The sequence below is a fragment of the Micromonospora sp. SYSU B005 genome (assembly GCF_055362685.1).
In genome coordinates this window covers 454,337-507,588 of sequence record NZ_JAXCFU010000001.1, presented here as the reverse complement: position 1 = coordinate 507,588, position 53,252 = coordinate 454,337, and the positions used below count along the sequence as shown (strand labels likewise).

The 53,252-nt window shown below is 73.3% G+C and carries 50 protein-coding genes; 27 read left to right on the top strand and 23 right to left on the bottom strand.

What is annotated here, in order from left to right; translation table 11 throughout:
* Positions 1-79: 79 nt before the first annotated feature.
* Positions 80-1,261, bottom strand: coding sequence for an ABC transporter substrate-binding protein (locus tag SM452_RS02340; protein WP_463839221.1), 1,182 nt, complete (start codon positions 1,259-1,261; stop codon positions 80-82).
* 447 nt (positions 1,262-1,708) lie between these two features.
* Here SM452_RS02340 and SM452_RS02335 point away from each other — a divergent pair, with 447 nt between their 5' ends.
* The 4 genes from SM452_RS02335 to SM452_RS02320 all read left to right on the top strand — a co-directional run bounded on the left by SM452_RS02335 (position 1,709) and on the right by SM452_RS02320 (position 6,195).
* A complete protein-coding gene (locus SM452_RS02335) occupies positions 1,709-4,768 on the top strand; it encodes a sensor histidine kinase (RefSeq protein ID WP_355506203.1) in 3,060 nt (1,019 codons plus the stop codon).
* A complete protein-coding gene (locus SM452_RS02330) occupies positions 4,765-5,172 on the top strand; it encodes a roadblock/LC7 domain-containing protein (protein WP_013288588.1) in 408 nt (135 codons plus the stop codon). The genes SM452_RS02335 and SM452_RS02330 overlap by 4 nt, the downstream gene beginning before the upstream one ends.
* A gap of 62 nt (positions 5,173-5,234) precedes the next feature.
* Positions 5,235-5,597: a DUF742 domain-containing protein gene (locus tag SM452_RS02325; RefSeq protein WP_013288587.1), complete on the top strand. Its 363-nt coding sequence runs from the start codon at positions 5,235-5,237 to the stop codon at positions 5,595-5,597.
* Positions 5,578-6,195 carry a GTP-binding protein gene (locus SM452_RS02320; RefSeq protein ID WP_013288586.1) on the top strand — a complete coding sequence of 206 codons (618 nt, stop codon included), beginning with the start codon at positions 5,578-5,580 and terminating at the stop codon, positions 6,193-6,195. Before SM452_RS02325 ends, SM452_RS02320 begins: the two co-directional genes overlap by 20 nt.
* Before the next feature lie 11 nt (positions 6,196-6,206).
* Here SM452_RS02320 and SM452_RS02315 read toward each other — a convergent pair whose 3' ends face one another.
* Genes SM452_RS02315 through SM452_RS02295 form a run of 5 tightly spaced genes read right to left on the bottom strand, consistent with a single transcriptional unit; the run spans position 6,207 to position 13,738 of the window.
* The gene (locus tag SM452_RS02315) at positions 6,207-7,295 is read right to left on the bottom strand and encodes a uroporphyrinogen-III synthase (protein ID WP_194801405.1); all 1,089 of its coding nucleotides are present in this window, start codon (positions 7,293-7,295) and stop codon (positions 6,207-6,209) included.
* Positions 7,295-7,642: a nitrite reductase small subunit NirD gene (gene nirD, locus SM452_RS02310; RefSeq protein ID WP_194801404.1), complete on the bottom strand. Its 348-nt coding sequence runs from the start codon at positions 7,640-7,642 to the stop codon at positions 7,295-7,297. The genes SM452_RS02315 and nirD overlap by 1 nt, the downstream gene beginning before the upstream one ends.
* The gene (gene nirB, locus SM452_RS02305) at positions 7,639-10,161 is read right to left on the bottom strand and encodes a nitrite reductase large subunit NirB (RefSeq protein WP_355506208.1); all 2,523 of its coding nucleotides are present in this window, start codon (positions 10,159-10,161) and stop codon (positions 7,639-7,641) included. The genes nirD and nirB overlap by 4 nt, the downstream gene beginning before the upstream one ends.
* Positions 10,158-11,630: an FAD-dependent oxidoreductase gene (locus tag SM452_RS02300; RefSeq protein WP_463839220.1), complete on the bottom strand. Its 1,473-nt coding sequence runs from the start codon at positions 11,628-11,630 to the stop codon at positions 10,158-10,160. Before SM452_RS02300 ends, nirB begins: the two co-directional genes overlap by 4 nt.
* Complete coding sequence (locus SM452_RS02295; RefSeq protein WP_463839219.1) at positions 11,627-13,738, bottom strand: molybdopterin oxidoreductase family protein; 2,112 nt, start codon at positions 13,736-13,738, stop codon at positions 11,627-11,629. The genes SM452_RS02300 and SM452_RS02295 overlap by 4 nt, the downstream gene beginning before the upstream one ends.
* A 146-nt stretch (positions 13,739-13,884) precedes the next feature.
* Between SM452_RS02295 and SM452_RS02290 the strand changes: the two genes are divergently transcribed.
* A complete protein-coding gene (locus SM452_RS02290; protein ID WP_355506215.1) occupies positions 13,885-14,595 on the top strand; it encodes a class I SAM-dependent methyltransferase in 711 nt (236 codons plus the stop codon).
* On the opposite strand, the gene SM452_RS02285 is transcribed toward SM452_RS02290, so the two are convergent.
* Both SM452_RS02285 and SM452_RS02280 read right to left on the bottom strand, forming a co-directional pair.
* Positions 14,568-15,110, bottom strand: coding sequence for a PIN domain-containing protein (locus SM452_RS02285; protein ID WP_463839218.1), 543 nt, complete (start codon positions 15,108-15,110; stop codon positions 14,568-14,570). The two genes, SM452_RS02290 and SM452_RS02285, sit on opposite strands and share 28 nt — an antisense overlap.
* Positions 15,111-15,150: 40 nt before the next feature.
* Positions 15,151-15,618, bottom strand: a complete 468-nt coding sequence (locus SM452_RS02280) for a helix-turn-helix domain-containing protein (protein WP_366621951.1) — start codon at positions 15,616-15,618, stop codon at positions 15,151-15,153.
* Between the two features lie 170 nt (positions 15,619-15,788).
* Here SM452_RS02280 and SM452_RS02275 point away from each other — a divergent pair, with 170 nt between their 5' ends.
* From SM452_RS02275 to glmM, 6 genes are all read left to right on the top strand, one after another.
* Positions 15,789-16,046 (top strand): DUF6364 family protein, encoded by a 258-nt coding sequence (locus tag SM452_RS02275; protein WP_030269378.1) that lies wholly within the window; start codon positions 15,789-15,791, stop codon positions 16,044-16,046.
* A complete protein-coding gene (locus tag SM452_RS02270) occupies positions 16,024-16,329 on the top strand; it encodes a type II toxin-antitoxin system PemK/MazF family toxin (RefSeq protein WP_355506221.1) in 306 nt (101 codons plus the stop codon). Before SM452_RS02275 ends, SM452_RS02270 begins: the two co-directional genes overlap by 23 nt.
* Positions 16,330-16,451: 122 nt before the next feature.
* Positions 16,452-17,819: a nitrate/nitrite transporter gene (locus tag SM452_RS02265; protein ID WP_355506223.1), complete on the top strand. Its 1,368-nt coding sequence runs from the start codon at positions 16,452-16,454 to the stop codon at positions 17,817-17,819.
* A gap of 209 nt (positions 17,820-18,028) precedes the next feature.
* Entirely contained in the window at positions 18,029-18,472 is a 444-nt protein-coding gene (rplM, locus tag SM452_RS02260; protein ID WP_013288574.1) for a 50S ribosomal protein L13, read from the top strand.
* A 20-nt stretch (positions 18,473-18,492) separates the two neighbouring features.
* Positions 18,493-18,957: a 30S ribosomal protein S9 gene (gene rpsI, locus SM452_RS02255; protein ID WP_018784602.1), complete on the top strand. Its 465-nt coding sequence runs from the start codon at positions 18,493-18,495 to the stop codon at positions 18,955-18,957.
* A gap of 116 nt (positions 18,958-19,073) precedes the next feature.
* A complete protein-coding gene (gene glmM, locus SM452_RS02250; protein WP_262013065.1) occupies positions 19,074-20,429 on the top strand; it encodes a phosphoglucosamine mutase in 1,356 nt (451 codons plus the stop codon).
* Positions 20,430-20,473: 44 nt separating this feature from the next.
* Here the strand turns inward: glmM and SM452_RS02245 are convergent, their stop codons facing one another.
* Both SM452_RS02245 and SM452_RS02240 read right to left on the bottom strand, forming a co-directional pair.
* Complete coding sequence (locus SM452_RS02245; protein WP_355506226.1) at positions 20,474-21,658, bottom strand: pyridoxal phosphate-dependent aminotransferase; 1,185 nt, start codon at positions 21,656-21,658, stop codon at positions 20,474-20,476.
* Positions 21,659-21,689: 31 nt separating this feature from the next.
* Positions 21,690-22,661: an MmpS family transport accessory protein gene (locus SM452_RS02240; RefSeq protein WP_262013063.1), complete on the bottom strand. Its 972-nt coding sequence runs from the start codon at positions 22,659-22,661 to the stop codon at positions 21,690-21,692.
* A 272-nt stretch (positions 22,662-22,933) separates the two neighbouring features.
* Here SM452_RS02240 and glmS point away from each other — a divergent pair, with 272 nt between their 5' ends.
* Positions 22,934-24,847, top strand: a complete 1,914-nt coding sequence (gene glmS / locus SM452_RS02235; protein WP_135242042.1) for a glutamine--fructose-6-phosphate transaminase (isomerizing) — start codon at positions 22,934-22,936, stop codon at positions 24,845-24,847.
* 119 nt (positions 24,848-24,966) lie between these two features.
* Here glmS and SM452_RS02230 read toward each other — a convergent pair whose 3' ends face one another.
* Both SM452_RS02230 and SM452_RS02225 read right to left on the bottom strand, forming a co-directional pair.
* Complete coding sequence (locus SM452_RS02230; protein WP_463839217.1) at positions 24,967-26,586, bottom strand: alpha/beta hydrolase; 1,620 nt, start codon at positions 26,584-26,586, stop codon at positions 24,967-24,969.
* Positions 26,583-26,882, bottom strand: coding sequence for a type VII secretion target (locus SM452_RS02225; protein ID WP_463839216.1), 300 nt, complete (start codon positions 26,880-26,882; stop codon positions 26,583-26,585). Before SM452_RS02225 ends, SM452_RS02230 begins: the two co-directional genes overlap by 4 nt.
* Before the next feature lie 219 nt (positions 26,883-27,101).
* On the opposite strand from SM452_RS02225, the gene SM452_RS02220 reads away from it, so the two are divergent.
* The 4 genes from SM452_RS02220 (at position 27,102) to tsaE (ending at position 31,336) form a co-directional block, all read left to right on the top strand.
* Positions 27,102-28,571 (top strand): NAD(P)H-hydrate dehydratase, encoded by a 1,470-nt coding sequence (locus SM452_RS02220; RefSeq protein WP_463839215.1) that lies wholly within the window; start codon positions 27,102-27,104, stop codon positions 28,569-28,571.
* Between the two features lie 85 nt (positions 28,572-28,656).
* Positions 28,657-29,775 (top strand): alanine racemase, encoded by a 1,119-nt coding sequence (gene alr / locus SM452_RS02215; protein ID WP_262013059.1) that lies wholly within the window; start codon positions 28,657-28,659, stop codon positions 29,773-29,775.
* Positions 29,772-30,857 (top strand): alpha/beta fold hydrolase, encoded by a 1,086-nt coding sequence (locus SM452_RS02210; protein ID WP_355506237.1) that lies wholly within the window; start codon positions 29,772-29,774, stop codon positions 30,855-30,857. The genes alr and SM452_RS02210 overlap by 4 nt, the downstream gene beginning before the upstream one ends.
* Positions 30,854-31,336: a tRNA (adenosine(37)-N6)-threonylcarbamoyltransferase complex ATPase subunit type 1 TsaE gene (gene tsaE / locus SM452_RS02205; protein WP_194801390.1), complete on the top strand. Its 483-nt coding sequence runs from the start codon at positions 30,854-30,856 to the stop codon at positions 31,334-31,336. Before SM452_RS02210 ends, tsaE begins: the two co-directional genes overlap by 4 nt.
* On the opposite strand, the gene SM452_RS02200 is transcribed toward tsaE, so the two are convergent.
* Entirely contained in the window at positions 31,333-32,715 is a 1,383-nt protein-coding gene (locus SM452_RS02200; RefSeq protein WP_355506240.1) for a lipase family protein, read from the bottom strand. The two genes, tsaE and SM452_RS02200, sit on opposite strands and share 4 nt — an antisense overlap.
* Before the next feature lie 181 nt (positions 32,716-32,896).
* Between SM452_RS02200 and ung the strand changes: the two genes are divergently transcribed.
* The gene (gene ung, locus SM452_RS02195; RefSeq protein WP_262013056.1) at positions 32,897-33,595 is read left to right on the top strand and encodes a uracil-DNA glycosylase; all 699 of its coding nucleotides are present in this window, start codon (positions 32,897-32,899) and stop codon (positions 33,593-33,595) included.
* Here ung and SM452_RS02190 read toward each other — a convergent pair.
* The gene (locus SM452_RS02190) at positions 33,584-34,309 is read right to left on the bottom strand and encodes a helix-turn-helix transcriptional regulator (protein ID WP_355506243.1); all 726 of its coding nucleotides are present in this window, start codon (positions 34,307-34,309) and stop codon (positions 33,584-33,586) included. The two genes, ung and SM452_RS02190, sit on opposite strands and share 12 nt — an antisense overlap.
* Before the next feature lie 171 nt (positions 34,310-34,480).
* Here SM452_RS02190 and tsaB point away from each other — a divergent pair, with 171 nt between their 5' ends.
* The 4 genes from tsaB to SM452_RS02170 are packed head-to-tail and all read left to right on the top strand — an operon-like array spanning position 34,481 to position 36,922.
* Positions 34,481-35,158, top strand: a complete 678-nt coding sequence (tsaB, locus tag SM452_RS02185) for a tRNA (adenosine(37)-N6)-threonylcarbamoyltransferase complex dimerization subunit type 1 TsaB (RefSeq protein WP_355506245.1) — start codon at positions 34,481-34,483, stop codon at positions 35,156-35,158.
* Positions 35,155-35,598, top strand: a complete 444-nt coding sequence (gene rimI, locus SM452_RS02180; protein WP_355506247.1) for a ribosomal protein S18-alanine N-acetyltransferase — start codon at positions 35,155-35,157, stop codon at positions 35,596-35,598. Before tsaB ends, rimI begins: the two co-directional genes overlap by 4 nt.
* A 5-nt stretch (positions 35,599-35,603) precedes the next feature.
* Positions 35,604-36,650 (top strand): tRNA (adenosine(37)-N6)-threonylcarbamoyltransferase complex transferase subunit TsaD, encoded by a 1,047-nt coding sequence (tsaD, locus tag SM452_RS02175; protein WP_355506249.1) that lies wholly within the window; start codon positions 35,604-35,606, stop codon positions 36,648-36,650.
* Between the two features lie 17 nt (positions 36,651-36,667).
* Positions 36,668-36,922 (top strand): hypothetical protein, encoded by a 255-nt coding sequence (locus SM452_RS02170; protein ID WP_091426737.1) that lies wholly within the window; start codon positions 36,668-36,670, stop codon positions 36,920-36,922.
* A 13-nt stretch (positions 36,923-36,935) separates the two neighbouring features.
* On the opposite strand, the gene SM452_RS02165 is transcribed toward SM452_RS02170, so the two are convergent.
* The 7 genes from SM452_RS02165 to SM452_RS02135 form a co-directional block, all read right to left on the bottom strand.
* On the bottom strand, positions 36,936-37,673 hold the full coding sequence (locus tag SM452_RS02165; RefSeq protein WP_194801382.1) for a DUF4142 domain-containing protein: 738 nt from the start codon (positions 37,671-37,673) through the stop codon (positions 36,936-36,938).
* 98 nt (positions 37,674-37,771) lie between these two features.
* Positions 37,772-38,947 carry an ROK family protein gene (locus tag SM452_RS02160; RefSeq protein ID WP_030501547.1) on the bottom strand — a complete coding sequence of 392 codons (1,176 nt, stop codon included), beginning with the start codon at positions 38,945-38,947 and terminating at the stop codon, positions 37,772-37,774.
* A gap of 31 nt (positions 38,948-38,978) precedes the next feature.
* A complete protein-coding gene (locus SM452_RS02155; RefSeq protein WP_355506251.1) occupies positions 38,979-40,238 on the bottom strand; it encodes a sugar ABC transporter permease in 1,260 nt (419 codons plus the stop codon).
* The gene (locus tag SM452_RS02150) at positions 40,235-41,047 is read right to left on the bottom strand and encodes an ATP-binding cassette domain-containing protein (protein WP_120573138.1); all 813 of its coding nucleotides are present in this window, start codon (positions 41,045-41,047) and stop codon (positions 40,235-40,237) included. The genes SM452_RS02155 and SM452_RS02150 overlap by 4 nt, the downstream gene beginning before the upstream one ends.
* A gap of 101 nt (positions 41,048-41,148) precedes the next feature.
* A complete protein-coding gene (locus tag SM452_RS02145) occupies positions 41,149-42,255 on the bottom strand; it encodes a sugar ABC transporter substrate-binding protein (protein WP_355506254.1) in 1,107 nt (368 codons plus the stop codon).
* 204 nt (positions 42,256-42,459) lie between these two features.
* Positions 42,460-42,939, bottom strand: a complete 480-nt coding sequence (gene ybaK / locus SM452_RS02140; RefSeq protein ID WP_355506256.1) for a Cys-tRNA(Pro) deacylase — start codon at positions 42,937-42,939, stop codon at positions 42,460-42,462.
* 55 nt (positions 42,940-42,994) lie between these two features.
* Positions 42,995-44,227 (bottom strand): THUMP-like domain-containing protein, encoded by a 1,233-nt coding sequence (locus tag SM452_RS02135; protein WP_463839214.1) that lies wholly within the window; start codon positions 44,225-44,227, stop codon positions 42,995-42,997.
* A 254-nt stretch (positions 44,228-44,481) separates the two neighbouring features.
* Here SM452_RS02135 and groES point away from each other — a divergent pair, with 254 nt between their 5' ends.
* From groES to SM452_RS02120, 3 genes are all read left to right on the top strand, one after another.
* Positions 44,482-44,796 (top strand): co-chaperone GroES, encoded by a 315-nt coding sequence (gene groES / locus SM452_RS02130; RefSeq protein WP_018222648.1) that lies wholly within the window; start codon positions 44,482-44,484, stop codon positions 44,794-44,796.
* Positions 44,797-44,866: 70 nt separating this feature from the next.
* Entirely contained in the window at positions 44,867-46,516 is a 1,650-nt protein-coding gene (groL, locus tag SM452_RS02125; protein ID WP_262013041.1) for a chaperonin GroEL, read from the top strand.
* Between the two features lie 60 nt (positions 46,517-46,576).
* Positions 46,577-48,247: a sulfite oxidase gene (locus SM452_RS02120; protein ID WP_463839213.1), complete on the top strand. Its 1,671-nt coding sequence runs from the start codon at positions 46,577-46,579 to the stop codon at positions 48,245-48,247.
* Between the two features lie 165 nt (positions 48,248-48,412).
* Here SM452_RS02120 and SM452_RS02115 read toward each other — a convergent pair whose 3' ends face one another.
* Complete coding sequence (locus SM452_RS02115; protein WP_120574131.1) at positions 48,413-48,796, bottom strand: WhiB family transcriptional regulator; 384 nt, start codon at positions 48,794-48,796, stop codon at positions 48,413-48,415.
* Between the two features lie 252 nt (positions 48,797-49,048).
* Between SM452_RS02115 and SM452_RS02110 the strand changes: the two genes are divergently transcribed.
* Entirely contained in the window at positions 49,049-49,867 is an 819-nt protein-coding gene (locus SM452_RS02110) for a helix-turn-helix transcriptional regulator (protein ID WP_355506267.1), read from the top strand.
* Positions 49,868-49,879: 12 nt separating this feature from the next.
* On the opposite strand, the gene SM452_RS02105 is transcribed toward SM452_RS02110, so the two are convergent.
* The gene (locus SM452_RS02105) at positions 49,880-50,284 is read right to left on the bottom strand and encodes a DUF5319 domain-containing protein (protein ID WP_194801374.1); all 405 of its coding nucleotides are present in this window, start codon (positions 50,282-50,284) and stop codon (positions 49,880-49,882) included.
* 196 nt (positions 50,285-50,480) lie between these two features.
* Between SM452_RS02105 and guaB the strand changes: the two genes are divergently transcribed.
* Together guaB and SM452_RS02095 are read left to right on the top strand one after the other, a co-directional pair.
* Positions 50,481-52,043 carry an IMP dehydrogenase gene (gene guaB, locus SM452_RS02100; protein WP_355506270.1) on the top strand — a complete coding sequence of 521 codons (1,563 nt, stop codon included), beginning with the start codon at positions 50,481-50,483 and terminating at the stop codon, positions 52,041-52,043.
* 30 nt (positions 52,044-52,073) lie between these two features.
* Positions 52,074-53,192 (top strand): GuaB3 family IMP dehydrogenase-related protein, encoded by a 1,119-nt coding sequence (locus SM452_RS02095; RefSeq protein ID WP_355506272.1) that lies wholly within the window; start codon positions 52,074-52,076, stop codon positions 53,190-53,192.
* Positions 53,193-53,252 lie beyond the last annotated feature (60 nt).

The window sequence follows — 53,252 nt, the reverse complement described above, 5'->3', positions numbered from 1 at the left end:
CCCCCCCGGCCGGTTGTTATCTGCTGGCCCCGCGGGGGGGGGGGGGGGGGGCCCCCCCACCCCCACCGCAACCAAGCAATCAGCCAGCGAGCCGCCAACGCCCACCACGAGCCACGAGCGTCGTCAACGCCTGCGGCATCAGCCCGGAGTGGTTGTCCGGCGTCATCCGGATCGGCCCGGAGAGCCCGTCGAGCTGCGACGTCTCCAGCACGTCGCGCAGCCCGTCCCGGTCGACCTTGCCCGGCTCGCCGCCGGCCTGCAGCTCGGCGTCGGCGATCAGCTGGACCGCGTCCGCCGCGAACGAGGAGAAGCCGTTGTAGCCGCCGAACCGGGCGGTGTAGTCCTGGAACCACTGCCGCCGCGCGGCCTTGGCCGGAGTGGTGGCGATCACGTCGTCGATCACCATGGTCTGGGTGAAGATCAGCGTGGCCTCGTCGGTGGAGCGGGCCGAGGGGCCCAGGAAGAGGTCACCGGCGGCCGTGGCGTCGAAGAACAGCGACCCGCGGAACTTGCTCTGCCGTGCCGTGGTGGCGGCGAGCATCGCCTGCTCCGGCGTGGTCCACAGGACCAGTGCCTGCGGCTTGCGGGTGACCAGCTGGTTGATCTGCGTGCCGACCTCGGTGTCGGTGACCCGCACCGACTCGTTGGCGACCAGCTTCACGGAGGTCTTGCTCAGCTCGCGGCGCAGGGCGGCGAGCCCTTCCTGGCCGTAACCCTCGGCGCTGTGCAGCAGCGCCACCTTGCGGATCTCGCGCCGCTCCAGTTCCGCGGCGAGCGCGGCGGCGCTGTCGGTGGCGTTCGGGGCGAGCTTGAAGACGTATCGGCGCTCGGCCACCGGCTCGGTGATGTCGCTGGACGACCCCAGTGCGATCGTCGGAATGCGCTTCTCGCCGATCGTTCGGGACGCGCCGACGGCGCATTCGTTGCAGCCGCCCATGATGACCGCGCTCACGCGCGAGTCACTGCTGAAATCATTGATGTTCCGCAAGGATTCCGCGGCATCCGAGCGGTTGTCCTTGACCCGCAGATCGATCTTCCGGCCGCCCAGGGCGCCGGAGGCGTTCAACTGCTCGACCTTCAGTTGCAGAGCCCGTTGGTAGACCTTGCCGACCGGCGCCGACGCGCCGGAGAGTTCCAGGTCGGCGGCGATCACGATCGGGCTGGTGTCCTGCGGTTCCCCGCCGATCCCGCAGCCGGTGAGCGTGGTGGCCAGCACGGCCGATGCGAGCGCCGCGATGCTCGCGGAGCGGATGGGGCTCAACTCAGTCCTCCAGGTGCGGCGCGGGCCGACGCCCGATCACCGCCGCTCGTCCGTCCTCAGTGGAGGAACGGGATTGGTTTGCCGTACGGTGTGCGCGAAGCCTGCAAAACCTTGCCAATGCCGGGGCCTGTGGTCAAGCCGGGCTGGCGAGTGCTGTTTCGGGACAGCCATCCCACATGCTGGGGACACGGAACATTAACTGACAATTACTGCACAGATGCGCGTGACCACTCTGGAGTGACATCCCCTGTTCAGGGGGTTGGAGAAAAGAAGGTATTAGGTGATCGGATCCCGGGATGCGTCGGCCGCGACCGTTTCCTGCCTCACTGCGGCTTCCCAAACAGGATCTCGTCTGATGAAATCGCGGCCGTGCCGCGCGTGGCGCTGGCCGCTGCACCAGGCACGGGTCAGCGGGTCGCGCGTGGAAGAAACGACGGAGGCGATGTCGTGAGCACCGGACCTACGACCCTGCCCGGGAGCCCCAACGCCGAACAGCGGAACCGGCGCCGGCGCCTGCCCAGGCTGCGCGACGCGCGGATCCGCTCCAAGCTCGCCCTCATCCTGGTCGTTCCGGTCGCCGCTGTCATCGCACTGGCAACTATCCGACTCGTTTCGGTCGGTCAGGGCGCGTACGAGGCCGACCGGATCCGGTCGCTGAGCGCGGTGTCCGTCGACATCGCGGCGCTCACCCAGGACCTGCACAAGGAGCGGATGGCGGCGGCGGTCTTCCTGGCCGACCCGAACCAGAAGCCGGACGCGTACAACCTGCGGGTGCGCCAGACCGACGAGCGCATCGCGGCGTACCAGGACGAGCGGGGCAAGCTCGGCGACGTGTCCGGCGCGATCAGCAACCAGATCAAGGTGATCGACGCCCACCTGTCCACGTTGAACGGCACCCGCCAGGAGGTGCTGGACCGGCTGCAGATGCCGGTGGCCGAGGCGAGCCTGCGCTACGGCATCGTGCTCGACGACCTGGTCGCGTACAGCGACGCGCTGGCCCAGCAGCCGGGTGCGGACAGCCTTGCCGACGCCCGCCGCGCGGTGGCCGCGTTCGCCCACGCCAAGGCCCAGGTGGCCGAGGAGCAGGCGGTGGCCTTCACCGCCCTCGACGGCGGGCAGGTCGGCGAGGAGCAGTTCTCGTCCTTCGTGGCCACGCTCACCGGTCAGCAGGAGGCGCTGCTCACCTTCTCCCGGACCGCGACGCCGGGCCAGCGGGCCCTGGTGGACCGCACCGTCTCCGGTGACGCCGTCCAGCTCGCCGACCGGGTCGCCGGCGACGTCTCCCGGTCCATCGGTCGTCAGGCGCTGGTCACCCGCGACGAGGCGTCCGCCGCCATCGGCGCGGTCGACGACCTGATGCGGTGGGCCGAGATCCAGCTCCTGGACGACATGCTGGCCGACGCCGACGAGGCACGCGCCGACGTGATCCGGCAGGCGATCGTGGAGAGCCTGCTCGTGCTGCTCACGCTCGCGGTAGCGGTGACGCTCGCCGTGGTGCTGGCCCGCTCGCTCAACGACTCGCTGCGCCGGCTGCGCGAGGGCGCGCTCGCCGTGGCCAACCACGACCTGCCGGACGCGGTGAGCCGGCTGCAGAACGTCAACGCCATCGGTGACGGCGGTGTGGACGAGATCGTCCAGCAGGTCCGGGACCCGATCAAGCTGAGCAACCGCGACGAGGTCGGTCAGGTGGCGGTGGCCTTCAACGTGGTCCACCGCGAGGCGGTCCGGGTCGCGGCCGAACAGGCCGCGCTGCGGACGAGCGTCTCGGCGATGTTCCTCAACCTGGCCCGCCGCTCGCAGAGCCTGGTCGACCGCATGATCGGCGAGCTGGACGCGATCGAGCGGTCCGAGGAGGACCCGAAGCGGCTGGCACAGCTGTTCGAGCTGGACCACCTCGCCACCCGGATGCGCCGCAACGACGAGAACCTGCTGGTGCTCGCCGGCGCCGACTCGGCCGTGCCGCGCCGCGACGACGCGCTCCTGGTCGACGTGCTGCGCGCCGCGCAGTCCGAGGTCGAGCTCTACAACCGGATCGAGTTCGGCACCGTCGACACCGACATCTCGGTGGCCGCGCACGCCGTGAACGACGTCGTCCGGCTGGTCGCCGAGCTGCTCGACAACGCCACCCGGTTCTCGCCGCCGAACACGACAGTGGTGGCCGACGGCCGCCGGATCCGCGACTACGTGCTGATCCAGATCGAGGACCGCGGTCTGGGCCTCAGCGACGACCAGCTCGACTCGCTCAACCGGCGCCTGGCCGCGCCGCCGACCGTCGACGTGGCCGCGTTCCGGCTGATGGGTCTGGCCGTGGTCAGCCGGCTCGCGTCCCGCTACGGGATCCGCGTCGAGCTGCGCCGCAACGTCGAGGGCGGCACGGTCGCCCAGGTCACGCTGCCGAACTCGACAGTGGTGCTGCCGGCCAACCGGGGCCAGGCCCCGCTGACCCGGCCGCGTCAGCCGCTCGCCGTCGAGCAGTCCCCGCTCAGCCAGGTCGGCGCCGGAGACGCGCTGGCCGGAGCCGGGCGGGGCGCTGCCACCGCGACGCTCGCCGACCAGTGGCACGGGGCGACCACCGCCCCGCCGTCCCGGTGGCAGACGCCCGCCGAGACGCGCGACACCACTCCCGCCGTACAGCTGGGTGGGGCGACGGGTGCGCTGCCGACCATGGCGGCGCCCGCCCCGGTGGCCGCGGCGCCGGCCACCGCCGCGCCGGCTCCGGTCTCCGGAGCGGGCTGGTCGGCCGGTGGCCCGACGGTGGCGTACCCCGCGCTGGACCCGCTGCCCAAGCGGACGCCCGGTGTCGAGTCGGCGCAGCCCGCGACCCAGGCCGCACCTCCGGCCTACCAGCCGCTCGCCGCGGCGCCGGCGGTGGAGAGCACCCCGGCGACGCCGGTGGTGGCCCGGCCCGAGCAGCGGGCCGAGGCGCCGATATTCCGTGAGATGGAGGCGGTCTGGTTCCGTTCGCACGGAGAGGACGAGACCACCATCTTCACCCGTCCCACGTTCGACGAGCCGCCCGCACCGGCACAGCCGGCGGTGGCGCCCCCCGCGGCGTCGGCGCGTCCGAAGCTGCCCACCCGTACCCCGGGGGCCCAGGCGTCGGGGTTGACCACGTCGACGACGCCGCCCGCGTACAGCCCGCCGGAGGTCCCGTCCACGCCGCCGGCGGCCGCGACGCCGCCCCCGGCACCACCCGTCGCCGAACCCGCGCCCGCGCCGTCGATCGACCCGGAGGCCTGGCGTACGGCGGCCGACGAGGGCTGGTCGCGGGCCAGCCGTGCCGCGGAGCCCACCACCGGCGGGACCACCCGCTCCGGCCTGCCCAAGCGGGTTCCGCAGGCCCAGCTCGTGCCCGGCGGAATAGAGCCGAAGAGCGGCCGGGACCGCAGCCGGCGCACGCCGGACGAGGTACGCGGTCTGCTCTCCGCCTACCACCGTGGCGTCCAGCGGGGCCGTACGGCCGGCGCCGACCTGAACAGCACCTCGACCAAGGAGACGAACCGATGAACAGGCCGGCGGCCATGCAGGACATGGGGTGGCTTCTCACCAACTTCGCCGACAGCGTCGCGGGCATCGCGCACGTGGTGGCGGTGTCCGCGGACGGGCTGCTGCTCGCCTCCTCGCGGGATCTGCCCGGCGACCGGGCCGACCAGCTCGCCGCGATCACCTCCGGCGTGGTGAGCCTGACCGAGGGCGCGGCGCGGATGTTCAGCGCCGGCGGGGTGCTGCAGACCGTGATCGAGATGGACAGCGGCTACCTGTTCCTGATGTCCATCAGCGACGGTTCGTCGATGGCCGTGCTCGCGGCGCGCAGCTGCGACGTCGGCCAGGTGGGTTACGAGATGGCGCTGCTGGTGGAGCGGGTCGGCCAGGCACTGGTCCCGCTGCCGAGGGACGCGGTCCGGTCCTGATCGGAGCGGGGAGCTGACGACCGGAGCCGGTGCGGCTCCGAACGAGGGGAGGTGATCGCGAGATGGACCCGCGACGTGATCCACGTGGCGCGCTGGTGAGGCCGTACGCGGTCACCCGGGGTCGCACCGAGCCGTTGCAGAACATCGCGCTCGAAGCGGTGCTGTCGAGCACGCCGACGCAGTCGGCCGAGGCACGCTTCGCCGGGCACGACAAGTACCGCATCTCCTCGGTCTGTGAGGGCCGGGCGCAGTCGCTTGCGGAAATCGCCGCTTACACCCGGATGCCGCTGGGCGTCACCCGGGTGCTGGTCGCCGACATGGTGGCCGAGGGCCTGCTGACGCTACACACTGCCGCTCCCGCGACGGGTTTCGCGGCGCGGATGAACCTGCTTGGAAGGGTGCTAAGTGGACTTCGCGAACTATGACCCCGACGGGGTGAACCGCGGCCGGGAGATCATCTCCGCGAAGATCGTGATCGCGGGTGGCTTCGGCGTGGGAAAGACCACGCTCGTCGGGGCGATCTCCGAGATCCAGCCGCTGACCACCGAGGCGCTGATGACCGCGGCCGGCGTGGGCATCGACGACGCGTCGAAGGTGCCGGGCAAGGAGACCACCACGGTCGCCATGGACTTCGGCCGTATCACCATGGCCGAGGACCTGATCCTCTACCTGTTCGGCACACCGGGCCAGACCCGCTTCTGGTTCATGTGGGACGAGATCATCAGGGGCGCGGTGGGTGCGGCGGTGCTCGTGGACACCCGCCGGATCACCGACGCGTTCGCGCCGCTGGACTACTTCGAGAACCGCAAGCTGCCGTACGTCGTGGCGTTGAACCGCTTCGGCGACGCGCCGCACTACGAGCTGGAGGAGGTCCGGGAGGCGCTCGCCATCTCCCCGGACGTGCCGATGGTCCTGTGCGACGCCCGTCAGCGGGACTCGGTCAAGCAGGTGCTGGTCACAGTGGTGGAGCACGCCATGCTCCGCCTCCAGGCCGAGCACGGCTACCCGGCTTCTGTGGGCTGACCGCCTGCGGGTCAGTCGACCCGCAGGCGGTACCCCCGCTTGACCACCGTCTGCACCACACGGGGCGCCTTCAGCCCGGCCCGCAGGCGGGCGACAGCCATCTCCACCGCGTGCTCGTCGGCGCCGCGCGGCAGCGTCCGCAGCAGCGCGGTGCGGGAGAGCACCTTCCCCGGTGACGCGGCGAGCGCCCGCAGCACCGCCATCGGCGCCGGCGCCAGCTGACGTAGCTCGCCGTCCACCACCGCGGCGTGCCCGCGCAGCGTCAGCACGTGCCCGGCCGCCTTCACCGAGACGGTACGCCGGGGCAGTTCCTCGACGATGGTGCGGACCAGCGCGCCCAGCCGGGCCCGGCTCGGCGCGCTCACCGGCACCCCGCGGCGGACCAGCGGCTCGGCGGTGACGGTGCCGACGCACCCGGCCAGCACGTCGCCGCGCAGCGCCTCCAGCACCGTCTCGGTACGGTCCCCGGCCGCCCGCAGCAGCGCCTCCGCCGCCGGAGCGGAGGTGAACGTGACGGCGTCGACGAGACGCCCGGCCACCAGGTCGATGAGCCGGTGCAGCGGCGCCGGGTCGGCCGGCGGCGCCCACCGGTACACCGGCACCTCGATCACCGTGGCACCGGCCGCCACCAGCGCGTCGGCGCACTCGGGCTGCCGCTCGCCGTGCAGTTGCATCGCCACCACCTGGCCGGCCACCCCGCGCCGGACCAGGTGCTCGACCACCTCGTCGCAGCTCTCCGAGTCCGGGGACCAGTGCTCGCGCAGCCCGGCGGCACGGATCGCCCCGGTCGCCTTGGGGCCGCGGGACACCACGTACGCGCGGGCGAGCGTGCTGCGCAGCGGCTCGGCCAGCCCCCAGCCCTCGGCCGCCTCCAGCCAGCCGCGCATGCCGATGCCGGTGTTCGCCATCAGCACGTCCGGCGGCTGTTCCAGGCAGGCCCGGGTGGCCTCACGCAGGTCCGTGTCGTCGGCCAGCGGGACGATCCGCAGTGCCGGGGCGAGCACCACCCGCGCCCCACGCCGCTGGAGCAGCGCGGCCAGTTCGTCGCGCCGCCGGTCGGCGGTGACCCCGATGGTGAAGCCGGCCAGCTCGTCCCGCATCATTCCTCCTGCCGTAGCCGCACCTCGACCAGGCCGTCCCGGCAGCGCACCGGATGCCGGCGCAGCGTCACGCCCGGTAGATCCAGGCACCGCCCCGTGGTGAGGTCGTAGACCTGCTTGTGCAGCGGCGAGGCGAGCGTGGGCACCCCACCCCGGCTGCCGACCAGGCCCCGGGACATGACGTACGCGCCGCCGACCGGGTCGAGGTTGTCCACCGCGTACAGCCCGTCCGCGGTGCGGAAGACCGCCACCTGGACGCCGTCGACGAGCGCGGCCACGCCCCGGCCGGGGTCGAGCCGGTCCAGCGGGCAGACCGGGGTCCAGTCCAGCGTGACGACGGGGCTCATCGGCGTACCTCCGGCAGTCCCAGCGCGACGGGCTGGCGACGGTGTCCGCCGTCCGGGGGTGCGCCCCGGGCCGGCACCGGCTGGCCCCGCTCCTGGGTGAACGTGATGGACGGGTCGGGTACGTCCGGCGCGTTGACGAAGGAGGTGAATCGGCGCAGCCGGTCCGGGTCCTCCAGGACGTCGCGCCACTCGTCGGAGTAGCTCGCGACGTGCCGGGCCATCGCCGCGTCGAGGTCGGCGCAGAGCCCGAGCGAGTCGTCCACGAGCACCGACCGGAGGTGGTCCAGGCCGCCGTCCATGGCCTCGATCCAGGCGGCCGTGCGCTGCAACCGGTCGGCGGTGCGGATGTAGTACATGAGGAACCTGTCGATCACTGTCACCAGTTCCGCGGTGCTCAGGTCGGTGGCGAACAGGTCGGCGTGCCGGGGCCGGAAACCGCCGTTGCCGCCGACGTACAGGTTCCAGCCGGTCTCGGTGGCGATGACGCCGAAGTCCTTGCTCCGGGCCTCGGCGCACTCGCGGGCGCAGCCGGAGACGGCCGACTTGAGCTTGTGCGGCGCGCGCAGGCCCCGGTAGCGCAGCTCCAGCGCGACCGCGAGCCCCACCGAGTCCTGCACGCCGTAGCGGCACCAGGTGTCGCCGACACAGGACTTCACGGTGCGCAGCGCCTTGCCGTACGCGTGGCCGGACTCGAAGCCCGCGTCGACGAGCCGGCGCCAGATCTGCGGCAACTGGTCGACGCGCGCGCCGAACAGGTCGATTCGCTGCCCGCCGGTGATCTTCGTGTAGAGCCGGAAGTCGCGCGCCACCTCGCCGATCGCGATCAGCTTCTCCGGGGTGATCTCCCCACCGGGGATCCGGGGCACCACCGAGTAGCTGCCGTCGCGTTGCAGGTTCGCCAGGAAGTGGTCGTTGGTGTCCTGCAGCGACGCCTGCTCGCCGTCGAGCACGTGCCCGGTGCCGAGCGAGGCCAGGATCGAGGCCACCACCGGCTTGCAGATGTCGCACCCGCTCCCGCGCCCGTGCTCGGCGACGAGCCGGGAGAACGTGCTGACGCCCCGCACCCGGATCAGGTCGAACAGCTCCTGCCGGCTGTGGTCGAAGTGCTCGCACAGCGCCGTCGACTGGCGTACCCCGGCGGCGTCCAGCAGCTGCTTGAGCATCGGCACGCAGGAGCCGCAGCTCGTACCGGCCCGGGTGCACGCCTTCAGCGCCGGCACGTCGGTCGCCCCGCCGGCGATCGCCGCGTCCAGGTCGGCCCGGGTCACCGCGTTGCAGGAGCAGACCTGCGCGCCGGCGGGCAACGCGCCCGCACCGGCGCCCGCGCCGCCGGCCGGCGCCAGCAACGCCAGCGGGGGAGCGGGCAGCGGCCCGCCGACACTGGCCCGCAACGCCGGGTACGCGCTCGCGTCCCCGACCAGCACGCCGCCCAGCAGCGTCCGCGCGTCGTCGGAGAGGACCAGCTTCGCGTACGAGCGGGTGGCCGGGTCGGTGTACGTCACGTCGAGGCAGCCGAGGGTGACGCCGTGCGCGTCACCGAACGAGGCCACGTCCACGCCGAGCAGCTTGAGTTTCGTGGCGGTGTCCGCGCCGGGGAACGTGGCCGCGCCGCCGAGCAGCCGGTCCGCGACCACCTCGGCGGTGGCGTACCCGGGCGCGACCAGACCGTGGCAGACCCCGTCCACCGCCGCGCACTCGCCGACCGCCCAGATCCGCTCGTCGGCGGTCCGGCAGGACGCGTCCACCAGCACGCCGCCGCGCGGCCCCAGCGGCAGCCCGGCCGCGCGGGCCAGCTCGTCACGTGGCCGGATCCCGGCGGCCACCACCACCAGCTCCGCGTCGACCGCACGGCCGTCGGCCAGGTCGAGCGCGGCCACAGAGCCGTCCGGGCCGGGGCGCAGCGCCGTGGTGGCCACCCCGAGGTACGGCGTGACGCCCAGCTCCTCGACGTACCGCCGGAGCATCGCGCCGCCCGCCTCGTCCACCTGCACCGGCATGAGCCGGGGCGCGAACTCGACCACGCTGGTGGCGAGCCCGAGCAGCCGCAGCGCGTTCGCCGCCTCCAGCCCGAGCAGCCCGCCACCGATCACCGCCCCGGTACGGCGGCCCCGGGCGTGTTCCCGGATCGCGGCCAGGTCGTCCAGCGTCCGGTAGACGAAGACGCCTGGCAGATCGGTGCCCTCGACCGGCGGCACGAACGCGTACGAGCCGGTGGCCAGCACCAGCGCGTCGTACGGGTACTCGCCGGAGGCAGTGGTCACCACCCGCCGTGCCCGGTCGACGCCGGTGGCCGGTTCACCCAGTCGCAGGTCCACTCCGGCGTCGGGGGTGTGCAGGTTCAGTTCGCCGGCGTCAACCCCGTCGAAGACGGCCGAGAGCCGCACCCGGTCGTACGCCGCGCGCCGTTCCTCGGCGAGCACCGTGACCCGCCACCGTCCGTCGGTGTCCCGGGCCCGCAGCGCCTCGACGAAGCGCTGCCCCACCATGCCGTTGCCGACGACGACCAGCCGCTCGCTCATGACATGACCTCCACCGTCTCGCGTACCTCGTCGGTTGTGGACGGATCCGCCTCGGCGAGCCAGGCGGCGATGCCGGCCACCGCGTCCCGGCAGCTGCCGCAGCCGGTGGCGGCCCGGGTCGCCGCGGACAGCTCCGCCGCCGTCCGGGCGCCCGCCCGCCAGCACGCCACCAGCGCGCCCTTGCTCACGTCGTTGCACCGGCACACTGTCGCGGCGTCCGGCATCAGCGCCGGTGACGCGGCCGGTCCGGCCGGCGCCTCGCCGAACGCCCGGCCGAGCAGCAGCGAGCGCCGGTCCGCCGGCACCGGCGCGCCCCTGTCGAACAGCTGCACCACGGTGCCGACCGCCGGGTTGTCGCCGAGCAGGATCGCGCCGGTCAGCCGCTCGTCCCGGATGCGCAGCCGGGCGTAGGTGCCCCGGGCCGGGTCGGCGAAGGTCAGCTCCTCGACCGGCCCGGCCGCGTCGCCGGTCCCGTCCACGTCGCCCATCGCGGCCAGGTCGATGCCGGCCGCCTTGAGCCGGGTCACCGCCGGCCGGGGCCGGTACCGGGCCAGCGGGTCCGCGCCGGTCAGCACGTCGGCCACCACCCGGGCCTGCGCCCAGGCCGGCGCGACGAGCCCGGTCAGCGTCCCGTCGTGCTGGGCGCAGTCGCCGATCGCCGAGATCCGCCTGTCGCTCGTCCGCATCCGGTCGTCCACCACCACGCCCCGCTCGACGGCGAGTCCGGCCGCCGCGGCGAGCGCGGTGTCGGGGCGTACCCCGCAGCAGAGCACCAGCAGGTCGGCGTCGAGCGGTTCGGCGTCGCCCAGGTGCAGGCGGACGCCGCCGGCGCCGGCGCTCACGGCGGTGGCCGCCGCGCCGAGCCGGGACCGGACGCCCAGGCCGGCGAGCGTGCCCGCGAGGACCGCGCCGGCCGGCGGGTCGAGCTGGCGTTCCATCAGGTGTCCGACCGGGTGGACCACAGTCACGTCGAGCGCCCGGGCGGCCAGCCCCCGGGCCGCCTCCAGACCCAGCAGCCCGCCCCCGAGCACGATCACGCGCCGCGCGCCCTCGGCGGCGGCGAGGATCCGCCGGCAGTCGCCGAGCGTGCGGAACGGGACGACCCGCTCGGGCAGCGGGGCGAGGCCGGGCAGCGGCGGCACCACGGCCCGGCTGCCGGTGGCGAGCACCAGGTGGTCGTACCCGTGCCGCTCGCCGTCGTCGGTGACCACCTCGCCGGCGGCCCGGTCCACGGCGGTGACGGCCGCGCCGGTGCGGACCTCGACGCCCGGCCCGACGGCTTCGACCAGCTCGACGTCCGGCTCGCCGATGCGTCCGGCGAGCAGCGTGGAGAGCATGATCCGGTTGTACGCGCGGTGCGGCTCCGCCCCGAGCACGGTGATCCGCCGGTTTCCGCCGCGTGCGTGCAGCTCGGCGGCGAGCCGGGCGCCGGCCATGCCGTAGCCGACGACGACTATGCGTTCGTTCATGCCGGCTCCACCCGGACCGCGCAGATCTTGAACTCGGGCATCCCGGAGACCGGGTCGAGCGCGTCGTTGGTGACCGAGTTGGCGCGTTGCGCGCCGGGCCAGTGGAACGGCGCGAAGACGGTGTCCGGCCGGATCGCCGTGCTGAGCCGGGCCGGTGCGCACAACTCACCCCGGCGGGAGACCACACGTACCGGTGCCCCCTCGGTCACGCCGATCCGTGCTGCCAGGTCCGGGTGCAGCTCGACGAAGCCGCCCGGTGCGGCGCGGCGCAAGGCGGCCACCCGCCGGGTCTGCGCGCCGGATTGGTATTGAGCCAGCACCCGGCCGGTGGTGAAGTGCAGCGGGTAGTCGGCGCACACCGGCTCGGCGGCCGGCCGGTGGGTCACCGGATGGAACCGGGCGCGGCCGTCCGGGGTGGGGAAGCGGTCGGCGAACAGCCGGGGCGTGTCCGGGCCGTCCCGGTCCGGGCAGGGCCAGAAGACGCCGGTGTCGGCGTCGATCCGGTCCCAGGTGATCCCGGCGTAGTCGGCCGGTCCGCCGGACGAGGCCCGGCCCAGCTCCGCGAACACCTCGCGCGGGTCGGCCGGCAGCGGCGTCCCGCCCCCGCTCAGCCGTGCGGCGAGCGCGGCGAGGATCTCCAGCTCGGTACGGACCCCGGCCGGTGGCTCGCGCAGCGCGCGGCGGCGCAGCACCCGGCCCTCCAGATTGGTCATCGTGCCGTCCTCCTCGGCCCACTGGGCGACCGGCAGCACCACGTCGGCCAGCTCGGCCGTCTCGGAACGGACGAAGTCCGCCACCACGAGCAGGTCCAGGGCGCGCAGCCGGGACTCGACCCGCGCGGCGCGGGGCGCGGACACGACCGGGTTGGAACCGAGCACCAGCAGCGCCCGCGCGCCGGACGGCGTGCCGAGCGCGTCCAGGAGCTGGTACGCCGGCACCCCCGGCCCGGGTAGCGAGTCCGGTTCGACGCCCCACACCCCGGCGACGTGCTCGCGGGCCGCCGGGTCGTCGATGCGCCGGTAGCCGGGGAGCTGATCGGCCTTCTGCCCGTGTTCCCGGCCGCCCTGCCCGTTGCCCTGCCCGGTCAGGCAGCCGTAACCCGAACCGGGGCGGCCGGGCAGGCCCAGGGCCAGCGCCAGGTTGATGAAGGCGGTGACCGTGTCGACGCCCTTGGCGTGCTGCTCGGCCCCCCGAGCGGTGAGAATGACCGCGCGGTCCACTGTGGCGAGCGCGCGGGCGGTCGCGTACAGGTCGGCCACCGGCACGCCGGAGAGCCGTTCCACCTCCGCCGGCCAGTAGCCGGCCACCGTCCGCCGGACGTCGTCGAAGCCGGTGGTCCGCTCCGCCACGTACGACCGGTCCAGCCAGCCCTCGGTGAGCGCGATGTGCAGCAGCGCGTTCGCCACCGCGAGGTCGGTGCCGGGCAGGGGTTGCAGGTGCAGGTCGGCCTGCCGGGCGGTGGCGGTGGCGCGCGGGTCGACAACGATCAGCCGGCCGCCGCGTTCCCGCAGGTCGGCGACGTGCCGCATCAGCGGCGGCATGGTCTCGGCCGGGTTCGCGCCGACCAGCAGCAACGTGTCCGCGTGGCCGAGGTCCGCGAGCGGGAACGGCAGTCCCCTGTCGATCCCGAACGCCCGGTTCCCGGCCGCGGCGGCCGACGACATGCACCAGCGCCCGTTGTAGTCGATGTGCCGGGTCCGCAGCGTCACCCGCGCGAAGCGGCCCAGCGCGTACGCCTTCTCGTTGGTGAGGCCGCCGCCGCCGAAGACCGCCACCGCGTCCGGCCCGTGCCGGTGCTGCACGTCCCGGACCCCGGCGGCGACACGGTCGAGCGCCTCGTCCCAGGTCGCCGGGCGCAGCTCGCCGCCGGGCCGGTCGCGCAGCAGCGGGGTGGTGAGCCGGTCCGGGTGGTCGAGCAGGTCGGCGGCGGTCCAGCCCTTCTGGCACAGCCCGCCCCGGTTGGTGGGGAAGTCGCGGGCGCCGACCTCGACACCGTCGCCGATGGCGCGCAGCACCATGCCGCACTGCAAGGCGCAGTAGGGGCAGTGCGTGGCGGCCTCGGCGGGGCGTGACCCCGTTCGCGTCGCCGTGCGTGCACCGTCTGTCATGTCGGAAAAGCGTGCCGTCGGGCGGTTTCCGGTCCGGGTCTGCTCTGTTTCGGTCCTGTCACGAGCGCTTCACACCGCACGCGGGTGACGAGACGTTCCGCAGGGCTTAGAATGTGGGACGAAAATCTCATATATCGGGAGGCATGATGAGCGTGGCGGACGCGTTCGACGCGGTGGCCGGCAGCTACGACCAGGCCCGACGCCGCCTGGTGCCCTGCTTCGACGCCTTCTACGGCACCGCTGTCGAGGTGGCCGCACCCCCGCTGCGCGCCGCGCTCGCCGCCGGGCGTACCCCCGAGGTGCTGGACCTGGGCGCGGGCACCGGCCTGCTGTCCCTGCTGCTGACCGCGGCCGTCCCCGGGGTCCACCTGACGCTCGTGGACGGTGCCCCCGGCATGCTCGCGGTGGCCGCCGGACACCTGGAGGAACGCGGCGTGGCGCACCGCACGGTCCACGCCGACCTGGCCGGCCCGCTGCCCGCCGGCCGGTACGACGCGGTGGTGTCCGCGCTGGCCATCCACCACCTCGACGACGAGGGCAAGCGTGCGCTGTACAAGCGGGCCGCCGACGCGCTCGTCCCCGGCGGGGTGTTCGTCAACGCCGAGCAGGTGGCCGGGCCCACCCCCGCGCTGGACCGCCGCTACGACGAGGTGTGGACGGCGCGGATCACCGAGCTGGGCTCCGACGCCGAGGAGATCGCCGGTGCCCGGGAGCGGATGCGGCACGACCGGCCGGCCCCGGTGGCAGACCAGTGCCGGTGGCTGACCGAGGCGGGCCTGGTGGACGTGGACTGCTTCTTCAAGGAGTGGCGTTTCGCGGTCTTCGGCGGTCAGCGGCCGGACGGTTCGGCGAGGTGATTCTCGAGCCGATCGGCGAAACGGGGCGCGCCGGCCTTCCGTAGATGGGCGATCAGTTCGGCCGCGCCCTTGTCCTCGGCGACCAGGCTGCGCCGGTAGTAGTCGATCTGCCACACCAACGTCCTCATGACCAGAGGCATCGAACGGTCGGCCACCCAGTTGAGGAACTCGTCGCCGGTGCGGACCGACAGCGATTCCCGTACGCATTCCGGCGGAAAGGCGTGCCGGTCGTCCGGGTCCGGCGGGCACGGGACGTCGTTCGGCGAATAGCCGGTGACGAGGCCGTACGGGAACGCCTGGACGAAGCGGCGTCGCTGGCCGCCGATCGCCTGCTCGGAATGCTCGGGCCGCTTACGGCGCAGGCGATACATCCATTCCGCCAGAACGTCCTCGCTGTACCGCAGATCGAAGACGGCGCAGTCGCCTTCGAGCGCGAGAAGGCTGATCCAGTCGCGAAGGGTCCTGGAATAGAGAATGTTCGCGTCCAGGAACACCAGTGGGGCGCTGGGGATCACAGTGGACACCCTACCCAGCGCCCACTGGCCGGGCCCGGAACTACACGTCGTCGGTGAAACCCAGCGCGTCGGACTCCCACATCAGGGCCTCGTACGACTTCCGTCGCTCTTCCATCTGTCGTTGCCGGAATGCGAGGACGTCGCGGAGGAAGAGGCGTCGGTGGCTGCCGACCCGGTGCGACGCGATAGACCCGTTCTCCAGGAGGCGGACGAGTGTGGGGCGGGACATGCCGAGCAGCTTCGCCGCCTCGGTCGTCGTCAGTTCGCGGGAGATGGCGCTGATCGCGACGCCGTCGCCGCGGGCGAGCATCGCCGAGATCTGATGGAGGACGTCGAACATCTGGGCGGGAACCTCGACCTCTTCGCCGTCCGCCGAGACGAGTCGGGCCACGCCTTCGCCCGCAGCGAGGGGGTGCCGCACGAGGAACTCCTCCATGGCGGCCGCCTTCTGGCGCTCCGCTCCCTCGGTGGGCATGACCGAGGCGGCCATGCCGGTGCTGAGGCTCATGACGGCTCCCTGGGGCAGATGTGCGTCCTAACCGTTCGGACTAACTCCATCGTCACCTCCAAGTGCAATATCCGCAACCGACTTCGGTTGTTTCACCTGTCGATGTCCTAATCCCCGATCGGCGGGGACGAGGATGACTGGTGGTCATACCGGTGGGTAGTCTTCCCGGCATGACCGCCAAGGTGACGCTGTCGTTCTCCGACGAGACGATCGAGGAGGCGCGCCGGTTCGCCAAGCGGGAAGGGCTCTCCCTCTCCGCCTGGATGGACCAGGCCGCCCGGGAGAAGGCGCTGCGCGAGGTCTTCACCGCGCACGCCGACGCGGTCGGCCGGGCCGGTCTGGACCTGGAAGCCGCCGCCCTGGCCGACGCCCAGGAAGTCGCGCTCGTCGACGACGCCCTTTTCGGTGGGCGCCCGCGTGCTGCGTAGGGGCGAGGTCTGGCGCATCTCCGGCGCCCGGGAGCGGTTCGGTCTGGTGATCAGCTCCGACGTCTACAACGCCACTGCGGTACCCATCGTGATCGTGGCCGAGGTGGTGGAGGAGTCGCTGCTGCGCGACTCGCCGCTCGCCGTGCGGATGGGCGCGTACGTGGTGATGCCCGACCGGATCTCCTCACCGATGAAGAAGTGGTTCACCGAGTGCGTGGACGTGGCCGACACCGAGACCATGCAGCGGGTCGGCCGGGCGCTGCGGATCCTCCAGGAGCTGTGACCGCCTCACCGGCGCGCTCCGGCGGACGTGCGATCTCCGTTGCCGAGCCGACGCGAACGGGGCACGCCCGGGAAACCACCGGCTGACAGCGTCGCCTCGTCATCGACGAGGAGGAGTGGCCCGTGAGCACGCTCGTTTCCGCACCCACGACGCCGCCGGCCACCACCGCCGGCCGGCTCACCGAATGGCGGCCGGAGGACCCGGCGTTCTGGGCGGCCGGCGGCGCCCGGGTGGCCCGGCGCAACCTGTACGTCTCGATCTTCGCCGAGCACGTCGGCTTCTCCGTGTGGAGCCTCTGGTCCGTCACGGTGCTGTTCCTGGGCCCCGAGTACGGCATCGACCCGGCCGGGAAGTTCCTGCTCACCGCCGTACCGGCCGCGCTGGGGGCGGTGCTGCGGCTGCCGTACACGCTGGCGGTGGCCCGCTTCGGCGGCCGGAACTGGACCATCGTGAGCGCGTTGCTGCTGCTCGTGCCGGCGGTGCCGATGGCGGTGCTGATCGAGCCCGGGGTGTCGTACGCCACGCTGATGGTGCTGGCCTGCCTGTCCGGCGTCGGCGGCGGCAACTTCGCCTCGTCGATGGCGAACATCAACCTGTTCTTCCCGGAGCGGCTCAAGGGCCGGGCGCTGGGGCTCAACGCCGGCGGCGGCAACCTGGGCGTACCGGCGGTGCAACTGGTGGGGCTGGCGGTGCTGGCGACCGCGGGCGCCGCGTACCCCCGGCTCGTGCCGGCGGTCTACCTGCCGCTGATCGTGCTGGCCGCGCTGGCCGCGGCCCGGTGGCTGGACAACGTGCCGGGGGCGCGCAACGAGCCGGGCGCGCTGCGCGCGGCGGCCCGCGACCCGCACACCTGGGTGATGTCGCTGCTCTACGTCGGCACGTTCGGCTCCTTCATCGGCTTCGGGTTCGCCTTCGGCCAGGTGCTCCAGCTCCAGTTCCACGACCGGTTCCCGACGCCCGTGGACGCGGCCTGGCTGACCTTCCTGGGCCCGCTGATCGGGTCGCTGATCCGGCCCGTCGGCGGTCAGCTCGCCGACCGGCTGGGCGGGGCCCGGGTCACGTTCTGGAACTTCGTGGCGATGGCCGCCGGCGCCGGGCTGGTGCTGTACGCGGCCCGGGAGCGCTCGTTCCCGCTCTACCTGGCCGGGTTCCTGGCGCTGTTCGTGTTCTCCGGCATCGGCAACGGCTCGACGTACAAGATGATCCCGGCGATCTTCCGGGCCCGGGCCGTCGCGGAGAGCGAGCTGACCGGCGACCCGGAGGCGGCGCAGCGGCGGGCCCGGCGCCTGTCCGGGGCGGTGATCGGGATCGCCGGGGCGGTCGGGGCCTCGGGCGGGGTGCTGGTGAACGTGGCGTTCCGGCAGTCGTTCCTGACCTCCGGCACGGCTGACGCCGCCTACCTGGCATTCATCGCCTGGTACGCGCTCTGCTTCCTGGTGACCTGGGTGGTCTACCTGCGTCCCGGGCCGCGTACGCTGGTCGGCGTGTGACCTGTGCCATGACGAACCCGCAGGCCACGCGCGGCACGACCCCGTTTTGACCTGCCGCCGGGCGGCCGGGTATCGTTGCCTGCTGTTGTACGACATTCTTAGGCGTGCCGCATCAGGTACGCTTGGTCGTTCGTGCGCGCTGGTCCGGCTGGGTACTCCTGGTCACCTCGGCGCGCGACCCCAGACCGACGACGAGACAAGGTAGACCTGTGCGTACGTACAGCCCGAAGCCGGGTGAGATCGAGCGTCAGTGGCACGTCATCGACGCCTCTGATGTCGTGCTGGGCCGCCTGGCGACCCACGCCGCCACGCTCCTGCGTGGCAAGCACAAGCCGACTTTCGCGCCGCACGTCGACACGGGCGACTTCGTCGTCATCGTGAACGCGGGCAAGGTCGCGCTGACCGGCAACAAGCGCCAGACCAAGGTCGCTTACCGCCACTCCGGTTACCCGGGTGGTCTGAAGCGGGTCGGCTACGACGAGCTGCTGACCAAGCGGCCCGAGCGGGCCATCGAGCTGGCCGTGAAGGGCATGCTCCCGCACAACAAGCTGGGCCGTCAGCTTCTCAAGAAGCTGAAGGTCTACGCCGGTGCCGAGCACCCGCACACCGCGCAGCAGCCGGTGCCGTTCGAGATCAAGCAGATCGCGCAGTGAGCGCGGGCGAAGGAAGCAGCATGACCGACATCACCGCCACCGAGGTCGCCCCCGAGGCCACCGAGGCGCCGGCGCCCGTCGCGCGCGCGCCCCGTGGTGACCGCCCGATCCAGACCGTGGGTCGGCGCAAGGAAGCCATCGTCCGGGTTCGGATCGTTCCGGGCACCGGCAAGATCACCTGCAACGGCCGCGACCTCGAGGCCTACTTCCCGAGCAAGGTGCACCAGCAGCTCATCAAGGACCCGCTGGTCACCGCCGAGAAGCCCGAGGCGTTCGACGTGATCGCCAACCTGCGTGGCGGCGGCACCACCGGCCAGGCCGGCGCGCTGCGGCTCGCCATCGCCCGGGCGCTGATCGTCAGCGAGCCCGACGACCGCCCGGCCCTGAAGAAGGCCGGCTTCCTGACCCGTGACGCCCGGGTCAAGGAGAGCAAGAAGTACGGCCTCAAGAAGGCCCGCAAGGCTCCCCAGTACTCGAAGCGCTGATCATCACAAGCGTCTTGTACTTCTGACGGACGGCCGGTTCGCCTCCCCCATCCGGGAGGCGGACCGGCCGTTCCGCGTTTCTCCTCTCATCGGCAGTTCCACGGAGGTTGGCGGGTATGGGCCGGTTGTTCGGCACGGACGGCGTACGCGGGCGGGCGAACGCGGATCTCACCCCGGAGTTGGCGCTTGCGGTCGCGGTGGCCGCGGCCCACACGCTGGCCGAGACCGACAAGAGCCATCCGCCGCTCGCGGTGGTCGGCCGGGACACCCGGGCCAGCGGCGAGATGCTGGAGGCGGCGGTGGTCGCCGGGCTCACCAGCGCCGGCGCCAACGTGGTCCGGGTCGGCGTGCTGCCCACCCCGGCGGTGGCGTTCCTCACCGCCGAGGCCAAGGCCGACCTGGGCGTGATGCTCTCCGCCTCGCACAACCCGATGCCGGACAACGGCATCAAGCTGTTCGCCGCCGGCGGGCACAAGCTGCCCGACGAGATCGAGATGCGGATCGAGGAGGCGGTGAAGGCGAACGCCACCACCGCGTGGAAGCGTCCCGTCGGCGCCGGTGTCGGCCGCGTGCACGACCTGCTCGACGGCGCCGACCACTACGTGCAGCACCTGATCGGCACCGTGCCGCACCGCCTCGACGGGATCAAGGTCGTGGTCGACTGCGCCAACGGCGCGGCCGCCGACGTCGCCCCGGTCGCCTACCGGGAGGCCGGCGCCGAGGTGATCGCCATCCACGCCGAGCCGGACGGGCTCAACATCAACGACGAGTGCGGCTCGAACCACATCGAGGCGCTGCGCGCCGCAGTGGTCGAGCACGGCGCCCACCTCGGCATCGCCCACGACGGCGACGCCGACCGCTGCGTCGCGGTCACCGCCGACGGCGACGAGGTCGACGGCGACCAGGTCATGGCGATCCTCGCGCTGGCCATGCGGGACGCCGGCGAGCTGACCCAGGACACCCTGGTCGCCACCGTGATGAGCAACCTCGGTCTCCGCCTGGCCATGTCCGAGCACGGCATCCGGCTGGTCGAGACCAAGGTCGGTGACCGGTACGTGCTGGAGGAGCTGCGCGCCTCCGGCCTGGCGCTCGGCGGCGAGCAGAGCGGTCACATCGTGCTGCCCGCGTACGCCACCACCGGCGACGGCGTGCTGACCGGCCTGCACCTGATGGCGCGGATGGCCGCCACCGGCACCTCGCTGGCCGAGCTGGCCGCCGTGGTCACCAAGCTGCCCCAGGTGCTGATCAACGTGCCGGTCGGGGACCGTACCGTCGGCGCCGCCGCACCGGCCGTCCGGGCCGAGGTCGAGCGCGCCGAGGCCGAGCTGGGCGAGACCGGCCGGGTGCTGCTGCGCCCGTCCGGCACCGAGCCGCTGGTGCGGGTCATGGTCGAGGCGGCCACCGAGGACACCGCGCGCGAGGTCGCCGAGCGCATCGCCGAGCACGTGCGGACCGCGAGCCCGGTCGCCTGAGCCACGCCGCCCGCCCGCTGGGGGACCTCCCTCCAGCGGGCGGTTCAGTCTCCGCGCAGACCACGCAGCCGGGTCACCGCCTCGGCCAGCACCTCCGGCCGCTTGCAGAACGCGAACCGGATCAGCCGCCGACCGGCCTCCACGTCGTCGTAGAACACCTGCGTCGGCACCGCCACCACGCCGCAGCGCTCCGGCAGCGACCGGCAGAACTCCACCCCGTCCCGGCCGCGCAGCGGCGTGACGTCGGCGGTCACGAAGTAGGTGCCCTCCGGCGGGAGCACACCGAACCCGGCGTCGGCCAGCCCGGCGGCGAGCTGGTCCCGGCGACGTTGCATGTCGTCCCGGAACCCGGTGAAGTACGCGTCCGGCAGCCCGAGCGCCACCGCCACCGCCGGTTGCAGCGGCCCGGCGTTGACGAACGTCAGGAACTGCTTCACCCGCAGCACCGCCGCCACCAGCGGCGCGGGGCCGCTCACCCAGCCGACCTTCCAGCCGGTGCAGGAGAACGTCTTGCCGGCCGACGAGATGCGCAGCGTCCGCTCCCACATCCCCGGCAGCGTGGCCGGCGGTACGTGCGGCGCGGCGGCGTCGGTGAACACCAGGTGCTCGTAGACCTCGTCGGTGACCGCGTACACGTCGTGTTCCCGGCACAGCTCGGCCACCGTCGTCAGTTCGTCGGCGGTGAAGACCTTGCCGGTCGGGTTGTGCGGCGAGTTCAGCAGCACCAGCCGGGTACGCGGCCCGAACGCGGCGCGTAGCTCGTCCGGCTCGAACGCGTACCTGCCGTCGGGCCCGGGCCGCAGCGTCACCGGGCGGCGGACCGCCCCGGCCAGCGCGATCGAGGCGGCATACGAGTCGTAGTACGGCTCGAAGCAGATCACCTCGTCACCCGGCTCGCACAGCGCGAGGATGCTCGCCGCGATCGCCTCGGTCGCCCCGGCGGTCACCACGATCTCGCCGTCCGGGTCGTACTCCAGGCCCCAGAACCGGCGCTGGTGCTCGGCGACGGCGGCGCGCAGCGCGGGGATGCCGGGGCCGGGCGGGTACTGGTTGTGGCCGGTACGCAGCGCCTCGGCCGCGGCGGCGAGCATCTCCGGCGGGCCGTCGGTGTCCGGGAAGCCCTGCCCGAGGTTGACCGCGCCGGTACGCACGGCCAGCGCGGACATCTCGGCGAAGACGGTGGTGCCGAACGGCCGCATCCGGGCCACCAGGGGATCGGTCGTCGTCACGGCGGCCAGCCTACGGCCCGCCGCCGAGTGCTCACCAGCCGAAGCAGGTCGCGCCGTACTCGCCCGAGTCCTTGGAGACGACCTTGCCGTTGACGGTGATCCGGCAGGTCACGTCGCCGGACCCGACGGGGCTGGCGATGATCTGCACCCGCTCGCGGTCGTTCGCCGTGAAGCTCAGCCGCCAGGGCGTGTCCACGGCGCCGGGCTGGTGGAAGTTGGCGTCCGCGTCGTAGAACTGCACCTCGGCCTCGCCGTCGGTGGCTGTCACCTCGTACAGCACGGTGAACTTGCCGGGCCCGCCGGACGGGGTGGTGGCCGGCCGGGCCGGGGGCGCGGTCGGCTCGTCGGCCCACCCGTCGGGCTCGCCGTAGAACGGCTCGTCGTACCGGTCGCCGGAGGCCGTCCCGTCGTCCAGGCCCCGGCCGAGGAAGGACAGCCCGACGCAGCCGCAGACGATGATCGCCAGGACGGTGACGAGGCCGATCACCAGGCCGGCCACCCAGCCGCCGCCACCGCGGCGCGGCGGCATGCCCGGATACGCGTACGGCGGCGGGTAGGGGCCGGGTGGGTGGGACCCGGCTTTGTAGGGGCCGGGCGGGTAGGCGCCCGGTGTCCAGGCCGGCTGTGCCGGGAAGCCGGGGACGCCGGGCTGGGACGGCCATCCGGGCGTACCCGGGTGGTGCGGGTCGCCGGAGGCCGGTGGGACGGGTGGGCGCGGCGTGGCGGCCGGGTCGGCCGGAGCCGCCCACCCCGGTTCGCCCACCGGCCGTCCCGTACCGCTCGGTGGCATGGCCGGACCGGTCCCGGCGGACGCGCTCTCCGGGCCGGTGGCCGCCCAGGGGCTCGGAGCGGGCGGCGGCGACCAGGGCTCGGGCGGCGTCCACGGCTGCGGGGCGGCCAGCGGGTCCGGCGGCGTCCAGGAGGAGGGCTGCGGCGTGGCCGGCGCGGCGGTCGGGTCGGCCGGTCCGGGGGCCGGTTCGGGGGAGGGGGTCGTCTCGGACATGGGCTCAGCTCACAGGGGTACGGCGCGGACGACCGCGGAACGGTGGGGCCGGGGGACGGCGCCCGGCCTCAATGTAGGCGGTGGCGACCAGCCGTGCGGCCCCGGCCGGCGGTCCGCGCCCGGCGTCCCCAACCGGTCCGGACGGGCGGAACGACCTGGATGATGCTTTGTCCGGTAATCGCATCCCCGACGCTCGGTTCGCTCAAATTCAGTGATCGTTAACCGCCCTTCCGAGCACGCGCGATGAGCGAAACTCGGTTAGGCTGCGGACCATGTGTGGAATCGTGGGTTACGCCGGTGCGCGCCCGGCGCTCGGCATCGTGCTTGACGGACTGCGGCGTCTCGAATACCGCGGCTACGACTCGGCCGGTGTCGCCGTGGTCTGCGAGGACGAGCTGCTGACCGAGAAGAAGGCCGGCAAGCTCGCGAACCTGGAGAAGGTCCTCTCCGAGCGCGCGGCCGACAACCCCGAGGACTGCGCCGCCAGCCCGATCGGCATCGGCGACGGAACCACCGGCATCGGCCACACCCGCTGGGCCACGCACGGCGGCCCGACCGACCGCAACGCCCACCCGCACCTCTCCCCGGACGGCCGCGTCGCGGTGATCCACAACGGCATCATCGAGAACTTCGCGAAGCTCCGCGCCGAGCTGGAGGACGAGGGTGTCGAGTTCGCCAGCGACACCGACACCGAGTGCGCCGCGCACCTGATCGCCCGCGCGCTGGCCGACCTGCGCTCGGCCGGTGAGACCGACAGCCCGCAGCTCCTCGCCGCCGCCATGCGCGTGGTCTGCGGGCGCCTGGAGGGCGCGTTCACGCTGCTCGCCGTCGACGCCGGCATCCCCGGCGCGGTGGTCGGCGCCCGGCGCAACTCGCCGCTCGTGGTCGGCCGGGGCGACGGCGAGAACTACCTGGCCAGCGACGTCGCCGCGTTCATCGAGCACACCCGGGACGCGGTCGAGCTGGGGCAGGACCAGATCGTCCTGATCACCCCGGACAGCATCGACATCACCGACTTCCACGGTCAGCCGGCCAGCGGCACCGACTTCCACATCGACTGGGACTCGTCGGCCGCCGAGAAGGGCGGCTACGACTGGTTCATGCTCAAGGAGATCGAGGAGCAGCCGCAGGCCATCGCCGACACGCTGCTGGGCCGGCTCACCGAGACCGGCGAGATCGCCCTCGACGAGGTCCGCCTCAGCGAGCAGGACCTCCGCGACGTCGACAAGATCTTCATCGTCGCCTGCGGCACCTCGTACCACGCCGGCCTGGTCGCCAAGTACGCCATCGAGCACTGGACCCGCATCCCCTGCGAGGTGGAGCTGGCCAGCGAGTTCCGTTACCGCGACCCGGTGCTGGACCGCTCCACGCTGATCGTGGTGATCTCGCAGTCCGGCGAGACGATGGACACGCTGATGGCGCTGCGTCACGCCAAGGAGCAGAAGGCCCGCGTGCTGGCGATCTGCAACACCAACGGCTCGACCATCCCGCGCGAGTCCGACGCGGTGCTCTACACCCACGGCGGCCCGGAGATCGCTGTCGCCTCCACCAAGGCGTTCCTCACCCAGGTCGTCGCCTGCTACCTGATCGGCCTGCACCTGGCCCAGGTGCGCGGCATCAAGTTCGCCGACGAGGTGGGCGCGGTGGTGGCCCAGCTCCAGGAGATGCCGGGCAAGCTGCGGGAGCTGCTGGACCGGATCGAGCCGGTCCGCGAGCTGGGCCGCGAGTTGAAGTCCGAGCCGACGGTGCTGTTCATCGGCCGGCACGTGGGCTACCCGGTGGCGCTGGAGGGCGCGCTGAAGCTCAAGGAACTGGCGTACATGCACGCCGAGGGCTTCGCCGCCGGCGAGCTGAAGCACGGCCCGATCTCGCTGATCGACCAGGGCACGCCGGTGATCTGCATCGTGCCCTCCCCGGTCGGCCGGGGCATGCTGCACGACAAGGTCGTCTCCAACATCCAGGAGGTACGCGCGCGCGGCGCCCGCACCATCGTGATCGCCGAGGAGGGCGACCAGGCGGTGGTCCGCTACGCCGACCACCTGATCTACGTGCCGCGTACGCCGACGCTGCTGGCGCCGCTGGTGACCACGGTGCCGTTGCAGGTGCTGGCCGCCGAGATCGCCGCCGCCCGCGGGCACGACGTCGACCAGCCCCGGAACCTGGCCAAGTCGGTCACCGTCGAGTAGCCGATCTCGTCCACGGTCCCTCCGCCCGCACGACGGGTGGAGGGACCGCGTCGTCTCCGGCCGGCCTCGCGGACGGCCGCCGGAGGGCCGCAGGCGGTCGCCCGAAGGGCCGCGGGTGGTCATCGGCCCAGCACGATCCGGGCCATGCCGTCCAGCGCCGGGTTGTCCGGGTCCCAGTAGCCGGTGTGGCCGTGCGGGGCGCTCGGGAAGCGCCGGCCGCCGAAGCCCGGCGCGCTCGGGTCGGCGCCGAACCAGAGCCGCTCGCCGGGCCCGTCGAGCACGGCGAGCGCCGGACCGAGCGGCGTACCCGCGAGCAGCGCGCGGCGGGCCAACTCCTCCGGTGGACGGGCCAGCCGGATCACGTCGTCCGGCGCGGTCGACGACCAGACCTGACCGGCGGGCATCCGCAGCTCGGCGGCGTGGTCCACGCCGACCCCCGGCGAACCGACGAAGACCAGCGCGTCGGCGCTCAACCCGTGGTCGCGGGCGGCGGCGCCGACCACGAGCGAGCCGTAGCTGTGCCCGAGCACCGTCTGCCGGGCCGGCGGGCCCTCGTGCGCGGCCCGCAGCCCGTCCTGGAACCGGTGCAGCGCCGGGCCGGCGTCCTCGGCCTGCCGGGTGCCGGCCGCCTCGTTGAGGAAGTCCGGCGCGTCGTAGTCCAGCCAGAGCACCGCCGCCGCCTCCTCGCCCGGTCCGAGCGCCGCGCAGCGCTGCAACACCCGGGCCGCGCGGCCCAGCTCGGCCGGCGCGTCGGCGAGATCCGAGGTCATGCCCGGGACGTACGTGAGCACCGAGGCGGCGCGGTCCGGGTTGCCGAGCGCCACCACCGCGCGGCCGTCGCCGGCCGGGTCGAGCCCCAGCAGGTACGCCCGGGGCGCCCCGCCCGCGGCCAGCCGCTCGGTGAGCCCGTCCAACCCGCGTAGCGCCGCCTCGACAGCGGCGAGCCGGACCCGGCGGGACGCCTCCAACGGCCCGGCCGGAAGCGGGTGCAGCAGGGCGAGCCGCCGTACGAGCAACCGCTCCCGCCGGTCACCGAGCAGCAGCCGGTTGGCCTGGTCCCGGGCGGCTGCCGGTACGCCGTCGAGGCGCCCGATCCGGCCCGGTTCCCGCCCGACCAGCCAGCGCCGCTCGGCCGCGCTCAGACCGGCCCACCAGCGGCTCACCTCGGTCGGCCCGGCGCCGGGCCCGGGCCGGTACGCGGGCGGCACGCTCACCCAGCCGCGTACCGCGGCGGTGGCCAGTTCCGCCAGCCGGCCGGCCGCCTCCCGGTCGGCGGCGCCGGCGAGCGTCAGCGCACCCCGGATGCCGGCCCGCGCGTGGACCACCGCCGGTCCGGCCTGTGCCACCGGCCGCGCCGGGTCGGGCCGGACCGCTCCGGTGCGGTCGACGAGCAGGCCACCCGACTCGGCGCGGGCCACCTCGGCGCCGAGCCGGGCCTTCGCCGCGCCCAGCCGGGCGCCGAACTCGGCGAGCACCTGGTCGACCTCGACCAGGGCGGGAAGCACGTCGGTGAGGTCGGTGCGCAGGTCCCCGATCCGCCGTTGCGCCGCCGTCGCGGCGGCACCCGACCACCCGGGGCGAAGCGTGCCGATCCGGGCGGTAAACGCGTCGGCGCGCTGCCGTACCGGCGTGGTGAGGCCCCGCCACGCCGTCCCGGCGGTGGACCAGGCGCACGGGTCGGCGCGCCAGAGCTGCGCGTAGCCGACCGGCGCGGCGGCGTCGGCACTCCCGCCGTTCACCGGAGCACCCCGGTGAGGCGGCGGGCGGCGCGTTCGTCGACCGCCTCGTAGCCGTCCGCGCCACGGCGCAACGCCTGAGCGGTGTCGGCCACCCGGGCGCCGAGCGCGCCGGACCAGCGCCGTACGGCGGACTCCAATTCGGTAAGCGCCATCGCGGATCGCCAGCCGTCCGGCGCCGCCACCAGCAACGACTCCGGCGCCGCGCCCGGCCCGCGAGCCAGCCGGTACGCATCGTCGGCCAGCTCGCGCGCCACCGATCGCAGCAGCTCCGGATCGACGTCGAACGGTTTCTCCACCACGTGCCCTCCCTCGCCCGGCGCCACCGGCCGGCTCCGGACACCGGGACGCTAGGCGGCACCAGACGGTGGCCGCCGACCCCTGTGGACAAGGGTCGGGGTTATCCACAGGGCTTGTCCGCCAGCCGGTCGGAGGCGCGTACCGCCGGTAGGGTGAGGCCGTGATCGGGGGAGCCGCGAGCGGAAGCTGAGCCGGCGCGACGAGCGGGGCGGGGTGGCATGAGACAGGTGTGGCGGGTCGCGGACGTTCGCGCGGCGGAGGCGGGCCTGATGGCCACCCTCCCGCCCGGTGCGCTCATGCAGCGGGCCGCGGCCGGGCTGGCCCGCCGCTGCGCGTTGCTGCTCGCCGACCGGGGCGGCGTCTACGGCGCCCGGGTGCTCGTGCTCGCCGGGTCCGGCGACAACGGCGGCGACGCCCTCTTCGCGGGCGCGCACCTGGCCCGCCGGGGCGCGGCGGTGACCGCGCTGCTCCTCACGCCGGGCCGGGCGCACGCCGAGGGCCTGGCCGCGCTGCGCGCCGCCGGCGGGCGCGTGGCCGACCGGCCGCCCGCAGTGGTCGACCTGGTGCTCGACGGCATCGTGGGCATCGGCGGCACCGGAGGGCTCCGCGAGACGGCCGAGCAACTGGCCGCGAGCCTGACCGGGCAACGCGGGCGCGACGGCACGCCCGCCACTGTGGTCGCGGTCGACGTGCCGAGCGGCGTCGCTGTCGACACCGGCCACGTCCCGCTCACCGACGCCGGGCGGCCCCGGGCGGTCCGCGCCGACGTGACCGTGGCCTTCGGCGCGCTCAAGCCCGCACTGGTCGTCGGCCCGGCCGCCGAGCTGGCCGGCGAGGTCGAGCTGGTCGACATCGGGCTGACGCCGTGGCTGCGCGGCACCCCGTCGCTCCAGGTGATCGAGCAGGCGGACGTCGTCGAGTGGTGGCCGGCGCTGGGCGCGTCGTCGGAGAAGTACACCAGGGGTGTGGTCGGCGTGGCCACCGGATCGGCCACCTACCCCGGCGCCGCGGTGCTCTCTGTCGCCGGGGCGCTCGCCGGCCCCACCGGCCTCGTCCGCTACGCCGGGAGCGCCAAGGGCGAGGTGCTGCACCAGCACCCGTCGGTGATCGCCACCGGCCGGGTCGCCGACGCGGGCCGGGTGCAGGCGTGGGTCTGCGGCTCCGGGCTCGGCACCGGCGAGGACTCCGCCGCCGAGCTGCGCGCGGTGCTGGCCGCGCCGGTGCCGGTGGTGCTCGACGCGGACGCGCTGACGCTGCTCGTCGACGGCAAGCTGGCCGATCGGCTGCGCGGCCGGGACGCGCCGATCGTGGTGACGCCGCACGACCGGGAGTACGCCCGGCTCTGTGGCGAGATGCCGGGGGAGGACCGGGTCGCCGCCGCGCTGCGGCTGGCCGCCTGGATGAACGCGGTGGTGCTGCTCAAGGGCGACCGCACGATCATCGGCACGCCGGACGGCCGCGCGTACGTGAACCCGACCGGCACCCCGGTGCTCGCCACCGGCGGCACCGGCGACGTGCTGGCCGGGCTGCTGGGCTCGCTGCTCGCCGCCGGGCTCGCGCCGGAGCGGGCGGCGGCCGCGGCGGCGTACCTGCACGGGTTGGCCGGCCGGGAGGCGGCGCGCGGCGGTCCGGTGACCGCGCCCGACGTGGCGGCGGCGTTGCGTCCGGTACTGGCCCGGCTGGGCTGATCCGGGCGGCGACGTCCGGGTGGCGACGGGCACCGCCCGGACGGCTCACGGCGCTGATGATCACTGACGGAAGTAGGCTGAGGACATGTGGCAGTCGGAGGTGCGCGTCGACCTGGACGCGATCCGGGAGAACGTGACCCGGCTCAAGGCCGGCACCAGCGCCGAGCTGATGGCGGTGGTCAAGGGCGACGGCTACGGCCACGGCATGGTGCCCGCCGCCCGGGCGGCGCTCGACGCGGGGGCGGACCAGCTAGGCGTCTGCACGCTGGACGAGGCGTTGCGGCTGCGTGAGGCGGGCATCACCGCGCCGGTGCTGGCCTGGCTGCTCGACCCCGGCCTGCCGCTGCACGACGGGATCACCGTCGGCGTCGACCTCGGCTGCGCCAGCCTCCCCCAGCTCGACGAGATGATCGAGGCGAGCCGCCGGGCGGACCGCGCGGCCCGGCTGCACCTCAAGATCGACACCGGGCTGGCCCGGGGCGGCGCCACCGTCGCCGACTGGCCGACGCTGCTGGAGGCCGCCGCGAAGGCCCAGGCCGACGGCCTGGTCGAGGTGGTCGGCGTGTGGAGCCACTTCGTGTACGCCGACTCGCCCGGCCACCCCACCACCGACCGCCAGCTCGCCGTGTTCCACGAAGGGCTGGAGATGGTGGCGCGCGCCGGGCTGCGTCCGCGCTACCGGCACCTGGCCAACTCGGCCGCTACGCTGACCCGGCCGGACACCCACTTCGACCTGGTCCGGCCCGGCATCGCCGTCTACGGGCTGTCGCCGGTCGCGGGTGAGCAGTTCGGCCTGCGTCCCGCCATGACCGCCCGCGCCCGGGTGATGCTCACCAAGCGCGTCGCGGCCGGCACCGGCGTCTCGTACGGGCACACCTACCTGACCGGGCAGGAGGCCAACCTCGCGGTGGTGCCGCTCGGCTACGCCGACGGGGTGCCCCGGCACGCCTCCAACACCGGCCCGGTGCACCTCGCCGGCAAGCGCCGGACCATCTCCGGGCGCGTCTGCATGGACCAGTTCGTGGTCGACTGCGGCGACGACGAGGTGGCCGCCGGCGACGTGGTGACGTTGTTCGGCAGTGGCGCGGACGGCGAGCCCACCGCCGACGACTGGGCCGAGGCGGTCGGCACCATCAACTACGAGATCGTGACCCGCTTCGGCGGCGTGCGCGTGCCCCGCGTCTACGACGGTGAGCGCGCATGAGTGTCCGGTTGCCGCGTCCGCGTACCGCCGCCGGCAAGGTCGCCGGGCTGGTCGGCGCCGCCGTCGGTGTGGCTGCCGCCGGGCTCGCGGCGGGCGTGGTGAGCGAGCGGGTCCTGGTCCGCCGGCTCAAGAACGACCCCACCGACAGGTACGCCGACGAGATCTTCGGCGAGCAGCGCTACGACGAGGCGTACCGGCTGGAGATGCCGGACGGCACCGACATCCACGTGGAGGTGGTCGAGCCGACCCGTCCGGTCGCCGGGCACCCGACAGTGGTGCTGGTGCACGGGTTCTGCCTGGACATGGGCACGTTCCACTTCCAGCGCAAGCGGCTCGCCGAGCGCGGCGACTACCGGGTGGTCGCGTACGACCAGCCGGGGCACGGCCGCTCCGGCCGGCTGGAGAGCGGCGAGTACGACCTGACCGCGCTGGGCCACACGCTGCGCCGGGTGCTCGACGAGGTGGCCCCGGAGGGTCCGCTGGTGCTGGTCGGGCACTCGATGGGCGGCATGACGATCATGGCGCTGGCCGAGCTGCACCCGGAGATGTTCGGTGACCGGGTGGTCGGCACCGTGCTGATGGCGACCTCGGGCGGCCTGGCGGCGGAGACCAAGCTGGTGGCGCCCGCGCTGCTCGGCCGCGTCGGCTCGCCGGTGCTCTACATGATGAGCAACGCCACCCGGTACGGCGGCACCGTGATCGACCGGGCGCGCCGGTCGACCTCGAACGTGGCCTGGCTGCTCACCCGCAAGTACGGCTTCGGCACGTCGAAGCCGAGCCCGGCCCTGGTGTCGTACGTCGAGATGATGAACTCGCGCACCTCGGCCGACACGGTCACCCGCTACCTGCGCACGATCGCCACCCACTCCCGGTTCCCGGCGCTGGCGGCGCTGGCCGGCACGCCGGTGCTGGTGATCGTGGGGGACAAGGACATGATCACGCCGGTGACGCACTCCGAGGAGATCGTCCGGCGGCTGCCGCACGCCGAGTTCGTGAAGATCGACGACAGCGGGCACGTGGTGATGCTGGAGCACGCCGACGAGGTGAACGCGGCGCTGGAGAGGTTCCTGGATTCGCTATGACGGTGATCGTGGAGCTGAAGACGGTCGACGACACCCACGAGTTCGGGCGGCGGCTTGCAGGTGTGCTGCGCGCCGGTGACCTGCTGCTGCTCAGCGGCCCGCTCGGGGCCGGCAAGACCGCGCTGACCCAGGGCATCGGCGCCGGTCTCGGCGTACGCGGGGACATCACCTCGCCCACCTTCGTCATCGCCCGGGTGCACCGGCCCGACCCGGCGCGGGGTGGCCGGGTGACGCTCGTGCACGCCGACGCGTACCGCCTGGGTGAGGCCGCCGACCCGCGCGCGGAGATCGACGACCTCGACCTGGACGCCTCGGTGGACGAGGCGGTCACCGTGGTGGAGTGGGGCGAGGGGATGGTCGAGCAGCTGGTCGACGCGCACCTGCGGGTACGCATCGACCGCCGCGACGACGACACCCGGGCGGTCACGCTGGAGCCGGTCGGCGGCGACTGGGCCGCCCGGGTCGCCGAACTGTCCTAGGGCTGAAGGGGCATCGTCCAGCAGTTGGAGTAGGCGGTGCGCCCCGCGAGCCGGTCGGTCAGCCAGGCCACCGCGTCGCCCTGATCGGTGATGAGCGGCGCCAGGTGGTTGGTGAGGAGCTTGTCGCCGAGGTTGGGCAGGCTGACGGCCTGGTAGGTCACGTTGGCGCCCTTGCGGCACCAGTCGACCGCCAGTTGGCGGGCCTGCCGGTGGGGCACGATGTCGTCCTGGACGCCTGTTGCCACGCGTACCGGGCCGGCGGGCTTGAGCGTGCCGATGCGCTGCCGGTCGAGGACGGCCTGGGCCTCGGGCGCGGCGGCGATGACGGCGGTGAGGGACCGTCCGCCGGTGATCCACCTGCTGCTCTTGGTGAACGCGTACCGGAGGATGGCGTCACCGACGCACATGGTCGAGGTGTCGGCGAGCGCCGCCCGGCCGGCGTCGTTGATGTTCGCCTCGATGACGTCCCGCACCGCCGGGTCGGACTGGGCGAAGCCGTTGAGCGACCAGCCCAGCGCCCCGGCCAGCGCGCTGCCGTCGATGCCGCCGATGACGGCGGTCAGGTCGGCCGGCGGCGCGCCGACGTAGGTTCCTGCGAGCGGCACGTCCGGCGCGTAGGTGGGCTGGAGTTCGGCGGCGGCGGCGCTGGCGCCGCCACCCTGGCTGTAGCCGTACAGGCCGACCCGGGACTGTGCGGTCACCGATGCTCCCGGCACCGTGCGGGCGGCGCGGGCCGCGTCGAGCAGGGCGCGTCCCTCGTCGAGGCGGTTGACGTACGTGTGCAGCCGGTCGGTCGCGCCCAGCCCGACGTAGTCGGTGACGACCACCGCGGCGCCGGTGGCGAGCAGGCGGTAGATCGCCAGGGCCTCGTAGCCGACGGACAGGGTGTCGCCGGTGAGGGTGAGCGGGTGTTGCAGTGCGAACGAGGGCGCGCACTGGTCGCCCTGCCCCATGGTGCCGGAGGCGACGGCGACCAGCGGGCGCGGTCCGGTGCCCCGCCACGCCGCCGACGGTTCGATGTAGGCGCCGGTCACGCCGACGGCCCGGCCGTTGGAGTCGGTGGACCTGTACATCAGGCGGGTGGCGGTGCCGGGCATCGGGCGGCCGTCGAGCCCGGGGATGCTCAGGCCGAGCGGCAGCGGCTCGGTACGGATCAGCGTGCCGTTGGTGGCGGGCAGGTCGGCGGGCCGGTGGTAGAAGGCGGGGATCGTCACGCCGCGGGAGACCACCGGCGTGGTGCCGTCGGCGGCTGCGGCTGCGCCGGATCCGGCCAGGTAGGTGGCTGCCGCCACGGCGACGGCCAGCATCCGGAGGCCGACCGCGCGGCGGGGGGAGGGGGCGGCGGAGGGCGTGCGGGGACGGGTGTTTTTCCTGCTCACGGGCACTCCTAGCGAGCATCGATGGTGGTGGATGCAAGCTAGCAGTGACGGTGTGGCGTAAGTAACTTGCCAGTAGGTTACGCTCCGGTAACTTTTCTCGTCCAGTACCCGGCCCCGCCGCCGACCGGGAGTGTCGGTCGCGGCTGGTAAGAAGGTGGCGACCGACGAGGAGAGGTTGCCGATGCCCGACGCCCCCACCCTGGACCTGCCGGCGCTGCTGCCGGAGGCCTGGCGTGCCGTGCTCACCCCCCACCTGGACCCGGACCGCACCGCGGCGCTGGCCGAGTTCGTCACCCGGGAGTACGCGACCGCCACTGTCTTCCCGCCGCTGGAGGACCTCTTCTCCGCCTACCGGCTGTGCGGGCCGGCCGACACCCGGGTGCTGATCCTCGGGCAGGACCCGTACCACAAGGCGGGCCAGGCGCACGGGCTGAGCTTCAGCGTGCGCGAGGGGGTGGCGGTGCCGCCGTCGCTGCGCAACGTCTTCAAGGAGCTGGGCGAGGACCTGGGCGTGCCGAAGCCGCGCAGCGGCAACCTCGACGGCTGGGCCGCGCAGGGTGTCCTGCTGCTCAACTCGGTGCTGACGGTCCGGCAGGCCACGCCCGGTTCGCACGCCAACAAGGGCTGGGAGGAGTTCACCGACGCCACCATCCGGGCGCTCGACGCGCTCGACCAGCGCGTGGTCTTCCTGCTCTGGGGCGGCTACGCGCGCAAGAAGGCGGCGCTGGTGACCAACCCGCAGCACGTGGTGCTGGAGGCCGGGCACCCGAGCCCGATGAACCCGCGCGGTTTCCTCGGTAGTCGCCCGTTCAGCGCCGCGAACAAGGCGCTGGCCGACGCGGGGCTGCCCACCATCGACTGGGAACGCTCAGCCGGCTGACCCGTCCGGCGCCTCGCCCGCCGCGGCGAGGCGCCGGCGGTACCGGGACAGCAGCTCGGCCGTGCGCCGGTCGGTCACCTCCACCTCGACCAGCGGCTCGACCGGGTACGTACGTTCGCCGAGGCGGACCTCGATGGGCTCGGGCAGCTCCTCGCACATCCGGGCCCGCAGTTCGCCGTAGCGGGTGAGCCAACGGTGCTCGCCCGGCTCCTCGGGCTCCGTGTGGATGCCGCCCCACTCCTGCCATCGGGCGTTCCAGCGCTGCGCGTAGATCCGATCGAGGAGCGCGCTGAACTGCGGCGAGTCCCGCCAGCGCACCGCGATCTCGACCGCGTCCACCGGCAGCGGCGCGCCCTGCAGCAGCGCCGCCGTGCCGCCCGACAGCACGTACGGCAGGTCGCCCAGGGCCTCCATGATCCGATCCAGCCGGAGAACTTCGAGCCGCTCGGCAAGCACCGTCCCGGCCATCTCGTCCAGCGCGGCGTCCAGGTGACTGTCCAGCGGCTCGACCTCGATCCGCAGTTGCCGGCCGAGCGCGGCCAGCAGGCGTTCCGCGGTGGTCAGGCTCGGCAGCCGGTCGCCGCGTTCGATCCGGGCGATGGCCGCCTGACTGAGCCCGGACCGAGCGGCCAGCGCCTGCTGGGTGAGGCCTGCTTGTTCGCGTTCACGCCGCAGGGTGCCGGCGATCTCTCGAACGAGGCGACTCTCCGTCATCTCCGGAGAATGGCAGTCCTCTTCTAAGTCTTATGCCTCTGAGTCATATTTATGACCCAGAGGCATAAGGCACTCACCTCTTCTCTTTAGTTCGGGCGCTACGCACCGTGAGTGGGCGAGCGGTGAGGGCGTGCCGGGCACGGGCGGGGCGGACGGCTAGGCTGGCTTACCGTGCTCGTACTCGTGGTGGACTCCTCGACGCCCGCGGTGACCGCGGCCCTTGCCGAGGTCTCGGCGGACGGCGTCGCGGTCCGCGCGTCCCGGTGCACAGTCGACGCCCGCGCCCACGGCGAGCTGCTCGCGCCGCAGGTCGACGCCGTGCTGGCGGATGTCGGCGCGCGCCCAGCCGACCTGGCCGCGATCGTCGCCGGCCTCGGCCCGGGCCCGTTCACCGGGCTGCGCGTCGGGCTGGTCACCGCCGCCGCCATGGGTCAGGTGCTCGGCGTACCGACGTACGGTGTCTGCTCGCTGGACGGGCTCGGCCACCCGGCGGCCGCAGGCGAGCCGGTGCTGGCGGCGAGCGACGCGCGGCGCCGGGAGATCTACTGGGCCGTCTACGACGGCGCCGGCCAGCGCCTGGTCGGCCCGGAGGTGGCGGCCCCGGCGGTGGCCGCCGAGCGGGCGCGCGACCTGGCGGTCACCGTCGCGGTCGGCGACGGCGCGCACCGGTACGCGGACGTGCTGGGGCTGCCGGTCCGCGACGAGCCGCGCTACCCGGACCCGCTGGCGCTGGCCCGGCTCGCCGCGCCGCGGATCCGCGCGGGCGCGCCCGGCGAGACGCTGACCCCGCTCTACCTGCGCCGCCCGGACGCGGTCGCGGCCACCGGCCACAAGCCGGTCCTGCCATGAGGCTGGGCCGGTTCCGCTGGTGGCACATCGACCAGGTGCTGCCCATCGAGGCGGACCTCTTCGGCGCCGAGCAGTGGTCGGCGGCGATGTTCTGGAACGAACTCGCCAACGGGCACTTCTACCTGGTCGCCACCGACGACGACGGCGCCGTGCTCGGCTACGCCGGGCTGGCCGTGTCCCCGCCCGACGAGGCGTGGGTGCAGAACGTCGCGGTGCGCCGGGACGCCCACCGCCGGGGGATCGGCCGGCTGCTGCTGGAGGCGCTGCTCGCCGAGGCGGCCCGGCGCGGCGCCCGCAGCACGCTGCTGGAGGTCGCCGCGGACAACGCGCCCGCGCAACGGCTCTACGCCACCTACGGGTTCGAGCCGATCGGCGTACGGCGCGGCTACTACCAACCGAGCAACACCGACGCGCTGGTCATGCAGCGCAACGAGGACTGACGCGCATGGCTGACGAACCCCTGATCCTCGGCATCGAGACCTCCTGCGACGAGACCGGCGTGGGCATCGTGCGCGGGCACACGCTGCTCGCCGACGCGCTCGCCTCCAGCGTCGAGGAGCACGCCCGGTTCGGCGGTGTGGTGCCCGAGGTGGCCAGCCGCGCCCACCTGGAGGCCATCGTGCCGACCATGGACCGGGCGCTGCGCGAGGCGGGCGTCACCCTCGCCGACATCGACGCCATCGCCGTGACCTCCGGGCCGGGCCTGGCCGGCGCGCTGCTCGTCGGGGTCGCCGCCGCCAAGGGGTACGCGGTGGCGGCGGAGAAGCCGGTGTACGGCGTGAACCACCTCGCCGCGCACGTCGCTGTGGACACGCTCGAACACGGCCCGCTACCCGAGCCCGCCATCGCGCTGCTGGTCTCCGGCGGGCACTCCTCGCTGCTGCGCGTCGACGACCTCGCACGCGACGTCGTACCGCTCGGCGCCACCATCGACGACGCGGCCGGCGAGGCGTTCGACAAGGTGGCCCGGCTGCTCGGGCTGCCGTTCCCCGGCGGGCCGTACATCGACCGCGAGGCGCGCGCCGGTGACCCGGCGTCGATCGCCTTCCCGCGCGGGCTGACCGCCGCGAAGGACCTGGTCGGGCACCGGTACGACTTCTCCTTCTCCGGCCTGAAGACGGCTGTGGCCCGCTGGGTGGAGTCACGGCAGCGGGCCGGTGAGCCGGTGCCGGTCGCCGATGTGGCCGCGTCCTTCCAGGAGGCGGTCTGCGACGTGCTGGTCGGCAAGGCGATCGACGCCTGCCGCACCAGCGGCATCGACACGCTTGTCATCGGCGGCGGTGTGGCGGCCAACTCCCGGCTGCGGGCGATGGCCGAGCAGCGGGCCGGCAGGCACGGCATCCGGGTGCGTACGCCCCGGCCGAAGCTCTGCACGGACAACGGCGCGATGGTGGCCGCGCTCGGCTCCCACCTGGTGGCCGCGGGCGTCGCGCCGAGCCGGCTGGACCTGCCGGCCGACTCGGCGATGCCGCTGACAGTGGTCAGCGTGTGAGCGGGGAGGAGACCGACATGATCGTCCGGATGTGGGAGGCGAAGGCCGAGCCGTACGGCTTCGCCGACCTGATCACCTGGGTCTGCGAGACCGCGCTGCCCGAGTTCGAGCACGACCCGATGCATGTCTCCAGCGAGGTGTTCTCCTCCACCGACCACCGGCTCGTGGTCATCTCCAAGTGGCGGAACAACCCCCGGGAACTGCCCGAACCGCCGGCACGCCTGATCGCCCGCCCGCCGCACAGCTGGGACTTCACCCAGGTCGACCGCTGACGCCGCTGCTTCGCTAGGACCGGCGGGTCAGCCGCCAGGTCGCGTACCCGCCGGTGCCGAGCGCGATCAGGAACACCGCCCACACCACACCGGTGCCCACCTGGAGTCCACCGCCGCTGCCCACGTTGGCCTGGGCGGCGGCGACGAGCGAGTCGCTCTGCGCGGGCGGCAGCGCGGCCGGCGGCAACTGCTGCCAGCGCACCAGCCCGGTGCTCTCCAGCATGGTCATGTGGTCGTTGACGAACGTGTTGGCGTCCTCGGCCAGCTTGCGCACGATCGGGTCGCGGGTGCTGGCCCGGACCGCGCCGATCACCGGGAAGATCTTGCCGTGGGCGACCCGCAGCCGGGTGACGAAGATCTGGTCGAACCGGGCGCCGGTGGCGTTCTGCATCTCGGTCAGCCACCCCTTCTGCTCGGCCGTCGGATCGGTCGGCAGGGTGGCTCCGAGCTTGTTGGCCGCCTCGACCACCAGCTGGTCCAGCTCCGCGTGCTGCTTGGCGATCTCCGCGCCGACCTCGCGTACCCGGGCGGACTGGCCCTTCTCGGCCGCCATCTGCCCGGCCGGCATCTCCCACAGCCCGGCCAGCCGTACGCCGTTGAGCAGCGTCATGTCGGCGGCGTTCATCTGCACGCCGGGGTTGGGTGCGGCCTGCGCCGTCCCGGGAACGACGCCGATCCCCGCGCCCAGCGCGGCGAGCAGCAGTACCACCCGGTGCGCCAGCTTGCGGCGTGCGGATTCCAGCGATGCCATGGTTGCGGTGCCTCCTCGGTCCGGACCGGTACGCGGGGTCGTGGACGGCCGCGCAAGCCGGCCGCCCGTCCGCACACTGGTACGGATCGGCGGGCCGATCAGTTCAGCGGGTCGGCGAGGAGTCGTTCGAACGCCAGCTCCGCGGCGCCGATCAGCGCCGCGTCGTCACCGAGCTTCGGGGTACGCAGCCGCACGTGCTCCAGGCACGCGGGCAGCCCGTTGGAGTTGAGCCGGCTGCGTACCTGCGCGGCGGAGGCCAGGTAGAGGTCGCGCATGGTGCCGCCGAAGATGACCATCTCCGGGTTGAAGATGTTCACCAGATTCGCGACGCCGAAGCCGAGCCAGTCGCCGGCCTGCCGTACCGCGGTCTGGGCGCGGGCGTCACCGCGGTCGGCGGCGTCGAAGACGGCGAGCAGCGCGTCCCGGCCACGTGCCTCGGACCGGCCGGCGGCGCGCAGCAGCCCGTGCTCGCCGATCTCGGTCTCCCAGCAGCCGCGCCGGCCGCAGTCGCAGCGCACCCCGTCGCGGACCACCACCATGTGGCCGACCTCGCCGCCGTAGCCGCCGTGGCCTCTCAGCCGCCGCCCTCCGGCGATGATGCCCGCGCCCACACCGACGTCGCCGTAGATGTAGATGACGTTGTCGCAGCCGACCGCCGCGCCCCGGGCGTGTTCGGCGTACGCGGCCACGTCGGCCACGTTGCCCACCGTGATCGGTACGTCTATCCCCAGCTCGACGGCGAGCGCCGCGCCGATCGGCTCGTCCACCCAGCCGGTGGTGGGGCTGAGCCGGACCAGCCCGTCCTCCCGGCGGACCATGCCGCACACGGCCACCCCGGCGCCGACGCAGATCGCGTCCGGCGGCACCGACTGGTGCATCTCCTTGACCGCGCCCGCGAGCAGCGGGGCGGCCTCCCCGGCGACCAGGTTGCGCGGCCGGTCCATCTCCCGGCGGTCGAGCACCTCACCGCCGAGCCCGACCCGCGCGGCCCGCAGCCGGTCCACCTCGACGCTGTACGCGTACGCGTAGACCCGCCCCGACTCGGGTCGGACGACGAGTGACGGTCGTCCGGCCCGGCCGGTCTCCTTCGGCGTCCCCTCGCTGACCAGACCGGCGCCGGCCAGGTCCGCGGTCAGCGCGCCGATGGTGCTGCGGTTGAGTCCGAGCGCTGTGGTCAGCTCGGCGCGGGTGGTGGCCCCGTGCACGTGTACGTAGCGGAGCAATGCGCCCAGGTTCTGCCGACGGATCTCGTCCTGACTGGGGCCCGCGCGCATTGCCACTGCCATGGTGTTTCCGTACCCCTGCTCAGCGGTTGCCGGTGGCGGCGGCCCGCCGACGCGACAGCGCGTCGATGGTCGCCGCGGCGAGCAGCACCACACCGGTGACCACGTACTTCACGCCCGAGCTGTATCCCATCAGTCCCATACCGTTGTCGATGACCGCTACCACCGCGCCACCGAGCACGGCGTCGAGGATGCGGCCCTTGCCACCGAAGAGGCTGGTGCCGCCGATCACCGCCGCGCCGACGGCGTAGAGCAGTACGTTACTGCCACCGGTGTTGGGGTCGACCGAGTTGCCCCTGCTGGCGGCCACGATGCCACCGATGGCGGCCATCGAGGAGCAGATGACGAAGACGGAGATACGGATGCGGTCGACGTTGATGCCGGCCCGGCGGGCCGCCTCGGCGTTGCCGCCGACCGCGTAGATGTGCCGTCCGTAGCTGGTGCGCTGGAGCACGAACGTCCAGACGATCAGCAGCACCGCGATGATCGGCACCACGATCGGCACGCCCTTGAGCGAGGTGATCAGCACGTTGCGGCTGCGCTCCAGGTTGAGCACGTAGACCGCCACGCCGAGGATCACGGCCAGGCCGGCGATCCGCGCGCCGACCACCGTGAGCGGGTCGGTGAGCAGGCCACGGGCGGCCCGGTTGCGGTACCGGAGCAACTGCACCGCCGCGTACCCGGCGACGGCCACCGCGGCGAGCGCCCAGCCCAGCGCGGGGGAGAGGTTGCGGTTGGCGATCGCGACGAGCACGTCGTCGCGGATCGCGATGTTGGCGCCCTCGTCCATCAGCGTCAGCACGACACCCTGGAAGGCGAGGAACCCGGCGAGCGTGACCACGAAGGACGGGATGCCGACCTTGGCGACCAGCAGGCCCAGCACGGTGCCGATCACCACACCGGTGACGACGGCGGCGAGCACCGCCACGTACCAGGGGTAGCCGAGCACTGTCACGACGTTGGCCAGGATCGCGGCACAGACGCCGCTGGCGAAGCCGGCGGAGAGGTCGATCTCGCCGAGCAGCAGGACGAAGACCAGGCCCATGGCGATGAGCGTGACCGCCGCGCCCTGGGTGAACAGGTTCGCCAGGTTGCCGGCGGTGAAGAACGACGGGCGGGCGATCGAGAAGCCCACCGCCAGCGCCACGAGCATCACCACAGCGGGGAGCGCGCCGATGTCGCCGCCGCGTACCCGGCGCCAGTAGTTGTTCACGTGGCTGTTCAGGGTCGGTGTCGGCGCGACGCCGGCCGGGCCTTCCTTCTTCACGACGATGGCGGTCATCGGACGGCTCCTGGGGTGGTGTCGGCGGGCGCGGCGCCGTTGCCGCCCGGCTCGCCGGTGAGGCCGAGGCTGCCGGAGCGGCCGGCGGTGATCAGCTCGACCACCTGCGAGTGGGTGATGTCTGTGGTCTTCACCTGGGCGACCATCTGGCCGAGGTAGAGCGCGGCGATCCGGTCGGAGACGGCGAAGACGTCGTTCATGTTGTGCGAGATGAGCACCACGGCCAGGCCGTTGTCGGCCAGCCGGCGCACCAGTTCCAGCACCTGGGCGGTCTGCGCGACGCCGAGCGCGGCGGTCGGCTCGTCCAGGATGACCAGCCGGCTGTTCCACAGCACCGCCTTGGCGATGGCGACTGTCTGCCGCTGGCCGCCGGAGAGGCTTGCCACGTGCTGGCGCAGCGACTTCACGGTGCGCACGCTCAGCCCGGCGAGCGTCTCGGCGGCCATCTGCTCCATGGTCGGCTCGTCGAGCACGATGCCGCTGCGCTTCTCCCGGCCGAGGAACATGTTCTGGACGATGTCGAGGTTGTCGCAGAGCGCGAGGTCCTGGTAGACGACCTCGATCCCGAGCGCGGCGGCGTCCCGGGGGCTGTTGATGGTCACCGGCCGGCCGTCGAAGAGGAACTCGCCGGCGTCGGTGGGGTGGATGCCGCTGATGCACTTGACCAGGGTCGACTTGCCGGCGCCGTTGTCACCGACGAGCGCGGTCACCTCGCCGGGGTGCGCGGCGAAGGCGACGTCACGCAGCACCTGGACGGGACCGAAGCTCTTGTCGATCCCGCGTAGCTCCAGCAGGGGGGTTGCGGACACGGGGTTCTCCTTTGGGCGGAGGGAGGTCTCGGATCCCGTCCGGCGCGGGCGCCGCCCGGCACGGGAACCCGTGCCGGGCGGCGCCGCCTGAGGCGGGTGGGTCAGCTCACGCCGGCGTCGGTGCAGAGCTTCGCGAAGGCACCGGTGCAGAGCTCTTCCTTGGTGACGTAGCCGTCGGCCACCACGTCCTTGACGTTGTCCTTGTAGATGGCCTTGGGCTCCAGCAGCACGGCCGGCACGTCCCGGTTGCCCTCCGGGTCCTTGACCGTCTGGCCGGTGTCCTTCTTCTCGCCCTTGGCGAGCGCGATGGCCAGCTCGGCGGCAGCGTCCGCCTCCTTCTTGACCGCCTTGTAGACGGTCATGCACTGGTCACCGGCGAGGATGTTCTGCAGGCCCTCCTTGGTGGCGTCCTGACCGGTCACCGGGACCTTGCCGTTGAGCTTGTTCTTCTTCAGCACCGAGATGGCCGCGTTGCCGAGACCGTCGTTGGCGGCGAGCACGCCGTCGATCTTGCCGCCGGCCTTGGTCATCTGCTGCTCGAAGATCGTGGCGGCCTGCGCGTTGTCCCACGCCGGTACCGGGTCGTCGGCGACCTTGGTGTACTCCTTCGAGTCGAACTTCGGCTTGAGCACCGAGTCGTACCCGTTCTTGAACAGGGTGGCGTTGTTGTCGGTCGGCGAGCCGTTGAGGTACGCGATCGACGGGTTCTTGACGCCCTTGTCGGTCAGGCACTTGCTCAGGCCCTCGCCCTGGAGCTTGCCGACCGCCTCGTTGTCGAAGCTGACGTAGTACTGGGCGGAGCCGCCCAGGGTCAGCCGGTCGTAGTCGATGGTCGCCACGCCCTGCGACTTGGCCTTGTCGAGCACGGCCTTGCCGGTGCCGGAGTCCAGGTTGACGATCATCAGGACGTTGACGCCGTTGGTGATCATCTGGTCGGCGATGGTCTGGAACGCGGTCTTGTCGTTCTGCGCGTTCTGGATGTCGGACTCGACGCCGGCCGCGTCGAACGCCGCCTTCAGGTACTTGCGGTCCGCGCCCTCCCAGCGGGCGGAGGACTTGCTGTCCGGCAGGATCACGCCGATCTTCGGCTTCTTGGCGTTGGAGCCGCCGCCGGCCTCGTCGGAAGAACCGCCGTTGTCACCGCAGGCGGCCATGCTGCCGGTCGCGAGGAGACCGACGGCCGCGAAGGTGAGGAAGCCCTTGCGCATGTGCAGGGTCCTTTCGGAGGTGGGGGAGTGGTGATGTTTTGTTGTGTCCGGCAACGTATTCCCCGCCTCCCATGCGCCGCAAGACTGCCGAGGTCAGAAGTTTGTTGGCGGCGGTAACAATTCAGCAACGCGGTTGTCACCCGCGGGACACCGCCGGGAGAGCGCGCTCCGGGAACGCTCCCACACGCACCGTCACGAGCCCGCTCAGGCGGCGGCGATCGATGCCGTCGTCGCCCCGGTGAGCGCCACCAGATCGGTCGGCGCGAGCTGCACCTGCAACCCCCGGCGGCCCGCCGAGACGTACACCGTCGGGTGCGCCAGCGCGGAGGCGTCGATGACTGTCGGTAGGCGCTTGCGCTGCCCCAACGGGCTGATGCCGCCGCGGACGTATCCGGTCGCCCGCTCGGCCGTCGTGCGGTCCGCCATCGCCGCCCGCTTGCCGCCGGCCGCCGCGGCGAGCGCCTTCAGGTCCAGCTCGCCGGTCACCGGCACCACCGCCACCGTCAGCCCGCCGTCGACCTCGGTGACGAGCGACTTGAACACGCGCTCCGGCGCCACCCCGAGCGCGGTCGCCACGAGCGCGCCGTAGTTCGGCGCGTCCGGCGAGACGTCGTAGGTGTGGGTGCTGTGGGCGATCTTCCGCTTGCTCAGCAACGCGATCGCCGGAGTGCCAGGGCCCGCCACCGGATCAAGCTAGCCCGGTCATCGGCCCACCGCGAGCCGAAACCGCGCGCCGGGGTCAGCCGCCGGCCGGAACCGGCCGGCAGACGAGCACCGTGGGGGCGCCGGCGACCCGGGTCAGCACCAGGTCGGCCGCCGTCTCGCCGGAGAGCCGCAGGTCACGGCGCAGCTTCTCTGGCTCCAGCGCCGACCCGCGCTTGCGGATCTCCACCCGGCCGACGCGGCGTTCGCGCAGCAGGGCACGCAGCCGCTTCAGCGAGAACGGCAGCACGTCGGTGATCTCCAGGCAGCGGGCGAACGGGGTGGGCCGGGCCTCGTCGGCGTACAGGTAGGCGATCGACGGATCGGCGAGCGTGGCGTCGAGGTCGGTGGCCAGCTCGGCGACCAGGTGCGCGCGTACCACCGCCGGATCCGGGTCGTAGAGGAAGCGCCGGACCGGTCCCACCGGCGCCTCCTGTGCGCCCGTGCCGGTTAGGTGATAGGAAGGGACCCTTTTACTACCGGAGGCGTTAAGAAGGGGCCCTTCCTTCTCGCGCAGCACTGTGGCGCGGCGCGGGACCTCGGCCAGGTCACCGCACCAGAGCGCCGCCTCGACCAGGTCGCCGTCCACGCTCACCCACTCCGCCTCGGCGCCGCCCGGGATCAGCGCGTGGTCCAGCCCGGGTGCCACCTTCACCGCGGTGCGCGGCACCCGCGCGGCCAGGCCGGTGACGAAGTCCCACGGCGGGGAGTAGGCGTTCGGGTCGAAGACGCGCCGCCCGGTGCCGGCCCGCCGCCGCGCCGGATCGCAGAACACCGCGTCGACCCCGCTCACGTCGAACGCCGTGGCGTCACCGCACTCGACTGTCACCAGGTCGGCGAGCCCGGCCGCCTCGGCGTTGGCGGCGGCCATCTCGGCGGTCAGCGGGTCGGCCTCCACCGCGTACACCCGGATGCCGGCGCGGGCCGCGGCGAGCGCGTCGGCCCCCAGTCCGCACCCCAGGTCGGCCAGCGTGGTCACGCCCGCGGCGCGCAGCCGCGCGGCGCGCCGGTCCGCGACCACGCGGCGGGTGGCCTGCTCCAGCCCCGCCCGGGTGAGGAACATCCCGGCCGCGACCGGGCCGAACTTGCCTGCCGCCCGGCGGCGCAGCTCCGCCTGGGTCAGCGCCGCGGCCGCGAGCCCGCCGGGGATGCCGGCCGAGCGCAGCGCGGCCGCCGCCGCCAGCGGGTCGCCGCCGGCCACCCGCTCGGCCGCGGCGAGCGCCGCCGACCCCTCGGGGGTACGCAGCGCGGCGAGCTGGTCGAGATCCACGCGCTCATTCTCCCGGCCCGGTTCCGGCGCGACACGGAGGGCGACGCGTTGGCACTCTCCTTGACGGAGTGCTAGCCGAGGAATAACCTGCGATTAGCACTCTCACCCTGAGGGTGCCAACGCCCGAGCCTCGTGCCCGGGGGTTGAGCGCCAGGCGGACCGGCACCCGCGACGACGGCCCCGCCCGGTGGCATGTGGCAGATTGACGCTGGTCGGCGTGCCGGCCGGCAACGACACCAAGTACCCGGGAGGGTATGCCCGTGACTACCGCGACCAAGGTTGCGATCAAGCCGCTCGAGGACCGCATCGTGGTCCAGGCGAACGAGGCCGAGACCACCACCGCCTCGGGCATCGTGATCCCCGACACCGCCAAGGAGAAGCCGCAGGAGGGCACCGTCCTCGCTGTCGGCCCGGGCCGGATCGACGACAAGGGCAACCGCGTGCCGATCGACGTGAAGGTCGGCGACACCGTCCTCTACTCGAAGTACGGCGGCACCGAGGTCAAGTACGCCGGCGAGGAGTACCTGGTGCTCTCCGCCCGCGACGTCCTCGCGGTCATCGAGAAGTAAGCAACCGATCAGTGTCGTTGCCCCGGTCCGGCTCGCCGGGCCGGGGCAACGTCGCTTCGAAGGGATACTGATGGCGAAGATCCTCAGCTTCTCGGACGACGCCCGGCACCTGCTCGAGCACGGTGTCAACGCCCTCGCGGACGCGGTGAAGGTCACCCTCGGCCCGCGCGGGCGCAACGTCGTCCTGGACAAGAAGTTCGGTGCGCCCACGATCACCAACGACGGCGTGACCATCGCCAAGGAGATCGAGCTCACCAACCCGTACGAGAACCTCGGCGCGCAGCTGGTCAAGGAGGTGGCGACCAAGACCAACGACGTCGCCGGCGACGGGACCACCACCGCCACCGTGCTGGCCCAGGCCATGGTCCGTGAGGGCCTGCGCAACGTGGCCGCCGGCACCAACCCGACCGGCCTGAAGCGGGGCATCGACGCGGCGGCCGCCAAGGTCTCCGAGGCGCTGCTCGGCAAGGCCGTCGAGGTCTCCAGCAAGGAGTCGATCGCGCACGTCGCGACCGTCTCCGCGCAGGACGCCGCCATCGGTGAGCTGATCGCCGAGGCGATGGAGAAGGTCGGCCGCGACGGTGTCATCACCGTCGAGGAGGGCTCCGCGCTCACCACCGAGCTGGAGGTGACCGAGGGTCTCCAGTTCGACAAGGGCTTCATCTCCCCGAACTTCGTCACCGACCTGGAGGCGCAGGAGGCGGTCCTGGAGGACCCGTACATCCTGATCACCACCCAGAAGATCTCGGCGATCGAGGAGCTGCTGCCGCTGCTGGAGAAGGTCCTCCAGAACAACAAGCCGCTGCTCATCGTCGCCGAGGACGTCGAGGGCCAGGCCCTGTCCACGCTCGTGGTGAACGCGCTGCGCAAGACCGTCAAGGTCTGCGCGGTCAAGGCCCCCGGCTTCGGCGACCGCCGCAAGGCGATGCTCCAGGACATGGCGATCCTCACCGGTGCCGAGCTGGTCGCCCCGGAGCTGGGCTACAAGCTCGACCAGGTCGGCCTGGAGGTGCTGGGCACCGCCCGCCGCGTCGTGGTCGACAAGGAGAACACCACTGTCGTCGACGGTGGCGGCCAGGCCGCCGAGGTCGCCGACCGGGTCGCGCAGATCCGTAAGGAGATCGAGGCCTCCGACTCCGAGTGGGACCGGGAGAAGCTGGCCGAGCGGCTGGCGAAGCTCTCCGGCGGCATCGCCGTGATCAAGGTCGGCGCGGCCACCGAGGTCGAGATGAAGGAGCGCAAGCACCGCATCGAGGACGCCATCGCCGCGACCAAGGCCGCGGTCGAGGAGGGTACGGTCCCGGGTGGCGGCGCCGCCCTGGCCCAGATCCTGCCGGCGCTCGACGACGACCTGGGCTTCACCGGTGACGAGAAGGTCGGCGTCTCGATCGTGCGCAAGTCGCTCGTCGAGCCGCTGCGCTGGATCGCCCAGAACGCCGGCCACGACGGCTACGTGGTGGTGCAGAAGGTCGTCGGCCAGGACTGGGGCTACGGCCTCGACGCCGCCACCGGCGAGTACGTCGACCTGGCCAAGTCCGGCATCATCGACCCGGTGAAGGTGACCCGCAACGCGGTCAGCAACGCCGCCTCGATCGCCGGCCTGCTGCTCACCACCGAGAGCCTCGTGGTGGAGAAGCCGGCCGAGCCGGAGCCGGCCGGCGGTGGGCACGGCCACTCGCACGGCCACGGCCACGGCCACCAGCACGGCCCGGGCTTCTGACCGAGTAGTACGCCCCGCCGTCAGGGCACACCGCCGACCCGGTGGTGTGCCCTGACGCGTATGTCCTTACAGAACGCTGACGGAATTGGCAGCCGGCCCGGCGGGTCGACCAGACTGGATGCCGTGAGCACCCTCTCCCGCCGCCGCGCGGCACTCGCCGGTGTCGTCGCCGCAGTGGTGGCACTCGGCACCGCCGAACCCGTGGCGGTCCTGACCGGTCCCCGGTCCGCGCCGCTCGTCGCCGTCGGCGGACTCGTCGTCGACCTGGTGCCCGAGCCGCTCAAGCAGTTCGCCATCGACGTCTTCGGCACGTACGACAAGATCGCCCTGCTGGTCGGGACGGCGCTGCTGCTGGCCGCCTTCGGGGCGCTGCTCGGCCTGGCGGCGGCCCGGCGGCTGGTGATCGGCCTGGCCGGCGTCGCCGCGTTCACGGTGCTCGGCGTCGCCGCCGCGCTGACCCGGGCCGGCGCGGACGCGTTCGACGCGCTGCCCTCCCTGGTCGGCGGCGGACTGGGCGCGCTGACGCTCTGGGCGTTCGTGGCCGGTCCGCTGGGGCCCGGCCGGGGCGCGGCCGCGCAGCCGGCACCGCCTCCGGTGGTCGCCGCGCTCGCGGGGGAGGAGAAGACCCCGGGTGGCTGGGAGCCGGTCCGGCACGACGACGACGCGGAGTCGCGGCGGCGGTTCCTGCGTGGCGCCGGGCTGCTCACCGGTGCGGCGGCGGTGGCCGGGCTGGGCGGGCACTGGCTGGCGGGCCGGCGCGGCGTGTCGGCGGCCCGGGAAGCGGTGACGCTGCCCGCCCCTGTGGCGCCCGCCCCGCAGGTGCCGGCCGGAGCGGACCTGTCACTGCCCCGGCTGGCGCCGTACGTCACGCCGAACCGGGAGTTCTACCGGATCGACACCGCGCTGGTGGTGCCGCAGGTGGACCCGGTCACCTGGCGGCTGCGGATCCACGGGCGGGTGCGCAACCCGATCGAGCTGAGCTTCGACGACCTGCTGGCCCGCCCGATGGTCGAGCGGTACGTGACGCTGGCCTGCGTCTCCAACGAGGTGGGCGGCGACCTGATCGGCAACGCGCGCTGGCTCGGCGTGCCGATCAAGGAGCTGCTCGACGAGGCCGGCCCGCTCGACGGCGCGGACCAGGTGGTCGGCCGCGCGGTGGACGGCTGGACCTGCGGCACGCCGACGTCGGTGCTGCGCGACGGGCGGGACGCGCTGCTCGCGGTCGGCATGAACGGCGAACCGCTGCCGATCCAGCACGGCTTCCCGGTGCGGATGGTGGTGCCCGGCCTCTACGGGTACGTGTCGGCCTGCAAGTGGCTCACCGAGCTTGAGTTGACCAGTTTCGCCGACTTCGACGCGTACTGGGTGCCGCGCGGCTGGTCCGCGCAGGGCCCGATCAAGACGCAGTCCCGGATCGACACGCCCCGGCCCCGCAGCCGCCCAGCCGCCGGCCCGGTGACGGTGGCGGGTGTGGCGTGGGCGCAGCACCGTGGCATCCGCCGCGTCGAGGTACGCGCCGACGGCGGCCCGTGGCAGGAGGCGACGCTCGCCCCGGCGGTGTCGGCTGACACCTGGGTGCAGTGGTCCTGGCGGTGGGACGCGACGCCGGGCGAGCACACGCTCCAGGTCCGGGCGACCGACACGGCGGGCGAGACCCAGACGGAACAGCGCGCCCCGGTAGCCCCCGACGGCGCAACCGGCTGGCACACAGTGCGGGTCACGGTCACCTGACGACCGCCCCACCCCGAAAGATCAACACCAGCTCCCCGAAGTGGTGGCATCAGTGGCTCCGCGATATGGCCACTTCGCCGAACTGGTGTTGATCACGCGAGGGCCGGGACGACACGACGCCGCGCCCCGGGGTCCGGGGCGCGGCGTCGGGGGTCGTGGAGCCGGTCAGGCGACCTTGCGCTGGTCCGGCACGGCGGTGTTGTGCGGGCGGCCGAGGCGCGCCTCCAGGCGGGCGATGTCCACCCGGGTCTGCCGGCGGTCGGCCAGGTCCTCCCAGCCGAGCGCGAGCAGCCGCAGCCGCTCGGACTCGCTGAACCCGCCCCAGACGCCGTACGGCTCGCGCACGGAGAGCGCGTGCGCGGCGCACTCGGCGCGCACCGGGCAGGCGCGGCAGACCGACTTGGCGCCGGTTTCGCGGCGCAGCCGGGAGGAGCCGCGCTCGCCGTCCGGGTGGAAGAACTGCGCGCTGTCGCGGCCACGGCAGGCTCCGAGCCGCTGCCAGTCCCAGAGCTCGTCGATCGGTCCAGGCAGCCTACGTACGTTCGACATCAGCACCCCTCCTCCCGCGCGGCACCGCGGAGAATGTTCGTTGCCAGCTACCGGGCGGCGGTCCGCGCGGGATGCCGGTTCCGGATGAACCCCTCGGTACCCGAGTGGTCCGCGCCTCACACATCTGTGATCGAAAACGTCGGACACTCGGCGGCATATGCCCCATCTGTCGGAAAAGTTCGGATGATTGCCCGGAACCCCCTCCCGACCCCACCTCCGCATGGTCTGCTCTGAGTCGGAGAGGAGACCACTGTGCGTAGTGTTCTTGTGTGCGTTCGGACACCATTGGCGGCCCAGCATCTGACCTCCGCGGCGGCGCGGCTCGGGCTGTCCGGCGTCGTCCGGACGGCCGTCTCCGATCCGGAGGTGATGTTGCGGCTCGCGGAGCGTCCGGTGGACGTGGTGCTCGCCGACACCGCGCTGACCCGCCCGGACAGCGCCGGCTTCGTCCGGCGGGTGCTGGCCCGCGCCCCGCAGGCGGCGGTGCTGCTGCTCGGCGCCGAGGAGTCGGAGTCGGCGGCGGCCACCATCAGCGCCGGAGCCCGGGGCCTGATTCAGAACGCCGACCACGACCTGACCAGCGCGGTCGCCAAGGCGCTGCTGCTGCTGTCCGCCCCCGGGCGGAGCAACAGGAACCGGGTGGCCGACACCGCCCGGGACGCGGCGGCGGTGGGCGGGCCGACCCGGCCGGCGGCGCCGGGGCGTACCCAGGGTGGGCCCGGCTGGCCGGCGACGGCGCCGGTGGACGCCGCGGGCCTGCCCACAGTGGTGCCCGTGCAGCGGGGTGAGGACCCGGACGACCCGGCGGCGGCCGACGGCGCGGAGGCGCCCCGGGCCGGTGCGGCCCAGCGGCCGGCGCGGACGCCGCGCAGCGCGATCGGGCTGACCGAGCGGGAGCTTCAGGTGCTGCTCGGCATGGCCGAGGGCAAGAGCAACGCGGAGATCGGGCGGGAGCTGTTCGTCTCCGAGGACACGGTCAAGACGCATGCCCGGCGGCTGTTCCGCAAGCTCGGCGCGCGCGACCGGGCGCACGCCGTGGCGGCCGGGTTCCGGGCGGGCCTGGTCGCCTGACCCGCGCGGGGATCACTCCTGCGCGGAGTCGTCGGTGCCCTCGGTGAGCGTGTCGTGCACGCCGTCGGCGTACCCGCGGGCGTAGTCCCAGCTCACGTAGTGGTCCGGGTCCGGGTCGTAGGCCGGCTCGTGCACCCGGGGACGCCCCGAGTTGAGCAGGTGGCGCAGGTTGCCGCGGAGCAGGTCCCAGTCGAAGTAGTGCGGCTCGCGGCAGTCCTCGCACTCGATCACCAGGCCGCGCACGCCGATCGGCTGGAGCAACGCCTGGTAGATCTCCAGATCGGCGAGATCCTCCAGGACGTCCTGGCGCTCGACCTCGGTCAGCGGGTCGAGCGCGTCGTCGTCGCCGGGATCGTGCAGGCCGGCAGCCGGATCGGCCGGGTCGCCGTTGAACGGGTCGATGGGCTCGTCGTGCACCCCCTCACCGTAGACCCCGAGCCGCCGGAAAGCCCGCCCCCGCCCGTGCTGTGGCCCGGCCTACCCTCGGGCCCGCCGCTGCCCGGGCGCAGACGGGCCAGTGGGTACGATGAGGCGACGCGCCGTCACCAGGCGCCTGCCGGTGCCCCGCGCGCCGCCTCGCTGCAGCCCGTTCGACCAGCTCAGGGGAGCAATCGTGGAGAATTCGCCCAGCACCGAGATCCCGGCCGGCACCGACGGCGGGGAGCTGGGTGGCCATCTGCCCGAGCTGCCGGCCGGTTCGGCCCGGGTGGTGCCGCTCGGGCTGACGTTCGACGACGTGCTGCTGCAGCCGGGCGAGTCGGACGTCGTGCCCAGCCGGGTCAACACGCGCACCCGTCTCACCCGCAACATCGAGCTGACCGTGCCGCTGCTGTCCAGCGCGATGGACACGGTCACCGAGGGGCGGATGGCCATCGCCATGGCCCGCCAGGGCGGCATCGGCGTGCTGCACCGCAACCTCTCCGTGGAGGACCAGGCGCTCCAGGTCGACCTGGTGAAGCGTTCCGAGTCCGGCATGATCACCAACCCGGTGACCGCCAGCCCGGACGACACGTTGCGCGAGGTCGACGCGCTCTGCGGGCGCTACCGCATCTCCGGCGTTCCGGTGGTGGACGGGCAGGGGCAGCTGGTCGGCATCGTCACCAACCGCGACATGCGCTTCGTCTCCGACCCGGCCACGCCGGTGCGCGAGATCATGACCCGTACCCCGCTGATCACCGCCCCGGTCGGCGTGAGCAAGGACGACGCGCTCGGCCTGCTGCGCCAGCACAAGATCGAGAAGCTGCCGATCGTGGACGCGGGCGGCAAGCTGCGCGGCCTGATCACGGTGAAGGACTTCACCAAGAGCGAGCAGTACCCGAACGCCACCAAGGACGACGCGGGCCGGCTTCGGGTCGCCGCGGCCATCGGGGTGGGCGAGGACGCCTACAAGCGGGCCCGCGCCCTGGTCGACGCCGGTGTGGACGTGCTGATCGTGGACACCGCGCACGGTCACCAGCGCGCCGTGCTGGAGATGGTGGCACGGCTCAAGCGGGACGTGACCATCGACATCGTGGGCGGCAACATCGCCACGTACGCGGGCGCGAAGGCGCTGGTCGAGGCCGGCGCGGACGGCGTCAAGGTGGGCGTGGGCCCGGGCGCCATCTGCACCACCCGGATCGTGGCCGGGGTGGGCGTACCCCAGATCACCGCGATCATGGAGGCGGCCCGCGCCGCCCGCCCGGCCGGCGTGCCGGTGATCGGTGACGGCGGCATCCAGTACTCGGGCGACATCGCCAAGGCGCTCGTCGCGGGCGCCGACACGGTGATGCTCGGCAGCCTGCTGGCCGGCTGCGAGGAGAGCCCCGGCGAGCTGATCTTCGTCAACGGCAAGCAGTACAAGGCGTACCGGGGGATGGGCTCGCTCGGCGCGATGCAGTCGCGCGGCCAGGTCAAGTCCTACTCCAAGGACCGCTACTTCCAGCAGGACGTGACCAGCGACGAGAAGCTGGTCCCGGAGGGCGTCGAGGGTCAGGTGCCCTACCGTGGCCCGCTCTCCCAGGTCGCCCATCAGCTCACCGGCGGCCTGCGGCTGGCCATGGGATACGCGGGCGCGGAGACCATCGCCGACCTGCACCAGCGTGGCCAGCTCATCCGGATCACCGCGGCCGGCCTCAAGGAGAGCCACCCGCACGACATCCAGATGACAGTCGAGGCGCCCAACTACCACACCCGCTGACCCACCACCCCCAACCACCTGGAGTCCCCCATGCGTGACGTGGTCGAGATCGGGCTGGGCAAGACCGCGCAGCGCGGCTACCACCTGGACGACATCGCCATCGTGCCGAGCCGCCGCACCCGGGACGTCGACGACGTCTCCACCGGGTGGCAGCTCGACGCGTACCAGTTCGGCATCCCGTGCGTCGCGCACCCCTCGGACGCCACCATGAGCCCCGCCTCGGCGGTCCGGCTCGGCCAGCTCGGCGGCCTCGGCGTACTGAACGTCGAGGGCCTCTGGACCCGGTACGAGAACCCGGCCAAGATCCTGGAGGAGCTGGCCGGTCTCGGCGAGGACGCGCGGGCGACCAAGCGCCTCCAGGAGGTCTACGCTGAGCCGATCCGGCCCGACCTGATCGCCGAGCGGGTCCGTGAGCTGCGCGAGGGCGGCGGGACGGTGGCGGTGCGGGTCTCCCCGCAGCACACCCTGGCGCTGGCCCCGGTGATCCTCGACGCCGGCGTGGACATCCTGGTCATCCAGGGCACGCTCGTCTCGGCCGAGCACGTCTCCACCACCGACGAGCCGCTGAACCTCAAGGAGTTCATCGCCGACCTGGACCTGCCGGTCGTCGTGGGCGGCTGCACCGACTACAAGACCGCGCTGCACCTGATGCGTACCGGCGCGGCCGGCGTGATCGTGGGCATCGGCGGCGACGACTGGTCGACCACCGAGTCGGTGCTCGGCATCCGGGTGCCGATGGCCACCGCCATCGCCGACGCCGCCGCTGCCCGCCGCGACTACCTGGACGAGACCGGCGGCCGGTACGTGCACCTGATCGCCGACGGCGACATGCAGACCTCCGGCGACATCGCCAAGGCGCTCGGCTGCGGCGCGGACGCGGTGATGCTCGGCGAGCCGCTGTCGCTGTGCGAGGAAGCTCCGGCCGGCGGCGCCTGGTGGCACTCCGCGGCCAGCCACCCGTCGCTGCCCCGTGGTGCGTTCGAGGTGGCCGGCGAGCCGCTCGGCTCGATGGAGAAGCTGCTGTTCGGCCCGGCCGACGAGCCGGACGGCCAGCTCAACCTCTTCGGCGGCCTGCGCCGCGCGATGGCCAAGTGCGGCTACCGCGACCTGAAGGAGTTCCAGAAGGTCGGGCTGGTCCTCGACCGCTGAGCACCGCTGAGTATCGGCTGAGCACCGCACGACGGCGCGGGCGGCGGCGCGGACGTGTTC

Coding starts and splice junctions, on each gene's coding strand:
- SM452_RS02095 (WP_355506272.1), top strand. CDS start 52,074: ATGCGTGACGTGGTCGAGATCGGGCTGGGCAAGACCGCGCAGCGCGGC.
- SM452_RS02190 (WP_355506243.1), bottom strand. CDS start 34,309: ATGACGGAGAGTCGCCTCGTTCGAGAGATCGCCGGCACCCTGCGGCGT.
- nirB (WP_355506208.1), bottom strand. CDS start 10,161: ATGAGCGAGCGGCTGGTCGTCGTCGGCAACGGCATGGTGGGGCAGCGC.
- groL (WP_262013041.1), top strand. CDS start 44,867: ATGGCGAAGATCCTCAGCTTCTCGGACGACGCCCGGCACCTGCTCGAG.
- SM452_RS02145 (WP_355506254.1), bottom strand. CDS start 42,255: ATGCGCAAGGGCTTCCTCACCTTCGCGGCCGTCGGTCTCCTCGCGACC.
- SM452_RS02165 (WP_194801382.1), bottom strand. CDS start 37,673: ATGGCATCGCTGGAATCCGCACGCCGCAAGCTGGCGCACCGGGTGGTA.
- SM452_RS02170 (WP_091426737.1), top strand. CDS start 36,668: ATGATCGTCCGGATGTGGGAGGCGAAGGCCGAGCCGTACGGCTTCGCC.
- SM452_RS02155 (WP_355506251.1), bottom strand. CDS start 40,238: ATGACCGCCATCGTCGTGAAGAAGGAAGGCCCGGCCGGCGTCGCGCCG.
- SM452_RS02240 (WP_262013063.1), bottom strand. CDS start 22,661: ATGTCCGAGACGACCCCCTCCCCCGAACCGGCCCCCGGACCGGCCGAC.
- glmM (WP_262013065.1), top strand. CDS start 19,074: ATGGGCCGGTTGTTCGGCACGGACGGCGTACGCGGGCGGGCGAACGCG.
- SM452_RS02275 (WP_030269378.1), top strand. CDS start 15,789: ATGACCGCCAAGGTGACGCTGTCGTTCTCCGACGAGACGATCGAGGAG.
- SM452_RS02160 (WP_030501547.1), bottom strand. CDS start 38,947: ATGCGCGCGGGCCCCAGTCAGGACGAGATCCGTCGGCAGAACCTGGGC.
- SM452_RS02280 (WP_366621951.1), bottom strand. CDS start 15,618: ATGAGCCTCAGCACCGGCATGGCCGCCTCGGTCATGCCCACCGAGGGA.
- tsaE (WP_194801390.1), top strand. CDS start 30,854: ATGACGGTGATCGTGGAGCTGAAGACGGTCGACGACACCCACGAGTTC.
- SM452_RS02295 (WP_463839219.1), bottom strand. CDS start 13,738: ATGACAGACGGTGCACGCACGGCGACGCGAACGGGGTCACGCCCCGCC.
- SM452_RS02120 (WP_463839213.1), top strand. CDS start 46,577: ATGTCCTTACAGAACGCTGACGGAATTGGCAGCCGGCCCGGCGGGTCG.
- tsaD (WP_355506249.1), top strand. CDS start 35,604: ATGGCTGACGAACCCCTGATCCTCGGCATCGAGACCTCCTGCGACGAG.
- nirD (WP_194801404.1), bottom strand. CDS start 7,642: ATGAGCCCCGTCGTCACGCTGGACTGGACCCCGGTCTGCCCGCTGGAC.
- SM452_RS02330 (WP_013288588.1), top strand. CDS start 4,765: ATGAACAGGCCGGCGGCCATGCAGGACATGGGGTGGCTTCTCACCAAC.
- alr (WP_262013059.1), top strand. CDS start 28,657: ATGTGGCAGTCGGAGGTGCGCGTCGACCTGGACGCGATCCGGGAGAAC.
- groES (WP_018222648.1), top strand. CDS start 44,482: ATGCCCGTGACTACCGCGACCAAGGTTGCGATCAAGCCGCTCGAGGAC.
- SM452_RS02210 (WP_355506237.1), top strand. CDS start 29,772: ATGAGTGTCCGGTTGCCGCGTCCGCGTACCGCCGCCGGCAAGGTCGCC.
- SM452_RS02325 (WP_013288587.1), top strand. CDS start 5,235: ATGGACCCGCGACGTGATCCACGTGGCGCGCTGGTGAGGCCGTACGCG.
- ung (WP_262013056.1), top strand. CDS start 32,897: ATGCCCGACGCCCCCACCCTGGACCTGCCGGCGCTGCTGCCGGAGGCC.
- SM452_RS02315 (WP_194801405.1), bottom strand. CDS start 7,295: ATGCGGGACGAGCTGGCCGGCTTCACCATCGGGGTCACCGCCGACCGG.
- glmS (WP_135242042.1), top strand. CDS start 22,934: ATGTGTGGAATCGTGGGTTACGCCGGTGCGCGCCCGGCGCTCGGCATC.
- SM452_RS02220 (WP_463839215.1), top strand. CDS start 27,102: ATGAGACAGGTGTGGCGGGTCGCGGACGTTCGCGCGGCGGAGGCGGGC.
- SM452_RS02115 (WP_120574131.1), bottom strand. CDS start 48,796: ATGTCGAACGTACGTAGGCTGCCTGGACCGATCGACGAGCTCTGGGAC.
- rpsI (WP_018784602.1), top strand. CDS start 18,493: ATGACCGACATCACCGCCACCGAGGTCGCCCCCGAGGCCACCGAGGCG.
- SM452_RS02290 (WP_355506215.1), top strand. CDS start 13,885: ATGAGCGTGGCGGACGCGTTCGACGCGGTGGCCGGCAGCTACGACCAG.
- rimI (WP_355506247.1), top strand. CDS start 35,155: ATGAGGCTGGGCCGGTTCCGCTGGTGGCACATCGACCAGGTGCTGCCC.
- SM452_RS02300 (WP_463839220.1), bottom strand. CDS start 11,630: ATGAACGAACGCATAGTCGTCGTCGGCTACGGCATGGCCGGCGCCCGG.